This window comes from Rhodococcus sp. DN22, from assembly GCF_036669995.1.
GTDB lineage: Bacteria > Actinomycetota > Actinomycetes > Mycobacteriales > Mycobacteriaceae > Rhodococcus_F > Rhodococcus_F erythropolis.
On sequence record NZ_CP133330.1, the window covers coordinates 57,672 to 115,342 of the forward strand.

The 57,671-nt window shown below is 62.1% G+C and carries 54 protein-coding genes and 4 pseudogenes (2 of these 58 cut by a window edge); 18 read left to right on the forward strand and 40 right to left on the reverse strand.

Translation table 11 applies throughout. The features are described from left to right. From RA302_RS33960 to RA302_RS34050, 19 genes are all read right to left on the reverse strand, one after another. Nucleotides 1–414 carry the 5' portion of a hypothetical protein gene (locus RA302_RS33960; protein ID WP_338481349.1) on the reverse strand. It extends 399 nt beyond the left edge of the window, so 414 of the gene's 813 nt are visible here — the first part of the coding sequence; it begins with the start codon at nt 412–414; the stop codon falls past the left edge of the window. Then, on the reverse strand, nt 414–1,184 hold the full coding sequence (locus RA302_RS33965) for a DUF4913 domain-containing protein (RefSeq protein ID WP_338481350.1): 771 nt from the start codon (nt 1,182–1,184) through the stop codon (nt 414–416). The genes RA302_RS33960 and RA302_RS33965 overlap by 1 nt, the downstream gene beginning before the upstream one ends. Further along, nucleotides 1,181–3,007, reverse strand: coding sequence for a TraM recognition domain-containing protein (locus RA302_RS33970; RefSeq protein ID WP_338481351.1), 1,827 nt, complete (start codon nt 3,005–3,007; stop codon nt 1,181–1,183). Before RA302_RS33970 ends, RA302_RS33965 begins: the two co-directional genes overlap by 4 nt. Before the next feature lie 86 nt (nt 3,008–3,093). Then, nucleotides 3,094–3,345: a hypothetical protein gene (locus tag RA302_RS33975; RefSeq protein WP_020971509.1), complete on the reverse strand. Its 252-nt coding sequence runs from the start codon at nt 3,343–3,345 to the stop codon at nt 3,094–3,096. After that, nucleotides 3,346–3,648, reverse strand: coding sequence for a hypothetical protein (locus RA302_RS33980; protein ID WP_019750038.1), 303 nt, complete (start codon nt 3,646–3,648; stop codon nt 3,346–3,348). Then, a complete protein-coding gene (locus RA302_RS33985; protein WP_021334567.1) occupies nt 3,645–5,375 on the reverse strand; it encodes a hypothetical protein in 1,731 nt (576 codons plus the stop codon). The genes RA302_RS33980 and RA302_RS33985 overlap by 4 nt, the downstream gene beginning before the upstream one ends. Nucleotides 5,376–5,407: 32 nt before the next feature. Beyond that, entirely contained in the window at nt 5,408–6,898 is a 1,491-nt protein-coding gene (locus RA302_RS33990) for an SCO6880 family protein (protein WP_019750040.1), read from the reverse strand. 55 nt (nt 6,899–6,953) lie between these two features. Further along, a complete protein-coding gene (locus RA302_RS33995) occupies nt 6,954–8,501 on the reverse strand; it encodes a hypothetical protein (protein WP_019750041.1) in 1,548 nt (515 codons plus the stop codon). Beyond that, complete coding sequence (locus RA302_RS34000) at nt 8,495–9,349, reverse strand: hypothetical protein (RefSeq protein WP_338481286.1); 855 nt, start codon at nt 9,347–9,349, stop codon at nt 8,495–8,497. The genes RA302_RS33995 and RA302_RS34000 overlap by 7 nt, the downstream gene beginning before the upstream one ends. A 27-nt stretch (nt 9,350–9,376) precedes the next feature. Next, complete coding sequence (locus RA302_RS34005) at nt 9,377–10,030, reverse strand: hypothetical protein (protein ID WP_099698908.1); 654 nt, start codon at nt 10,028–10,030, stop codon at nt 9,377–9,379. A 45-nt stretch (nt 10,031–10,075) separates the two neighbouring features. Beyond that, nucleotides 10,076–10,342, reverse strand: coding sequence for a hypothetical protein (locus RA302_RS34010; RefSeq protein WP_019750044.1), 267 nt, complete (start codon nt 10,340–10,342; stop codon nt 10,076–10,078). Continuing rightward, nucleotides 10,339–10,662, reverse strand: a complete 324-nt coding sequence (locus tag RA302_RS34015; RefSeq protein ID WP_019750045.1) for a hypothetical protein — start codon at nt 10,660–10,662, stop codon at nt 10,339–10,341. Before RA302_RS34015 ends, RA302_RS34010 begins: the two co-directional genes overlap by 4 nt. A gap of 18 nt (nt 10,663–10,680) precedes the next feature. Next, nucleotides 10,681–11,370, reverse strand: a complete 690-nt coding sequence (locus RA302_RS34020; RefSeq protein WP_143542712.1) for a hypothetical protein — start codon at nt 11,368–11,370, stop codon at nt 10,681–10,683. After that, nucleotides 11,367–11,954 (reverse strand): hypothetical protein, encoded by a 588-nt coding sequence (locus tag RA302_RS34025; protein ID WP_338481288.1) that lies wholly within the window; start codon nt 11,952–11,954, stop codon nt 11,367–11,369. Before RA302_RS34025 ends, RA302_RS34020 begins: the two co-directional genes overlap by 4 nt. After that, nucleotides 11,951–13,648 carry a peptidoglycan DD-metalloendopeptidase family protein gene (locus tag RA302_RS34030; RefSeq protein ID WP_099698593.1) on the reverse strand — a complete coding sequence of 566 codons (1,698 nt, stop codon included), beginning with the start codon at nt 13,646–13,648 and terminating at the stop codon, nt 11,951–11,953. The genes RA302_RS34025 and RA302_RS34030 overlap by 4 nt, the downstream gene beginning before the upstream one ends. Before the next feature lie 95 nt (nt 13,649–13,743). After that, nucleotides 13,744–15,357: a cutinase family protein gene (locus RA302_RS34035; protein ID WP_338481290.1), complete on the reverse strand. Its 1,614-nt coding sequence runs from the start codon at nt 15,355–15,357 to the stop codon at nt 13,744–13,746. Nucleotides 15,358–15,383: 26 nt separating this feature from the next. Beyond that, complete coding sequence (locus tag RA302_RS34040; RefSeq protein WP_338481291.1) at nt 15,384–16,241, reverse strand: hypothetical protein; 858 nt, start codon at nt 16,239–16,241, stop codon at nt 15,384–15,386. After that, entirely contained in the window at nt 16,238–17,311 is a 1,074-nt protein-coding gene (locus RA302_RS34045) for a hypothetical protein (protein WP_338481292.1), read from the reverse strand. Before RA302_RS34045 ends, RA302_RS34040 begins: the two co-directional genes overlap by 4 nt. 83 nt (nt 17,312–17,394) lie before the next feature. Then, on the reverse strand, nt 17,395–18,606 hold the full coding sequence (locus RA302_RS34050; protein ID WP_338481293.1) for an insoluble domain protein: 1,212 nt from the start codon (nt 18,604–18,606) through the stop codon (nt 17,395–17,397). Between the two features lie 695 nt (nt 18,607–19,301). On the opposite strand from RA302_RS34050, the gene RA302_RS34055 reads away from it, so the two are divergent. The 16 genes and pseudogenes from RA302_RS34055 to RA302_RS34130 all read left to right on the forward strand — a co-directional run bounded on the left by RA302_RS34055 (nt 19,302) and on the right by RA302_RS34130 (nt 34,744). After that, nucleotides 19,302–19,748, forward strand: coding sequence for a helix-turn-helix transcriptional regulator (locus tag RA302_RS34055; protein ID WP_099698589.1), 447 nt, complete (start codon nt 19,302–19,304; stop codon nt 19,746–19,748). A 172-nt stretch (nt 19,749–19,920) separates the two neighbouring features. After that, nucleotides 19,921–20,361 (forward strand): helix-turn-helix domain-containing protein, encoded by a 441-nt coding sequence (locus RA302_RS34060; RefSeq protein WP_099698588.1) that lies wholly within the window; start codon nt 19,921–19,923, stop codon nt 20,359–20,361. A gap of 21 nt (nt 20,362–20,382) precedes the next feature. Then, a complete protein-coding gene (locus RA302_RS34065; RefSeq protein ID WP_099698587.1) occupies nt 20,383–20,922 on the forward strand; it encodes a hypothetical protein in 540 nt (179 codons plus the stop codon). Further along, the gene (locus RA302_RS34070) at nt 20,919–22,031 is read left to right on the forward strand and encodes an MAB_1171c family putative transporter (protein ID WP_099698586.1); all 1,113 of its coding nucleotides are present in this window, start codon (nt 20,919–20,921) and stop codon (nt 22,029–22,031) included. The genes RA302_RS34065 and RA302_RS34070 overlap by 4 nt, the downstream gene beginning before the upstream one ends. Beyond that, entirely contained in the window at nt 22,028–23,080 is a 1,053-nt protein-coding gene (locus RA302_RS34075; RefSeq protein ID WP_099698585.1) for an NAD(P)/FAD-dependent oxidoreductase, read from the forward strand. The genes RA302_RS34070 and RA302_RS34075 overlap by 4 nt, the downstream gene beginning before the upstream one ends. 158 nt (nt 23,081–23,238) lie before the next feature. After that, entirely contained in the window at nt 23,239–23,433 is a 195-nt protein-coding gene (locus tag RA302_RS34080) for a hypothetical protein (RefSeq protein ID WP_042925531.1), read from the forward strand. A 192-nt stretch (nt 23,434–23,625) separates the two neighbouring features. Next, nucleotides 23,626–25,509 (forward strand): winged helix-turn-helix domain-containing protein, encoded by a 1,884-nt coding sequence (locus tag RA302_RS34085; protein ID WP_235867968.1) that lies wholly within the window; start codon nt 23,626–23,628, stop codon nt 25,507–25,509. A 321-nt stretch (nt 25,510–25,830) separates the two neighbouring features. Beyond that, nucleotides 25,831–26,604, forward strand: a complete 774-nt coding sequence (locus RA302_RS34090) for a ParA family protein (RefSeq protein WP_099698584.1) — start codon at nt 25,831–25,833, stop codon at nt 26,602–26,604. 129 nt (nt 26,605–26,733) lie between these two features. Continuing rightward, nucleotides 26,734–27,021, forward strand: coding sequence for a hypothetical protein (locus tag RA302_RS34095; protein WP_099698583.1), 288 nt, complete (start codon nt 26,734–26,736; stop codon nt 27,019–27,021). A gap of 99 nt (nt 27,022–27,120) precedes the next feature. Then, nucleotides 27,121–28,216 (forward strand): annotated as a pseudogene (locus RA302_RS34100) (DUF2637 domain-containing protein). Between the two features lie 87 nt (nt 28,217–28,303). Continuing rightward, nucleotides 28,304–28,960, forward strand: a complete 657-nt coding sequence (locus RA302_RS34105) for a TetR/AcrR family transcriptional regulator (RefSeq protein ID WP_042926452.1) — start codon at nt 28,304–28,306, stop codon at nt 28,958–28,960. 115 nt (nt 28,961–29,075) lie between these two features. After that, nucleotides 29,076–29,318, forward strand: coding sequence for a TetR/AcrR family transcriptional regulator (locus tag RA302_RS34110; protein ID WP_230587712.1), 243 nt, complete (start codon nt 29,076–29,078; stop codon nt 29,316–29,318). A 59-nt stretch (nt 29,319–29,377) separates the two neighbouring features. Further along, the gene (locus RA302_RS34115; protein WP_338481296.1) at nt 29,378–29,632 is read left to right on the forward strand and encodes a hypothetical protein; all 255 of its coding nucleotides are present in this window, start codon (nt 29,378–29,380) and stop codon (nt 29,630–29,632) included. 56 nt (nt 29,633–29,688) lie between these two features. Further along, complete coding sequence (locus RA302_RS34120; protein WP_095972660.1) at nt 29,689–30,366, forward strand: UDP-N-acetylglucosamine 2-epimerase; 678 nt, start codon at nt 29,689–29,691, stop codon at nt 30,364–30,366. 1,064 nt (nt 30,367–31,430) lie between these two features. After that, a complete protein-coding gene (locus RA302_RS34125; RefSeq protein ID WP_172436694.1) occupies nt 31,431–33,737 on the forward strand; it encodes a LuxR family transcriptional regulator in 2,307 nt (768 codons plus the stop codon). Nucleotides 33,738–33,919: 182 nt separating this feature from the next. Continuing rightward, nucleotides 33,920–34,744: an ABC transporter substrate-binding protein gene (locus tag RA302_RS34130; protein WP_172436696.1), complete on the forward strand. Its 825-nt coding sequence runs from the start codon at nt 33,920–33,922 to the stop codon at nt 34,742–34,744. 241 nt (nt 34,745–34,985) lie between these two features. Here the strand turns inward: RA302_RS34130 and RA302_RS34135 are convergent, their stop codons facing one another. The 18 genes and pseudogenes from RA302_RS34135 to RA302_RS34220 all read right to left on the reverse strand — a co-directional run. After that, nucleotides 34,986–35,387 (reverse strand): helix-turn-helix domain-containing protein, encoded by a 402-nt coding sequence (locus RA302_RS34135; RefSeq protein ID WP_095972663.1) that lies wholly within the window; start codon nt 35,385–35,387, stop codon nt 34,986–34,988. 247 nt (nt 35,388–35,634) lie between these two features. Beyond that, nucleotides 35,635–36,054: a hypothetical protein gene (locus RA302_RS34140; RefSeq protein WP_338481300.1), complete on the reverse strand. Its 420-nt coding sequence runs from the start codon at nt 36,052–36,054 to the stop codon at nt 35,635–35,637. 75 nt (nt 36,055–36,129) lie between these two features. Next, nucleotides 36,130–37,290 carry a hypothetical protein gene (locus tag RA302_RS34145; protein WP_216360515.1) on the reverse strand — a complete coding sequence of 387 codons (1,161 nt, stop codon included), beginning with the start codon at nt 37,288–37,290 and terminating at the stop codon, nt 36,130–36,132. Between the two features lie 66 nt (nt 37,291–37,356). Further along, nucleotides 37,357–38,271, reverse strand: a complete 915-nt coding sequence (locus RA302_RS34150) for a hypothetical protein (protein ID WP_095972665.1) — start codon at nt 38,269–38,271, stop codon at nt 37,357–37,359. Nucleotides 38,272–38,693: 422 nt separating this feature from the next. After that, the gene (locus RA302_RS34155) at nt 38,694–39,026 is read right to left on the reverse strand and encodes a hypothetical protein (protein ID WP_197940412.1); all 333 of its coding nucleotides are present in this window, start codon (nt 39,024–39,026) and stop codon (nt 38,694–38,696) included. Nucleotides 39,027–39,328: 302 nt separating this feature from the next. Next, complete coding sequence (locus RA302_RS34160) at nt 39,329–40,147, reverse strand: DDE-type integrase/transposase/recombinase (protein WP_080712793.1); 819 nt, start codon at nt 40,145–40,147, stop codon at nt 39,329–39,331. Between the two features lie 179 nt (nt 40,148–40,326). Beyond that, complete coding sequence (locus tag RA302_RS34165) at nt 40,327–40,743, reverse strand: transposase (RefSeq protein ID WP_030537394.1); 417 nt, start codon at nt 40,741–40,743, stop codon at nt 40,327–40,329. A 225-nt stretch (nt 40,744–40,968) separates the two neighbouring features. Beyond that, on the reverse strand, nt 40,969–41,334 hold the full coding sequence (locus tag RA302_RS34170; protein ID WP_095972669.1) for a hypothetical protein: 366 nt from the start codon (nt 41,332–41,334) through the stop codon (nt 40,969–40,971). 166 nt (nt 41,335–41,500) lie between these two features. After that, nucleotides 41,501–42,088 (reverse strand): annotated as a pseudogene (locus RA302_RS34175) (uracil-DNA glycosylase family protein). Nucleotides 42,089–42,228: 140 nt separating this feature from the next. After that, on the reverse strand, nt 42,229–42,891 hold the full coding sequence (locus tag RA302_RS34180; RefSeq protein ID WP_030538117.1) for a carbonic anhydrase: 663 nt from the start codon (nt 42,889–42,891) through the stop codon (nt 42,229–42,231). Nucleotides 42,892–43,013: 122 nt separating this feature from the next. Beyond that, entirely contained in the window at nt 43,014–43,550 is a 537-nt protein-coding gene (locus RA302_RS34185) for a DUF488 domain-containing protein (RefSeq protein WP_095972672.1), read from the reverse strand. A gap of 43 nt (nt 43,551–43,593) precedes the next feature. Continuing rightward, the gene (locus RA302_RS34190) at nt 43,594–44,628 is read right to left on the reverse strand and encodes a recombinase (protein ID WP_197940413.1); all 1,035 of its coding nucleotides are present in this window, start codon (nt 44,626–44,628) and stop codon (nt 43,594–43,596) included. Nucleotides 44,629–44,631: 3 nt separating this feature from the next. Further along, the gene (locus tag RA302_RS34195) at nt 44,632–45,789 is read right to left on the reverse strand and encodes a site-specific integrase (protein WP_095972674.1); all 1,158 of its coding nucleotides are present in this window, start codon (nt 45,787–45,789) and stop codon (nt 44,632–44,634) included. Nucleotides 45,790–46,392: 603 nt separating this feature from the next. Beyond that, complete coding sequence (locus tag RA302_RS34200; protein WP_095972675.1) at nt 46,393–47,622, reverse strand: TniQ family protein; 1,230 nt, start codon at nt 47,620–47,622, stop codon at nt 46,393–46,395. After that, nucleotides 47,619–48,527 (reverse strand): TniB family NTP-binding protein, encoded by a 909-nt coding sequence (locus RA302_RS34205; RefSeq protein ID WP_338481306.1) that lies wholly within the window; start codon nt 48,525–48,527, stop codon nt 47,619–47,621. The genes RA302_RS34200 and RA302_RS34205 overlap by 4 nt, the downstream gene beginning before the upstream one ends. Nucleotides 48,528–48,531: 4 nt before the next feature. Further along, the gene (locus tag RA302_RS34210) at nt 48,532–50,217 is read right to left on the reverse strand and encodes a Mu transposase C-terminal domain-containing protein (RefSeq protein WP_338481307.1); all 1,686 of its coding nucleotides are present in this window, start codon (nt 50,215–50,217) and stop codon (nt 48,532–48,534) included. Between the two features lie 629 nt (nt 50,218–50,846). Beyond that, nucleotides 50,847–52,352, reverse strand: coding sequence for a hypothetical protein (locus RA302_RS34215; protein WP_307846829.1), 1,506 nt, complete (start codon nt 52,350–52,352; stop codon nt 50,847–50,849). Between the two features lie 307 nt (nt 52,353–52,659). Then, nucleotides 52,660–52,896 (reverse strand): annotated as a pseudogene (locus RA302_RS34220) (transposase); the annotation flags it as partial. A gap of 109 nt (nt 52,897–53,005) precedes the next feature. On the opposite strand from RA302_RS34220, the pseudogene RA302_RS34225 reads away from it, so the two are divergent. Both RA302_RS34225 and RA302_RS34230 read left to right on the forward strand, forming a co-directional pair. Beyond that, nucleotides 53,006–54,069, forward strand: a pseudogene (locus RA302_RS34225) (IS630 family transposase). 355 nt (nt 54,070–54,424) lie between these two features. Continuing rightward, nucleotides 54,425–54,784 carry an Lsr2 family protein gene (locus tag RA302_RS34230; protein WP_338481308.1) on the forward strand — a complete coding sequence of 120 codons (360 nt, stop codon included), beginning with the start codon at nt 54,425–54,427 and terminating at the stop codon, nt 54,782–54,784. 84 nt (nt 54,785–54,868) lie between these two features. On the opposite strand, the gene RA302_RS34235 is transcribed toward RA302_RS34230, so the two are convergent. The 3 genes from RA302_RS34235 to RA302_RS34245 form a co-directional block, all read right to left on the reverse strand. Next, nucleotides 54,869–55,117 (reverse strand): hypothetical protein, encoded by a 249-nt coding sequence (locus tag RA302_RS34235; protein WP_338481309.1) that lies wholly within the window; start codon nt 55,115–55,117, stop codon nt 54,869–54,871. 287 nt (nt 55,118–55,404) lie between these two features. Beyond that, nucleotides 55,405–56,148: a DUF4839 domain-containing protein gene (locus RA302_RS34240; protein ID WP_338481310.1), complete on the reverse strand. Its 744-nt coding sequence runs from the start codon at nt 56,146–56,148 to the stop codon at nt 55,405–55,407. Between the two features lie 530 nt (nt 56,149–56,678). Continuing rightward, nucleotides 56,679–57,671: the 3' portion of a site-specific DNA-methyltransferase gene (locus tag RA302_RS34245; protein ID WP_338481311.1), read on the reverse strand. The gene runs 1,743 nt beyond the window's last position; 993 of the gene's 2,736 nt are visible here — the last part of the coding sequence; its start codon lies beyond the right edge, outside the window; its stop codon occupies nt 56,679–56,681.

Here is a 57,671-nt window from a genome sequence, read left to right on the forward strand (position 1 = left end):
GGCCTGGAGCAGATTAGCGATTTCTCGCGGGTCGATCCCGGGGGCGCCCGCATCTATTCCGTACCGGGTCTGGACTTCCTTGCGGATGCGATCTGCGGCGTCGGCCGCGGGCTGCGAGTGGTCCTGCCAGCCGCGGGCCTGCTGCCAGCTGTCGGCGATCTGCGCGTGGGTAGCGTCCTCCCACCAGCGGTCCGTCATCACCGGACGTAGCTGCGCCTCGATCGCACTGCGCTCGGCGACGAGCCGCTCACGCAGTTCACGGGCCGCCTGCACGCTTTTGGCTTCGGCGTCGCGGATCTGCTTCTCCCGTGCGCGGCCCATCTGCTCTGCGAGACGGGACGCAGACTGCAAACCGACTCGGAACATGCGCGTGAGCTCTTGATTGACCTCACCGATTTCGTCGTGCTCTGACATCAGTTGTTGCCTTCCTTGTGGGGTGACGCCGCTGTGGGCGCGGATTCGGGGGAGAGACGCATGTCGGGGAACATCGACGACGGTGCGGGTTCAGTCGGCAAGGGCACGATCGCGAAGTCGCCGCCGGCATGACCGCTGCGGACCGAGCACGCTTTGAACGTGCCCTCTGGATCGAAAAGCTGTGCCATGTGGTGGTCGGCGTGATCGCGCCACCACACACTCATCCCGGTCGAGGGATCCAGGCGCAGACGCTCCCATGCGCGCCACAGGGCTTCCAACCGGGAGATAGCTTCGGCGTGTTTCCACCACTGCGTGCACCAGTTCCTTGACGTCCCCTCGATCACCTCACGCCGATAGACAGGGGCGATGCGTTCGCGCACGAACTCCTCTACCGATCCGAACACCAGTTCCGGTTCTGCCGACTGCTCCGGCTCCGGCTCCGGTTCCGGATTGGCGAGTGAAATCTCGAGCTGCGCCAGCAACCGGGCCGCCGCCGCGGCTTCGAGTCGCGCGTACAGCTCTGGAGTGAGGATTTCCGCCCACTTCGCTTCGGCGATCGCGTCGGCTTCCTTCTGGATGCGTTTGAGAACTGCCTTGCCGACCATCGCCTCGAGGTTCTCGCTCAGCGGCGCTTCGACGTTCGGTTCATCTCCTCCGCTGAGGGGCGTGTACGCGGATGGGGGTGGATAGTGCGCATCTTCCGGCGGCAGATAGTCAGCCTCACCCGGATCGAAATCGTCCTCCGGTGGCGGCTCGAACGGCGCGTTCACAGCGACACCGCCTCACGCGCAGCTCCCGCGTGGTCTGGCTTGAGCCATTCGGACAGGCCTTCTTCTGCTTCCGCCAACGTCGCCGGGGCTGCCGGATCGTGGGCTTCGATTGACGCTCTGATCCGGTCGGCGTGCGGGCCGGCCATCCACGGCGCCGTCCGTACGATCACAGGCCGGTTACCGGAGGAACGTACGATCGCTCGGCCACGCGGCAGTGCTTCGAGTTCGGATTCGGTGAACGTACGAACTTTGGTGCGCTGCTTGGAGGTGGATCGGCCTTGCGAGGAGGCTGTGACCGACCCTGTGATCTCCCAATGGTCACCGATCGCGGTGGACATGTCCCGAAGGAACACCCCGTCATCGACGGCGACACCGCCGCCGTAGACCTTGACGTTCGCCGCCGACCACAGTTTTTTCATCCCGCGTTCGCCCCACACCTCCACACCCTGTGACCAGGACTGCAAGATCGCCATGATGATGATTCCGCGTGAACCGTAGTGGCTGTAGAGGCTCGGCAGTTTGGACCAGCGCACGACGTTGGCGACCTCGTCGAGAGGAGCGACGAGAGGAACAGGCAGACGTCCCTTCGGTGAGGTGGTGGCGATTTCTTCGGCTGCGTCGATCACGGCGACGGTCAACGCCGTCACCAGTGGGCCGGCAGAACCGTTGCCCTCGCGGGAAAGGCTGTAGAGCGTGCCTCCGGAACGAACGAATTCACGAGGATCGAAATGCGGCCGCGGATCGGACGAACCGTCCGACGTCACCCAGGGATGAATCGTCCTGATCTTGAGCGAGCGGATCATCTTCTTGGCAGTACCGAACACACCGCCGCGTTGTTTGTCGGGTGCGTTGTACTGCCCGGCCAGGCCGTCGGCCTGCAATCCGTACCCATGTTGGCGAAGGATCTTCACCGCTTCCTGGTTCTGCACGTCCGTGACCCACGTATATGCCTGTGTGATCGGGCGGCGATCGAGTGCCGCAGCCAGGAACAGTGCCGCCAACAGGTCCTTTCCTTCCGGATCGAAGAATGCGTCTGTCTTCGCTTCGAGTCCGTCGTCACCGGAGGCGAAATGATCGGCCAGGTCGGCGGCCCTGACTTCGTCGGTCACCCACGTGAGCGGATTCCACCACCAGCTCGGTTCCTCATTGGCGACCCGCTGCGGATCGAACACCCAGACTTGCGAGCCCATTGCCGCTCGAACGTCGCGGGTCGCGTCGACGACATCACGCTTGTTCGACGTCGTCAGGACTGCGCCGGGAGCATCGAGAACTGCGGGGATGACGCGACTGGTCGACTTACCGGTGCGAGGACCCCAAATATCGACGTGCAGGTCCTCCCAGCTGCCGCGCAACATCGGGGCCGACCCGAACACCGGCTTGCTCGGCAGCAACAGGTACCCGAGCTGGATGCCGACAACGTCGTCGGGACGGAGCCTCACCTGCAAGGATTCGGCTTTCGCCCGGCATGCCTGTTCCGTCAACGAAGCGATGTCGCGACCGCGGCCCATGTACTTGGCCAGCTCGTCGACGCGGGTGCTGTCCCGCTTGCGCAGGATCAACAACCACATGCCCACTGCGACCAGCACGATCAACGTCAAGGCAAAGGCAATCGCCACTACGCTCGCACCGGACTCCCACACGAGATCGCCCTTGATCAGGCCCGCGACCATCGCCATCGGATTGACCGGAACATCCTGCTCGGTGCCGAACTGCATCGCGACGGAGGCGCCGACGACGCCGGCAACCGCGATCCCGGCGCACACACCGAGCACCTCGAACGCCACGTCACCTTGACTGGGATCACGCACAGAACCCTTACTCATGACTGATCTCCGTTACTGTCGACGGCGGCACTGGCGGGGGAAGTGAGTATTCGTCGAAACATGGTGTTTACTACCAACTTTCGGATCTACGTGTTGTCCGTCGGTATCTCGACGACGGTGGTCAACGTGACGGCGTAACCGGGCCGTGGCCTGCTTGTCAACGATGTTCCCGTTACTCGAGCGGGGATGACGGTGTGTGAATGGCCTTGTACTGCAACGAATCGGTGTTTCGTTTCGAGGTCGGCGACCAGGTCGTGCATCTTCTGTACCGCACTCTGCAATGCGGCCGACGGCTCACCGACTTCGGTGGCGGTGCTGTAAAGGAAGATATGCGTCATTTACAGGCCTCTGTTCGCGGCGATCAGTCCACGGTTCACTTCGCGTAGCGCTTCGAGTTCGACGCGGAGGGAATGTATTTCGGAATCCGGTGCGCACGGTTGCGGTTTCACGGCGTCCGCGCCTTCCCGCTGCCGCCACCATGCCCGCACGGTGGAGGTGTGGATCCCGGTATCGGCGGAGACACGCTCGATGGTCGCCCACAGAGACGGATACTGAGGGCGCAGCTTGTCGACCAAAATTACTGTGGCACTGCGCACCTCTGCTCCGTAGCGGTTGCCGCGGGTGCTGCGTTTGCCGCTCATGCCGCATTGTCCTTCGCTGTCTGTGCCGCGTATCCGGCATCGGTGGCGTCGACGAACCGACTGTCGGTGTCGTGCCACTGGTATTTCAGTTCCGTGGGGGTCAGGACGGTCTCGAAACGGTGCCCCGGAATGCGTTCGGTGCCCTGTTTGAGCAGGAAAAACCCTCGGCCTGGGGGCGGTCCTGGCTTTTCGAGTTGGGCGTCGTAGCCGGCTGGGGACGACAGCGCGGAGACCCATGCCTTGTCTGCGCGGGTGAACGGAATGATGGAGTCGAGTTTGTCCATCTCGTCCGAGGTCAGGGCTCCCACGATCAACGCTCCGGCGCGTTCGATGAAGCCCTTGGCTTTCATGATGTCGAAGTCCATTTCGAGCGATTCGAGGTCCTTGACGGTGTGGGTGATCATCACCAGCGCCGTTCCGACGGTGCGGGTCAGGCGGGTGAGGGCGTCGACGCGGCTGACCATTCCAGGGCCGGCGAGGACTCGCCAGAATTCGTCGAGCACTGCCAGGAAGAGCAACCGGTCGCGAAGTCCGCAATCGGCGAGGACGTGTGCGGCTTCGATGGCGCCGAAGCCGTCCTCCCAGCATGCGGCCATCACCGCAGCTTCGAGCTTGGTGTCACCGTGGCTGAGCGCTGAAATGTCCACGCACACACCGGTCGGTCGATCCTCGCCGGTGAAGTCGATCGGGGTGGTCGTCTGCTGGGAGAACACCTCACCGAGATCGCCGTCGAGCAGCGCGGACAATGTCTCGAGGAGGGATTCGACCTTGGCGAGGTACTTGTCCTTGTCGCGGGTGTACGCCTTGCGCATCAACTCTTCCGGCGGGTTCTCGATCAACGTGAGCAGATCGGAGATCAGCGGCGGGTTGTCGTATCCGAAACGGGGGTCCTTTTCGAGTAGGCGCAGCGCCGCGGTGATGATGTTGCGTTCGGCCTGTGTCAGCGCTGTTCCGCGCTCGATTTCGCACAGTGACTGCATCACTCGCTTGCGGCGTTGGTGAACCTGTTTGATCACTTTCTTCTGCAAGTCGGGGAAGTCCGCGAGCAGCGGAATCACCGACCCGAGAGCACCGATCGCGAGCGGGTTGAGGTACCCCTCGCCGTGTCCCAGACGCACGATCTTGCCGCGATCGCCGCAGATGATTTCGATTTCCTTGGTGAAGTCGGGTTTGGTGTCGGCGAACACGAACGGGATGTGACCTTGGGCGACGGCGCCGCTGACGAGTTTGCGGCCCACCGTGGACTTGCCGTTACTTGGGAGGGCGAGCATGAACACGCTGGGGGTGTTCTGTCGGCGTGAACGGTAGGTGGCGGTGATCGGGTCGTAGTGGAACGAGATGCCGTCGGGATCTTTCCCGAGCGGGGTTCCGACCATTGGATAGGTGCTGCCTACGACCCACGGGGAGAGCCCACATGCCTGCACACTGGTGCCGCGGAACTCCGGCGGCTTGGGTACGACGCCCATCTTGCCGCCGCCGTGGCCGGCGAAACCGCGGTCGGTGAGTTTGGGGGCGCGGCGCCATTTCGGTTCGGTTCGGGAAGGGTCGCGTGCGAGTTCGGCGGCTTTCGCTGCTGCCTTCTCGTCTGCGATGCGTTGTTTTTCCTCTGCCTGGCGGCGTTTGCGTGCCGCTGCCATCGGATCGCGTAGGGAAGCATTCTGCTTCTTGCGTCCGGGTTCGTACGTGCCGGTCAGGTCTGCGATCCGGCGGCGCAACATCAAACTCATCGTTTTCTCCTTCTCGGTGGTGGTCGGCCGGTTCAGGCCTGCAAGGTTTTCGCCGTCGTTGCGTGGTCTTGGAGATAGACCCCGACTCCGACGCCCGAGAGAAATGCCGCTGCCTGGTATCGCCATGCGGGCCGTACTTTCGTCGAGCACCCGGCGACCAGGGATTCGATCGTGTCGGCCTGGATGTCGAGCTGGGCTTCGGTACTTGCCGACGCGGTGACGATCAGCGAGACCGCTGTCGCGCCGGCACCGTTGCCGACCTCGACGCGAGTACGGTCTGCTGCCTTGACCTTGAGGTCTGCGCGGACCGACCCGATACCGCGTTGGGCATTGCGTTCACCGACTGCGTAGACGTAGCCGCTCTCGACTGCGTTCACGGCGTCGGCCGGGGACATCGGCCGGTGAATCAGTGTCACGCGCTTGCGCGGGACGTCGCCGTGACCTTCGAGAAGTGCTTTGAGAATCCGTTCGTTGCGGGCACCGGACGGGGGTGCGTTCATCACCCAGGTCCTCGAGGCCGCGCCTTCGTGGAAGTAGGTGTTTTTGGTTTCCTCGGCCGTCATCGGGCCGGCATCGAGCCAGTCGACGTACATCTCTCCGCTGCGCAGTGACGATTCCACCTCTGCTTCGACAACCGGGCGGGGATCGTATGCGCGGCGCACGACTGCGGAGATTTCGTGATCGGACATCGGGACAGCGGTCACGCGGAATGTGCCGAGGTTCGCGCAGATCGACGGAAGACGTTCTGCCAGATCGGCAATCATCGCCATCGGATCCTTGCGTTTGGCTTCCGTGTTCGCGGTGAAGGTGAGCGCCATGTGGGTGTGCAGCTGGATTCCGTGACGTACGCCGGTGCCCGATTCGCGGACCACCGCTTGTGCGAGTTCAGAGGTGCCGGGTTTGCACAGTCGCGTGATTTCCGCGTCTTGCCGCGCGCCTGTCTCCGGGAGGGTTTCGATGATGGTGGCGATCGCTTCGATGTCCGGCGTCTGTCCGCTGAGGTTGATGAACTCACCCCAGTTGGCGACGTCGAGGTCGACCTGACCCTGTTCGACACCCTTGTATCCGGGCACAGAGCAACGCAGCCTGATCGTGTACTGATGCAGTTTCGGTAGGTGACTCATTCCGAATCGTCGGCCCAGTTTGTCGATTCCCCACCACATTTCGATCGGAGCGCCGATTCCCGGGACTCGGGTTCGGCCTCCGGGCGCGTTCGAGAGAGAACCAGCGCGCAGGATGTGCTGGCCGCGCCGACGTTGCTTGCTCCACCCGGTGAGTTCAGTGGCGAATTCGTACCCTGACTTGCCGCCGATGCGTGCAGCGAGCGGCGCCCAGGTCAGCACCACTACGCCGAGGATCACCGCTCCGGAGATGAAGAACCCGGCGAGCAGTGCAACGATGCCGGCCACGATGCCCGAGGCGAAGACGTAGAACATTTTCTTCGACACACCGAACAGGTACGTCGAAGGGGCTTCGTGAAGACCGCCGTAGGTGTTGGGGCGGGCCGGTGCTTCGGTGCTCATAGCTGCTCCTTGAGGATGGAATCAATGAGGTCAAACGGTGCGGTGCGGTGTGCGCTCATCCGGACCGCCCACCTTGCGGCTCGTCCGGAACGTCCGCTCCCCCACTTGCTCCGGAGGCGCTGTCGCCGATCGTCGATGCGACGGCGCCCATAGCGCTGCCGATCCGGTCGGAGACTTCCTGCCCGACGGCGACGGCCGCGCCGACCGGACCAGCGGCCGCGGCCGCGCCGGAAGCTGCACCGCCGGATGCTGCTCCGGACGCGCCGCCGGACGCTGCTCCGGACGAACCGCTCGCGGTCGCTGCTCCGGACGGACCGCTCGATGCGGCTTCTGTGCCACCGCCCGAGGGCGCCGGTGAGCTCGATCCCGATGAGGGCGTGCTGGAGCCGGTCGGTTCGGTACTCGGGCCGCCTTGAACGCTCGACGACGAGGAGGACCCGGAATCCTGTTCAGCCGAGGAGGACATCGACTGGATCATCGAAGCGCCCATACTCGCGCCGGTCGCGGCGAGCATGCCGCCCAGCACCGCGCCGCCGTTGCCGCCGGCCATCGAACCCATCGCCGGAACGATCAGTCTCGCCAACGCCGGCATCGTCAGGCACGAGAGTGTCAGCAGGATCATTCCGGCGAAGACACCTTGTGCGTCGGTAGCACCGGCGGCCGAGAGGAAAGCGATCCCGTACACGCTGGAAGCGACGAACGGGAACAGCGCGAACACCACCGCCCAATTTCGTAGCTTGGTCCAGGCCTGCATTCCGGCACTGCCGATTCCTGATGCGGCGGCCGCGATCGGTGCCCATCCGAGGACGAGGCGCAGCATCGCGATCTGCATCATGATGAACACCGCTTGCACGGCGGTTCCGACGATGCCCAAGATTGCGAAGACGAAGATCAAGCCCGGGCCTAGGAGAGGGCCGACTTCGGCGACGGCGAGGAGTTTGTTCGCTGCTTCGTCGATGTTCTCTCCGACCATCGCTTGAACCAGCCACACACCCGCTGCTCGGGAGAGTTCGTCACCGGCGAGGATGAGCGGAACCAGAGTCCAGGACGCGAACACTGTGCGGGTCAACATCATTGCCGTTTCTTCGGCATGTTGCTGTGCCAGACGTGATTTGGCCCAGGCGAGTTTGAGTGCGGAGATCCCGACCGAGATCATGAACGCCGCTATCTGGAATATTCGCAAGAATTGGTGCACTTGCCAGACTGTGTTCTCGGTGTCACTGTTTCCGACCGCGCCGGTGACCGAGTTGGTCATCCACCACGTCAGCATGAAAGTGATGCCCTTTTTCCAACCGTCGAGGAACACTTCGGCGGCCTTGCCGACGCCCGATTTCCACATCCCGTCGGCGAACTCGCCGGCCGCGTCCTGTGGATTGGCCACAGCAGTGCCCAAGTCGCAGAACCGCTCGAGGAACCCACCGACGACCGGTACGGAATCACCGACGTCGCGGCAACCGGCATACATGTCGTCGTCAGCCGGCGGTTGTCCGGTTTCCGAAGTGCCCGGATCATCTGCCGGGGGCTGGGCATGCCCGAGCGCGACCGGCCCGAAGACCAGCACGGCCAGGAGCAGAGCCGCGATCGCAGACAGACGCTTCACCATTGGGTCCACCCCGTCAGCGAAGTGATCGTCTGCGGCGGAAGCTGGGTGGAAGGGCGACGGATCTTCCAATCACCGTCCTGCCAGACGACCTCGAAGCGAGTGGTGAACCAGGAGCCCGGAATCTTGTCGCGGGCCGCGACCTCCACGACTGCGAACGAGTTGTCAGCGCTCCAACCGGAAATCTTGAATGCCGCCGGGATGTACTGAGGGGGCAACTGGCTCCAGTCGATCCACTTCTTCGGCGCCCACGACGCCTTGTTCCCCCGTGTCGAGGGTTCGATCTGGTTGTCGAAGACCGCATCGAGTGATTCCTGGTCGATGACCGTCCGCATGCTGATCTGCCAGGCAGCGAGCGCAGCGCCCTGAGGGGTGCGAGCGAAACCCGTGGCCAATGGGCCATCTACTCGAGTGGGACCGTCGGAGGTCGAGAACGGCAGGATGAACGGACCGACTTGCTGCCACATCAACCCCTCCGGAGCGGGGACCGGGTCACCTTCCTTGAACGAGGGGCGATCTGCCGACGACTGCGGCAACGCCTGACCACGCGGGTTGACGGGGTTGGCGATCACGCGGCCGAACAGATCCGCCGACGGAACGCCGAATGCAGTGCCGCTGTCGGGTTTTGCTGGTGCCGTCGCGGGCGGCTGGGTGGCAGTGGGGGCGCCGGCGCCGGCGGAATCGTCGTCGCGGGTGACGGCGATGACCACGGCGACGGCCACGACCACCGCGAGAAGCGCGCAGAACACGGCAGCGGCGATCCCGGTCGTGCGGCTGGTCGCCAACCACTCGCCGGTGCGGCGAAGGCGCGATCCTTCTGTGGTCTCGCGGGGTTCGGTGCGGTTACTCACGGGTGGCTCCTGAAAGTCGGGGGAAGATCAGTCGGCGTAGGAGAAGGCGGTGTATCCGTCGAGCGAGGTCAACGGCACTGGATCGGTGGGCGCAGCTTCGGAGGTCTCGGGCTGCGGATCAGGGAGAGTGATCTTCCAATCGCCGTTTTGCCAGATCAGCGAGGTCGGCGACGCAGACAGCGCAGCGTCCGGCATCCGTGTGGCCAGCCACACCACGGCTTCGTCGGGGCTGTAGTCCTCGATGCGGAATCCGGCGAACTGGGCTGTCTGAGCAGGATCGGCTTCGGTGGTGATGGAGGTCATCACCCGCGCCACGGCGTACGCGTCACGGCCCCGGCCAGGGGCGGTCAGCAGTTGTGCGGTCTGCGCCCAGGTCTCGTCCGGTGCGAGTGCGAGACGGCTCTGGCCCTGAATGGCGGCCATCACCGCCCCTTGGGGTGTTCGGCTGTATCCGAACGGGATCTTCGCCGAAACGCTCGTCGGTCCGTCGACAGCGGAGACAGGGACAGCGACACCGCGGTAGCTCTCCCACGTCACCTGCTGCGGCGCTGCGCTGGTGTCGACCGCCGCGGCGGTGCCGGTTCCGGGGTCCTCCTCCGACGATCCGCACGCGGTGGCCACCGACAGCGCGAGAGCTGCGGCCGCGAGGGCGCCGACGAGGCGGTAACGGTGAATTGCCATGATTTCCTTCTTTTTTCGCAAAGTGAGTAGTGGAATCGAGACGGGCTAGATGAGGAGCCATCCCGCCCACGTGATTGCGGAGGCGGTGACGATGGCGCCGATGGCGATCGAGATCAACCGCCGGATTCCGGGGCCGGTGACTTCGCCGTCGTCGAAGCGGTGCGCGACTTCGACACCGGCGCGCATCGCGGCGACGATCAGACCGGCTGCGACGAACCACAGGAACACCCCGAGCATCTGCCCGAGCGGGACCAGGACGTCTTCGCCGGGCATCTTGATGCCGCCGCCTGCGGCCAGTATCGAAGTACTCACTCCATGAACCAGGTGACGTACGAGGCGGCGGAGGACGTGATGATCGCGCCGACGGCGACACCGACCACCATCATCTTTTCGCCGCGTCCGGCGGTGCCGTCGGCGAACGACTGGGCGAACTTGACGCCGGCCATCATTCCCAGTCCGATCAGGAAAGCTGTTGCCGCCCACAGGCCGACGCCGAGCAGGATCTGAAACTTGTCGCCTGACGGCGGAGTGGTCATCTGAACGTCGATCACGTCCCCGCCCTGTCCCGGCGAGGGGAAGGGCGCGGGCTGCTGAGCGAGGATGTAGGTGTTGATGGTGTGGAGTGCGTTCATGAGAAGGTGCCTTTCGAGTTATGTTGCGGAAGAACTGATTTCCTTCACCCGGGCTGCTGCTGCGACTCGGATCTGGTCGTGGAGAGCGATCACCGGGGCGACGGGGTATCTCGTCGGGTCACGCGCCGCTTTCTTGTCGGCCGGCAACGTCGAGGACGGAGACCACTCGGGAAGCTCACGAGGAGGCATGACCCGCCAAGGTTCGAGCCACGGCACGTCCCAGCAGCGACCGGCCAGCGAGCGCGCCAGCGACTCGACGACGGCCAGACGGTTCCGGACCGGCTTGGACAGTGGGCGATCACTGTCGGCGACGGACACGACGCCGAGGATGTGTGTTCCTTCCGGCGTGCCACCGGCGGCGTGTTGCAGAAGCAGTGAATGAGCACGCTCTACGCCGTGCATCGTCGTGCGAAAAACGAGCACCACCAGCGGCGAGTCCGCGCCCGGTAGATCACCGATGTATCCGGGCCAGCCGCGCTGGCAGTCCCCCGCGTACGCGAGAGAACGCGTCAGCGAGGAGACTCCGGCCCCTCCGGTAGCTCCGAGAAACCAGACAAGCGGCCGGGCGGGGGTCAGAGCCTCACGTTCGATCGGTCCTTCCCAGATCGGAGCGGATTCATCGGTCCCGGGCATCACAGCCCCCGCGATGCGTGGACCGCTCGGCATCGGAGCACCGCGACGCGGAACATCGGCATATGCGCTGGTCATCGGACCATCACCGCGCTCACGCGCCACACACCGAGCTTGGTGGCGGTCATGTACGCCGCGAACGGAACACGATCAATCTCCCGGCCGCCGGCATCGACGGCGGTCACCGTCACTGCCACGACTCGTGAGACCTTTGCGGGCTTGTCCTCGGGGTGATTGTCGGCGGTCACCGTCGCCGTGGCCGTGGCCACCGCGCTGCGCTCACGCCAGGACTCCCATTGGCGACCGGTGATCGGTGCCAAAGCAATGAAGGACGACGCGTTGTCGGTGTAGTACCGCTCGTCGAGCAACGGTGCTGCCCGGTTCGCGGCGTCGATCTGGTTGGTGTCCGCCCCGGGGGTGTACGAGAACAGAGCTTGCGCGGCCGCGACCATCACGGCTTCCGGATCGCTTTGATCGACCGAGGAAAACGGTTCCGGCAGAGTTGGATCGGCGGGAACAGTCAAGGATTGGGTGGGGCCGCCCTCATCCATCGGGTGGTCGTGGTCATTGCTGCGGCCGCATCCGACAAGTGCGAGAACAGCGACGGTCATGGCTGCGAATGCGGTCAACCTCATCGGTCTGCGGTCAGTCCGGTTTGTCATCGTGCCTCCTGCGGTTGCGGTTGTGATGCGCCGAAGCGGCGGACGTGCATTTGTTCTCCCGACATCCCTGACAACGGAGCGATGGTGACGGTCTGGCCTTCGGTCGGAGCGTGAAGCAACATTTCTTCGCCGTTCTCGAGGCCGTAGTAGATGCCGACGTGGTGCGTGTTCGAGGCGGGGCCGAAGAAGATCAGGTCGCCGGGTTGTTTCTGGTCGACGGGGACTTCTGCGCCGCGTGAGTCGTAGAGCTGTCCGGGATCTGCGGTCGATCCGGTGAAGTGCGGCAGGCTGATTCGTCCGCCGGATGCCTGGTAGACCGCATACAGCGTCAGACCTGAGCAGTCGAATCCGCCGCCGGTGGGGCCGTTCGTGTCGCCACCGCCCCAGACGTACGGGGTACCGATCCAGCGCGAGGCAGCCAGGATGATGGCTCGTCCGAACTCGCTGGCCGGACCCTCGCCGCCGCCGCTACCGGGTGCGGGCTGCTGATCGTTGCAGGCAGCGCTGCCGCCGTCGGCGACGGCGATGGCTCCACCAGCTGCGATGGATGCGAGGTCGGCTTCGGACATGTTCGCCCCGGCGCCCTTGAACTTGGCCGCCAACGTGGTGGCGATCGGCTCGTCGTCGGCGTACGCGTCCGGGTACAGCGATCCCTGAACATTCTGTGCTGCGACGGTGATCGGTAGCGATTCCCACCCGCTCTGCTTGGCCAACGCTTCGTAGAATTTGCGTGATGCAGTAGCCGAGTTCATCAGTTCTTCGAGCGTTCCCCACCACGGGTACTGCTGCTGAAACTGATTGACGGAGCCGTGATCTCGTCCGACAGCATCGTGCGGGAAGTCCAGGGATCGGCCCACGTCCTTCTGATCGGCTTCGAGGCGAGGATCGGTGCCGTCGTTGGCGTACATGCGAAAGCCGGATTCCTGGCTTGCGGTTGCGAGCGCGACGACGACACCGCGATCTGGAATGCCCATGACTTCACCGACCGCGACGATCTGCTTCGCGATCGCCAACTGTCGGCCGTCCAAACCTCCGAACCCGGAACCTTCATCACCCGCATCACCCGAGCCCGGGGAAGTCGGTGCCGGCGCAGCGGGAGCCTCGCCGGGCTCGGCGGCCTTGTCGATCCACGGCCCTGGATCCACCGCGGTACCGGCGCCGTCGGGTAGACGACCCCCGTCCCACACCTCGAAATGAAGGTGCGGCCCAGTCGAGCCGCCGGCATTGCCGATCGCCCCGATCTGCTGACCGCCACGGACCTGCTCTCCGGCACGGACCATCACACCGTCGTCGAACATGTGCCCGTACACCGAGCTGTATACGTGACCCTCGATTTCGTGATCGACGATGATCCAGTTCCCGAAGCCCTCCGCGGGACCGGCTTCCCGAACACGGCCGTCGGTGAACGCGTAGATCGGGGTACCGACCGGACCCGCACGGTCGAGACCTTTGTGTTCGGTGCCCCATCGCGGCCCGAACGGAGAGGTGTCCGTTGTTTCGGACGACTTGGTGGGCTTGACCAGCGAACCAGCAGCGGCAACCTGCCCGCCCCCGTTTACGACGGGAGCGCACTCTTCGTCCTCGGAAACGAGAACGACCACCACGGCCATGATCATCAGAAGGAACGCGACGGCTGCGGCACCGACAACGACGATGGCACCGCCGACGCCTCCGCTGCTGCTGTCATCTGACACGAGATGGTCCCTTCGGTTTTCAGTGGAACGCCCGATGCGTCCCGGGGTTTGCTGGGCGGCGGCGCAGCAGAGGAGTTCCGTGCGCCGCCGACCGATCACTGCGCGGGCGGTGCGGCGGCAGGCGCCCGAGTGGGAGTCGGGATCTGGGCAGGCGCGAACGCGCCGCCCGGCCCGACGATTTCAGGAGAAACCGCCGAGGTCGTGGCGGACACCGAGCTGGTCAGCGGCGTCGACGACGAGGGGGCCGCAGAGGGCGTCCCGCTCGGACGAGTCGTCGCCCCGGCTGTTTTCGTGGTGCTCGCCCCGGCCGACGTGGATCCGGACGAGAGTTCTTTCGCGAGGGTGGAGAACCACTCGACGGTGAACTTCGCCGGGGTCTGCCCCTGTCCTCCCACTGGAATCGAGTCGTAGGTGCCGTGGTTGCGGGCCGTGTCCCAGTACTTGACCTGCGTTGCCATCTTCAGCAGGTCCTTGTTGTCGGAAATGCCGCGCTGGACTTCGTTGTAGATGTACTTCTGGATCTGGGTGCCGGTGGACGGCGGGAACAAACTCATTGCCGCATCCCCGACTTTCGCTGCCAAGATGCCCAGTGCAGCAGGGGGATTGGCCATGCCGACGGTTGCGAGGGCGCCGATCGTGTCCAGTGTGAGGACTTTCTTCGCGACCGCGATGCCCGCTTGCAATCCCATGACACCGGTTTTGATGACTGCCCGGATGACATCGGCGTCCGCGTCCGGAGTGGCGGAGCGCGGATCGGAATTCGTGGACAGGCGCCCGAGGATGGTCTTTCCGGACGACTGCACGGTGAACCGGCCGCCTGAGAAGTTGATGTCGTCGTTGACGACGTCGGCGGCGGTACGAATTGTCGCCCCACCCAATGCGCCCGCGAGGTCGACCAGAGTTTTCTGCGGATCCTGCTGCTCGAGGTGCAGCTGCCCAGCGATATTGGTGACCGTGCGGGCCAGCGTCGCATCTTGTGGTGTCGCGCATGCGAGGTCGCCGTCGGTGCAGAACGAAGCGACACGGCCGGCAACAGAGCCGTACCCGGACGAGGCGGCGTAGTTCGGGGCTATGCCGCCGCCGTCAGCAGGGGTCGGGGTGGTCACCGTCAGATCCGACAAGGCAGAGGTGGCAACGCCCTTGGGCGGTGTCGGTGAACTCTGCCCGGACGAGCCGCCGGGGAAGGTACTGGCACCTTGCGGGCGATTCGGGGACGAGAACAATGCACCGGCGGCGAGCTTGTCCGCTGTGATCGGGCCTTTGCCGCTGCCGATATTGCGGATGACGGTGTCCGCTATCTGCGCGCCTTGCGAATATCCGGTCACCGCGATCATCGACGAGGGGCACCGATCGGCGTAATCGGAGATCGCTTGGCTGGTCTTGTCGACCCCCTCGGTCATCGACTGCTCGTACGTCGCTCCCCGCCAACCGAAGTCGGCGGCGTACGGGACGAGCATCCGTGAGACCTCACCGGCAGCGGACTGGAGCAAGGGCACCATCACCGACATGCCGAGGAAGCCGCTGTCGATGGTGGGGTCGGCATCCGGAGCGGACTGGTTGGTCCCCTGAACACCGAAGACTCCCAGAGCGGTGCAGGGCATCGGTGCGGAGTCGCCTGAGGTGGGTGCGGCGTTCGCCAGACTGGTTCCTGCCAGTGCGAGGACGACCGTGGCCGTCACCGCTGTGGTGATCCCTTTCGCATATCTCATGCGGATTTCCCTTCGGATGTGTTTGTTCACTGCGTCGGCGCGGCTGCACCGAGGTTTCGTACGTCGGCGGCGAGAGCGGTGAAGTCCTGCTCGACACCGCTGCCCATCGCCGAGGTCGCGATCGGTCCTCCTGCGGCCAACGACCGGTCGTGACCGATCAGGCGCACCGCTCCGATCCGGCCCGCCATATGGGCACTGAGGTGATCGGCCACCGGCGTCGAACCGGGACGGACCTCGACGACGGCCACGACGACCGATGCCAACGTGTGTGCGCCGAGGGTGCTCTCGATCCATTCCAGGACGGAGGGAAGACGGTTCACGGAGTCGCCGCGACTGGACACCACCAGGACGATCACGACCGACGCATCGGCCAGGAGCGGAGCGAGATGCTGTGCACGCAAAGGGTTTCCGGCGTCGTAGATCGGAAAATGACCGGACGCGGTCAGGAGTGAGTGAACGGACGCGAGCGCCGCAGCGTCGCCGCTCAGTTCCCCGAGCGTGCGGCGACCCCACAGCACCCCGTGCTCGGAGACCCATTGGCCGGGGTTCAGCTCGCGCCCGCAGCCACGCTCGGACAGGTCACCACCGGCGGGGGTCGTATCCACGGCGGCCGCAGTGACGAGTTCGGTGTGCAATGCACTCGCCAGCCCGACCGCTGTCGTGGTGGCTCCGACTCCACCGGCAACCCCGGCGATCAGCACAGCAGAAGGCGGTGCCAGCGGAATCAGTGCATCTTCTGGCTCGGGCACGTCATCGACCGGGGCTTCTGCCTCGGACCCGGGCACGAGCGGCGGTGCGGTGTCGTCGACCTTTGCCGACGGCTTCTCGTCGGATTCGTTGTCTTCTGTCGGCTCGCCGCCCAGCCAGTCCCCTGCCCACGTCACGGCGTGCCTACGCTCTCGTTGATGGCCGCGATCAGCGTCTTTCCGTCACGCACGGTCGTGCTGATGGTTTGCGCGTATCGCACGATCGCGCCGTCCGCGGCTTTTTGGACCATCTCTACGGCGAAGACACCCGGCTGACCGGACGGTCGGATCAAAACGCAATGCTCGGTGCCGACCGGGACGCCGTCGTCGATGCCGGCTTGCAAGGTCGACAGTTGGGTGGCCGCAGCTTCCGGAGTGGCGAAGCCTCGCGCTTTGTCCGCATTGCGATCGACGTAGAAGGCGTGCTGAAATCCGAGGATCGCATCAGGGCCAGATCCGGTACCGCCAGGTCCATTCCCGCTGATGACGTCACCCTTGACGCTGCTCGGGCACCAGGACGAGGCGGCCTGCGCCCCGGCGACAGACGTCCCCGCCGCTGGCGGGGCCGTAGTGGTTCCAGGTACTTCGAGGGAGGCTGGAGCGTCCGGTTCGTCGGAACCGGAGGCCAGCGCGATTGCGGTACCGCCGACGAGGACGGCCAGCACGGCAGCAGCGGCTCCCCCTACAGCGGCTTTCGTGCGGCGGCTCCGGCCACGCGCCCGGTCGGATCCTGGGAGGGGTTCGGGGATTCCGATCCGCTCCCCCGCATCCGGGGTGGTCGGTGTCGGTTCCGGATCGGCTGGAAGCTCCCATTCCGATGCCCAATCCGGTTGTGTATTGAGGTCACTGACAGCGAGAGTGACGACGGGGAGCGTGCGGACAACACCGACGGGCTCACCTGCCATCGGATCGGTCGCCGGTCCGGTCTCGTCCTCATCTGCGAGTTCGAATGTGGGAGTGAGGTGTTGGGTGGGCCGGCTCACCGCAGCGACAACGGTCTCGTCTGCCGCAGGAGCGTTGCCGGTGGAAACCGGTTCGCTCGTGGCAGTTTCGGCATGGTCGAGTAGGGAGTCGGGTTCTGATTCCTCATCGGGGTTTTCGGACTCGGGCTCGAAATGTACGTCGGTGTCTGGGGTTTGCTCTCCCGTGTCCACTTCGTCGGCGAACTCGGTCGGGTCCAACGGTGGAAACCAGTTCTGACCTGACATGTCGATATTTCCTCTCGTGCAAAGAAAAAGAACTTCGACTAACACCGCCGGGGCCGAAGCCCCGACCCCGGCGGCGGTAGTGATTACGCGGGGGTCGCTCCGGCGGCAGCAGCGCCGAGGGCCTGGCCGATCAGATCGGCGGTAGGTCCGAAGGCGTAATTCGCTTCGACGGCCGCGTTGTCGAGTGCGGCGATGACCTGATCGCCACCGGGCTGAGCGAGGACACCTTCACGTGCAGTAGTGAGCTGCGCGTTGACGTTCTCCGTGATCTGCGGAACGGACGCCACAGCATCGGTGACAACCTGCGCGATCTGCGGGGCCTGCGCCGCCAGCGCGTCACTGGTCTGGGAGGTGATCGCAGGTGCGTCCGGCTCAGGGAGATTCGGCACGTCGATGTGGCGAGGCTCGGCATCGGTGTCACCGGCCCCGATTGCTCCCGCCGTCAATCCGCCCACCACAGCTCCGCCCACGGCACTGGGAATCCCGAGAAGCAATCCACCTGCACCGGCACCGATCGCCGTGCCGACGACGCCTGTCGTCGCTTCCGGCAGTGGCGGCGGGAGCGGAACCAGACCGCCCATACCGGCCCCGATCAAACCGCCCACTGTGCCGCCACCCAAAGCGCCCACTGTGAACCCTGCGGTTCCGGCAGCCAAGGCACCTGCTGCGGCTCCGCCGAAGGTTGCAGCCGAGACACGCTGTGAACGATCGACGTCGACGCCGACGCTGGACCAGAATGTCGCGAACTGTGAAACACCGACAGATGCAGTGTTATTGGTGCGTTCGAGATACTCGTCGGACATCCAATTGGGCTTCGGCCCGACGTAATCACCCAGCTGCAACATCTGGGGCGGTGCTTCGATCGGCGCGATGATTTCGACTTCGGTCGGGAGATGGAGTGTCCCCACGTCGATCGGGTCACCGTAATACGCTGGCGCAACGTAGTTCCCGCTGCTATCGCCTGCATTGTTCGGGGACGACTGCTGCGTCGACGGCGAAGGCTTCCACTGAATGTTGTCGTACTCAGCCGGAGGCGGAGTCCAGTACGAACGATCGGACGTCGGCGCAGGAACCTCAGGGGCAGTAGTAATGCCCGGCTGCTCCGACGCAGGCGGAGGCGTCGTAATGCCCGGCTGCGACGGAGCGGTAATGCCCGGCTGAGTCGGCGCTGCGATCGCAACTCCGGCATTGACAAAGGCGGCTCCGACCATCGCCGCCAACGTCACGGCTGCGACCGCACCCGTCGACGGTGACCGATGACGACCACCGGACCGTGGTTTCTTGAACTGCTTCATGGCATCCCTTCAAACTTGTTGTGGTTCAACAACTAACGGAACATTTGACGTGCTTGGCCGCACAAAATGCGAGAGTTACGCGGCCTTCGATCCCGACGCAACAGCGCCGGGAAGTTCGATGGAGCGTGAAAAATGCGCCATAACGAGGGAGTCCGCAGGAATCAATGAATGTCGGACCGGGCAGAGTCGTGCGCCGACCCCGAGGGCGGGTACACATGTGTGACCGACGGCCCGGCCTGCGCACGACACAGGTTCGATAACGCGATATGAGGCAACGACGAAGTATTCAGCCGAGGTCGGGCGATCGGAAATGCCGGCGGGAATTAAACCGCGGGGATCAGATTCAATGGAAAGGCTGGAGATCTTTTCCATGGTTGCCTCCGGGTGGTTGCGTATTCAACGACGCCACCTAGACTCGAAGACCTGTGAAGTCATCCAGCTGGGTGATGCCGCAGTGGGACCCCGGGGAGTGTTCGGACGCCAATCAGAGTCACGCCCTGGGGTTTTCTTTGTTCAGTTACTTCGTTCAGCTACTTCGTTCGGTAACCACATGAATCACATGAGTTTTCATCCCCTAGTATAGCGCGTTATACCCGCGCAGCCAATGGGCGCATCGTGCCCGCCATTGAACTCCGCGCGTTGTGACTTCCGGTTACTAGGTTGGAAGAATGAACAACCGTGGACGAAGGCAAAGCGTGAGCAGGCGAATCCTGCGTAACTTCGTCCCTGACGCTCTCAAGAAGCGCAGGGAATCGCTGGGAATGTCCCGACCCGACCTTGCGCGATTCGCCGATGTCAGCGTGACTGCTATCGCGGACTGGGAGAAGGGGCGCCGAACTCCTGGGATCGACACGCTCGTGCAAGTTGCAAAGGCGCTGAAATGTGAAATCACGGACCTTGTCGATGTGCCGGACGGCGTTCGCAGTCTCGCTGATCTCCGAATACTTGCAGGCCTCACTCAGCCGCAGCTCGGGCGCGTCACCAACATCAGTACGACAGCGATCGGGGCGCTGGAGCGGGCGGAAGTGCGTCTGACCGACGAGCGTGCTGCTGTTCTGGCTGAAGCACTTGGGGTGGATGCTGAGGCCGTGAGGGCTGGCTACGACAAGGCGCGCAACCGCGGAATCGGGGAGAGCCCATGATTTCGTCTGAGGGTCCATGCTCGGTCCTTGTGGGGGTGTGGCGTCTTGTGTAACGCAAGTTCTCATCATTTCGATAACTATCGTATGGTCCGGCAGTACGATAGCACTGGAACCCGACAGGTGTGTGCTCGAAATGTCGTGATCCCGAAAAACGGTGAGGAGTCGGTGCGCAATGGAGCAGCCTGCTGAAGATTCCAGCGTGTTCGCTGAGCGGCTCGAACAGCTCTTCGCTGGTGTGCCAAATGCAGACGGCAAGCGTTACACCTTGGGACAACTGGCCCGCCGCTCTACCGAGATGGGGTACCCCATCAGTGAGACCTACCTATCCCACCTTCGAACTGGTCGGGCGAAGTCCCCCAGTTTGAAGACGGCAGCAGGTATAGCCGCAGCCTTCGGGGTGGATGTCCGCTATTTCCTCGACGAGGAAACTGCCACTCGAACCAAGGTAGAACTCGACTACGCGCGACTGCGGGCGGATACGAATGTCCATGCTGTCGCCTTCCGGCTGGCGGGGTTGGACAGCGGCGATCTTGAGGTCGTCAACGACCTGATCCGCTCCTTTCGTAAGCGGCGTGGTCTACCGCTCGATCCACCTGACCTGCCGGAAGAGTAGCTAGCAAATTACGCTCGCCCTATGAAGCCAGTTGCATACCCCGCGCTCATCGAAGTGCCACCGGAGGACGCAGCGTTCCGGCACCTCCGACTTGTGCACCGCACGCGAAAATTCCTGCGTGGCCTCGACGTCCAAGCTGTCGATCCCTATAAGCAAGCGCCACTGCTTCTTTCGGGGATTTCAGAGCTCATCGGATCCCCTATTGACCTTGAGGCTCGTTCGCTGTCGCCGCGTGGACCGTTTGCGGCCACGCTCCTCGATGACCAGGGAATCGTGATCTATTTCGAACAAGCCGCGACCCTGGTGCATCAGGTACACAACGTCGCACACGAGTTGGGTCACCTGGTCTGTGGCTCTCTGATGGAGAACCCCGACGAGGAACTCTTCGACGCACATCGGAGAGGGGACTACTCCAACGTCATCGAGCATGATGCAGAAGTCGTGGCGTCCCTCGTCATGAGCTGGGCAAACCTCGCATACGCGATCGCTCCAGTTGTTCAGAGCAGTGCACAGGGGCGGCGCCTCGCGGCGGCATTGCAGGACAGGATTCAGTCGATATGATCTGGTTTCTCATAATCGCACGTACTTTGATCATTTTCGGAGTGGCCCTATGGCGTGCGTGGGCATTGTGGCGCCGGCCCAGTAAGTCATCTGAATGGATGGTCGTATGGGCGATCGTACTCCTCGGCATCTCGGCTCTTCTGGAGATCGCGTCCAAAGTCGATGTGATAAATGGAGGAATGCACACCTATTTGTTTGCCTGGTTGCAGTCGATGTTCCTCATGCTCGCCATCCTCAGCACTGCTCTGTACTTCATTTACTATTGGGGGAATCCGAAGGCGCGACGTGCCTATGTAGCTGTAGCCGTAACGACCTTTCTGGCGTCCGTCCTTGGTGGCCTGTACTTCACATGGGTAGTGCCCGCAGGGACGGAAGTATTCGAATTCGACTCCCCCGGCGTCGTCGGATTCTATTTCTCCTCTAAGATTTTCTTTCCAATCGGATTCCTCGTTATTTCGATTCTCTCGTTCCGCGCCGCCAAGATGTCCAAAGGAGCACTATCGCGGGGCCTGAAAGTGCTGTCGGTTGGATCATTTGTCCTCGTAGCAGCCGAACTAATTCTGACGCTGCAACTCGTTTACCTGGCCAAAGACGGATACATGCCGCACAGTTTGAGGGTGCTCGGTCGTGCCGGGATGGCGCTGGGGATACTGCTATTTATCCTGGGGATCTGTATTCCTGCAATATCACAGCGCAAGGCTCAGTTGGCGCTACGAAGAAAATACAAAAAGGATATTGCGGCGATGACCGCCCTCTGGTCCGATTTGTCCAACAAATTCCCTAGGCATGAGTTGAAGAAGCGGTCGGGCCCCCAGGCTTCGATACTGCCTAGGCGCACGTCTTTGATGATTCGGCACTATAGAATGTTCATAGAGATCAGGGACGGGTTGATCCGTCTGAGTTCTAGTATCGTTCCCGAGGACTACGCCGCAGCTGGCGCAACCGCGAACGCTAGAGAAATTCGTAAACTTCTGGAAAGCCCTGACGAGTTAGAGATCATCGTCCCCGTTCACCTGATTGTTGCCCCGGATGGTGATTCCTTCGATGAAGATGTGAAATCCATCGTCGGATTCTCCCTGCTCTATTCCGCAGCTGAAGGAAAAACATGAATCAGATAGTCATCGTAGGTGCCGGAATCGCGGGACTAACTCTGGCCACAGCACTCAGACGGAGAAATATCGAAGTGCTTGTCTTGGAGAGACGGACCGACCTGAGTTCGCAGGGAGGGGCGTACCTGACAATCTCGGGACAGGCGATCGACCAGCTGATCTCGATCGGAGTCAGCGAAGAACTTCGTCACGTCGGCGTAGCCGTCAAGAAAATCGTTCGGGCGGGATCAGGAAAGTCCTCCGGCGCACCGCTGCCTGTCACGGATTCAGGCACTGAGTTCAGACACCTGTGGAGAGCCGACCTGATCGACTACCTGGCGCAATCAGCGACCGAGGCCGGCGCCAAGATCGAGACGGGTGTGGACGTTGTCTCGGTCGTATCCAATGGGGACCGCGCAACAGTGTCCGCCGGTGGGCGAGACATTCACGCTCAATTCGTTTTCGGCTGTGACGGTGTCGGGTCGACGGTGCGCTTGAGCAACCCCCTGACCGGCCCTGACGCTTCTTATCAGGGGCAGACAGTGATCTACGCCCATATTCCAACCGCTGACGCAGTCGAAGAAGCAGGCGTTCTGTCCTTTTTGAAGGAGAAGTTCGACGGAGGCCTTGGCGACGACACCTTGGGATATCTGAACGGTGACGACGGTCAAGGGCTCTTCTGGTTCGCGAGGCTAGCCGCAGAGGGGGCACTCCCGAAGAGCGAATGCGGGCGGCAGCCCATTGAGAACTGGTCAGACGTTCTTACTCAGAGACTCGGTTTCGCAGAACTCACGCCATCATTGCTGGAGCGCACGAGCGAAGTGTTCGTAGCGAATGCGACAGCCCACGACAACATGCCTAGCTGGAGAAGTGGGCGGACGATGGTTATCGGGGACGCAGCACACGCAGCCTCCCCAGCATCTGGAAGCGGCGCCACGGAGGCGATCGGCGATGCGCTGGCTGTAGCAACCGCCCTCGCTGCTGGTCTGGAACGTGGAAGCTCGCCGGAGGCTTCTCTGGACGAAGTCGCGCAGGCGCGCACAGCCGCCTTGGCCAATCGCAGAAGATAGCGAATACTCGCCCGCTGATCCTCAGATCGTGCAGCTAAAATCTACGATGATAGATTTTGTTGATACGTCTACGGCGTGTCGAACCCCCAGCGGGGCGTGAGTGCTGCACCATCGTAACTGTCCCAGAAAACGAAGTGTCTGGCGGAAGGAAGATTGCGATGGGTCGCAGAAGCAAGGGCGAGCGCGGTGAGTACAAAGCACGCGTCCCGGCTCGCGTTGACGTCGAGGCGCTCGCTGCCGCACGCGGTTGTTCCTCAGTGAGCGTCTACATATCCGATCTCATTTGCTTGGACGCTGGACGTCCCGAACTCGCCGAAGAGCTTCGCCAGGGGGTGCTGCCGATCTCTGCATAAAAGCGCCCGTGATCAGACCTCACCAAGTCTGACTCACTGACTGCCACAACCTCTGTGGTGCCGCTTATTAGCTGAGAATTGAAAAACCCCCGGCGAGCTAGGCCGAGGGTTGATCGAAGTTAGTGAGATTCGAGTTACCAGCTCGTTTCTCAGCGGTGCTGCTAATCCCCGGAGGGACTTGTCTTGGAGGACATGTCTCAGGGTAACTCATGCCCTGATCAAATTTCTACGATCAATCTGCGTGTCGTCGATCATGACGACGCGCTCCTGACGAACCTGTACGCGGCTGCGATGTGGATGTCACCGCGGACTCGCCTTCGTATCGACCCGACCAGCACCCACGACTACAGCGCAACAGTCGTCGCACCGACGGCGCCGCCCAATGTTCCATGGGCGCTTCACCTGGCCGATTCGAACAATCAATACAAGCTTCTGGCATTCGATTTCGATACCGCCACGCACGGTCCGGGCGTGGCACTTGCAGATGCCGACCGCCTGGCACACGAACTGACCGAACTCGGAGTACGACACCTCCGCACGACGTCGGGACCGACTGGCGGACAACATCTCTGGGTTTCCCTCAGCGAGGCGACCCAACCGGGCGACGTGAAGACGCTTGCCCACGCGCTGAGCGCGCACTATCCCAGTCTCGACATCAGCCCGCTGTGCAATCCGGTCACAGGTGCGGTCCGAGGACCAGGTGCTCCACACAGAGCAGGAGGGTATGCACTCCCCTCCCTACGTGGTCACGCGCTCTCCGAGGCGCTGGCAGCCATGCGCCCCGGAACCCCCTCCGATGTCATCAGTTGGCTCCTAGCCAGGCACCCCCACTCCACTGCTCTATCCGGCGCCGCTAACCGGTCGACACCGATCCGGATCATCGAGTCCGCCGATGGGCCTCGTCTGGACCGTCCAAGGCGCTCGCTGTCAGCGCGGACGAGGCTTCTCATGGCAACCCCGCTCAGCAACGACCGCGACCGCAGCACCGTTGCATTCAGCATTCTCCTCGGGATGGCTCGCGCCGGCCGCACCCTTAAAGACGTCGAGGCAGCCCTGACCGCACCAGGGCTGATCCGCCTCCATGAAGACAAGAACGCCGGTCACAGGTTCACACTTGCCAAACATTGGTCCCGTGCAATCGAAGCGGCCGCGGTGTTCGCTCCTTCAGTGGTCAACGTCGATTCGGCCGCGTGGGACGAGCTCGATGCTCAGCTGGACACGATCGTGGACGCCCTGCACCGGCACTCGGCGGCGTTTGCGCGTCCAGGCGGCCCGAGCGACGAACGGATTCTCCATGCATTGGTTCAGCTCGCGCGCACAGCCCGGACCACGACCCTGGACATTGACTGCCGGCGACTAGCCCATGCCACAGGCTTGGACGCATCGACCATTTCCAGAAGGTTGAGGGCACTCGAAGCGGCAGCGTGGGTCAGTCGGGTCCAGGCAGGTTCTGGAACCGCCGGTGCAACATGGAAGCTCAATCCACCCCCCGCTGAGTACTGCACAGGTGCAACACAAGTGGAACACGCCCCTGGCCCGCCCCCGTCGGACACGCTCCTCGCTCACCACGCCCACGACCTCTGGACACCTGCCCCCGGATTAGGCCCTGCCTACGCTCGAATCCACCTGCACCTGATCTCTGGGATTGACGACACACTTGGTCTTGTGGCAGCTACCGGGTATTCACACAGGACAGTGGAAGCGGCAAAGAAGGCGTTTGCGCGGCTCCACCTACTCCCGACATCGCGGTCCACAGCCCAGACTCGTCGGCTTCAACTCCACACAGCGGCTCAGCAAATAGGCGCCTCAGGGGTGCTTGCAACCCGCGCCTTACGTCACGTGACGGAGCGCGAGCTATTCGCCTGGTGGACCGACGAGCTGGAGTGGCGGCGTAGCCGTGGAAAGAAACGTAGCGGTCCCCGAAGGTACGCATCCGGATCCGTCGCCCTACCAATCGAAACAACACCGCGAGGGCGCTACGGCCGCTTCCCCACCATCGGCGGCCGCGCCGACTACGCCGCAGCTCGACGCATCGTCATCGATTACCAGTCGCCGAGGAGTGTGCTTGCAGCTTGATTTCCTGGGTCTACGCGATGCTGAGTGGTCGGTGCTCAATGTCCCCTGGCGGCGGCTGGCGAGGAACGTCGTCCCTGTCGCGTGCAAGGCGAAATGTAGTGCGGGAAGACAAAGCTAGGGAACCTCGACATTTTGCGCTTTTTGCGTCTCTGCCTCGGATTGACAGTCTTGTGGGAACAGAAGTGCGGCGTGCCGCAAAACTCCCTCACCAGCGGCGTTGCCGTAGTCGAACCAAGTTGACGACGATTGATTAATTAATGCATGCATGCATGCATGCATGCATTACAGACAGAGTGAACGCATTAGTGTTAGCATTCATGCATGACGACAATCATGGTGTACAGCGAGGCCGGCGGCGTCACCAAGACGACAACCGCGGTCTCCCTTGCGATGGTGGCTGCCCTCTCCGGGGTCAAGACCACTCTCATCGACCTAGATCCCCGAGGTGCGGCCACTAAATGGATCGGCAGCTATCCCGAGGAATCGTGGCAGCACGTGGGCGCGATCCTGGCCGACGAAAACCCGGAAGGGTGGGCCGAAGATCTCGCCATCGACAGCGGGTGGGACGACAATCTGCGCATCATTCCGTCCTCGAGGTCACTGTCGAACCGTGAGAGGGACTATGAAGATCACGCCGAACTGAGGCTCGCAACGGCATTGGAAGGGCACACAGCGGAAATCCGCATCATCGACTGCCCTAACCGCCAAGGCGGAACGCTCACGCAAAATGCGCTCGCCGCCAGCGACAAGGTCATCTACGCGGCAACCGCGAATCAAGACGGCATCGACGGTGTCGATGGCGCGCAAGAGTCCGTCGCAAAGTTCCGTAAAAGCCGCGAAGCGATTGGTGCCCCCTGCCGTCTCACCGAGGCAGGCATTGTCGTCGGCGCCGTCAAGGAGACGGTGATGACGAAAGTGTCAGTGAAAGCGTTGGAGCGACTGAGGGAAACGGGCCTCGTTCTCACACCAATCATTCCGAATCGCACCATCGTCGACCAGTCGCGAATGACCGGCGAGTGGTACGGAAAATTCGACAAGGGTGAGCCGGTTTTGGCCGCTTACCAGCAGATATTTTCCGCATTCATTAACGCATGAGTGCACGAGTTGGCTTAATTAATTCATGCACGCGTGCAATAATGAGTGAATGCACTAACTCATGCGTGAGTTACGTAACGAATTCAGCAATGCATGAACTCATGAGTTACCGAACGAAGGAATGAACTAATGAGTACAGAACCTGACCTCAGTGCCCCACGGAGAGGGCCGCGTCCGGCCGTCGACGAGGCTGTCGATTCGGCAGAGGTTCCAGCCGCACGCCGGCCGGTAGGGCGCCCGAAGAAGGAAAAGGCCGAACCCGTCATCCAGTTCTCGACCAGGCTCGGCTTGAGCTTCCGGGAAACTATCGACGCCGTCGAAGACGAAACTGGGCACAGTATCCGTTCGATCATCGAGCAGGCAATTCAGTCGACCTACCCCGAACACTACAAAAAGCACGGACGCAGCACCCGATAACGAGCGCGCAGATTGATCTGAAACGCAAAGGGAGCCCCGCCGGATGCACCCGACGAGGCTCCAGACCGGGAAACCCCGCTGAAAGGAAGAAACCCAGTCATGACCGACTTTAGCCTCCGAGCTGCCCGTGTTCAGCTAGGCGCATTGCTCGCCGCACTCGCACTCGCGATCGTCATTGCGCTCGGTATCACCACCGGCGCATTCGTACTTTCCTTCGCCGTACAACGCGACCTCGCACGGCAAGCACTGCTCCTCGAACACCTGACCTGGATCTTCCCTGCGATCGTCGACAGCGCCATCCTCGGCGCCACCATCGCGATCGTCATCATCAGCAAGCTCAACATGAACAAACGCGACAGAGGCTTCTACATCGCCCTCGCAGTCAGCGTCGTCGTGATCAGCATCCTCGGAAACGCCTACCACGCCTATCACGCAGCAATCGCTGCACAGGAGTCAATCGGTGGTGGGGGAGACCTCGGGTTCATTCCACTAACGCCGGCCATTGCGGCGGCCATAGCGATCATTCCGCCAACCCTGGTCTTGGCATTCACCCCCCGAAATCACAATCCTGGTGAAGGCAGTCGGATTGGCGTACGCCGCTTACCGTTCGATCGTCGAAAGTGCCACCGACAGTAAGGATGCAAAGAGTATTGCGTCTGACCTCACCGTAGGCCGGGGACCGATTCGCGTCCCTCAGCGCCGCGAGAAGTTCGCCCACAATATTGCGGAGCATCGTGAGTCGGATCTAGACGTGGACGCCAAAGCGGTGGATGCGAAGGCCGGCAACGAGGACGCTATTGCGGACTTTGCGGAGCCGTTTTTCGTGGACGAAATGACGAACGAAGGCCTCGACGAAATCCTCGATCCCCAAGACGCCGCTACGGAGCCAGCCCGTCGAGACATCGAAGGAATACAGGGCGAAACGGAGGCGGGCATAGACGATCTCATGGCCTTCATTGCCGGGTCGGATCTCGCGAAGAACGTGAAGGACACGGCAGTCCGCAAGCTCACGAACCCGAACCTCACGTGGGAGACCATCGCTTTGGAATCGAAGCCGCCTGTCGCGACATCGACAGCGTGGCGCCGGTACGAGAAGTTCGATACCGCAGCCCGAGAAGCAGGCTTCGACAGTCCGCCATTGCCCGACCTGCGAGCCGCCGAGAACCCGATGCGCAGCGAACTCACCACTGTTTGACCCACACGCACCAATAAGAGGGGTGGCCCCGACAGTGCTGTAACACCGTCAGGGCAGGCCGATGACCACAGAAAGCATCTGTGACCAATGAACGATCATAACGAGCTCTCCGAAGACATCGACCACGGTAAGACCGGCCGACCACCGATGCAGCCACGAGCGAAAGTCACCCGCGAAGCGATCCTCGAGGCGTCCGTAATCCTATTCAGCAAAACGGGATACGCGGGCACCACCATCGACGACATCGTCACACTCGCCCCGGTCACCAAGGGAGCGATGTACTTCCACTTCTCGAAGAAGGAATCCATCGCGAGGGAGATGCTTGGCCGCGGGTCCGACGCAGTCACCGCGACAGTCGGGAAAGCGATCGCAACCGGTCAACCCGCTGACCGGCAAGTACTGATGATCTACCGCGAACTCGCCCGCCGCACCCAAAACGAGGCGATCATCCGCGCCGACCTCATCCTGTCTGTCGACAAGTCGCTCAGCGGCGCCCGCGCCACCTACGAAGCGTGGACCGCTGCGATCGAACCGATCGTCGTCGACGCGAGTCGTTCCCGCGCCCTCGACTCCGCCGTGTCGTGGATTGCCGATACTCTCTGCGCCGGTTTCGTCGGCGCTGTGCAGGTTGCCGCCAGCCTCGACGAGAACCACACCATCAGCAGGCGGGTCGATGATCTACTGCTGATGTGGCGTGGAACGGACCCGGCCACCGTCCGCATGATCGAAGGAGCATCCCTGTGAACAGCCCCAACGAACCGGCACCCCGGAAAGCCTGGAAAGTGCTGCCACCACGAGAACCCGCCCGCGGATCGGGCGCATCCCCGGCAGCAAGAACTCTGCAATGCAGGACTGCGCAGTGCGAACGCGAGAAGCGATCATCGCCGTCGCAGCCCGGCACTTCGACACCGACGGCTACGGCCACACCAGCATCAACACCATCAGCGGTACCGGAAAATTCGCCAAAGGCGCGATGTACTACCACTTCCCATCCAAAGAAGCGATGCCGAACACCTCATCTCGGACTGGAACCGCACCCTCGACGAAATCATCCGTGAAGCACTGGCGTCCGGTTCGAGCAGCACGGCAGGGGAGAAGCTGACAGCGATCTTTACCTCCCTCGCTCGTCAGATCGCCGAGGACACCAACCTGCGGGCCGGCATGAAACTCACCCTCGAACCCACCATCAACAACGGCGCAGCATTCGCACACTGGGTCGACGCCATCAGCGACATCATCGAAACAGCCATCACCGACGGCGAACTCACCGACACCCCCACCACACACCGACTCGCATGGACCCTGTGCGCCGGCACCATCGGAGCCGTCGACGCATCAACGATCCTGCACGAAAACGTCGACCTCACGACCCGCATCGATGACGTGCTCACCATTCACCTGTCCGCGACACACTGACGCCAATATCTGCCTTCCCCTGAGCACCGAAAACAGTGAAACACTAGGGAGACTTCATGCCTGACCGCATTGCACCCAGCGACCTCTATCTGCAACTGCACGAGGTCGCGCGGGTGGACACGCCCCCTGCCAACGCAGATCTTGCGCGTGCACTCAGTTCCGGCCTCAGACTGGTGGTGCTCACCATGCATCGCCGCGAGTCGTGGGGTGACCCGATGAAAAGTGTTGCAGCTGCCGTGCGAGAAGTCGTGGACACCTTTGCGGACGTTGTCGTGGTCTGCCCCATGCACCCCAACCCGAGGGTTCGCGCAACGCTGACCGAGGAACTCGGCTCTCACGAACGGATCGTCCTCACCGAACCGCTGGTCTATCGCGATTTGGTGACGGTGCTGCGTCGCGCGTATTTGATCCTCACCGACTCCGGCGGTATTCAAGAAGAGGCCCCTACCTTCGGAGTGCCCGTGCTGGTACTACGGGAGAACACCGAACGACCGGAAGCGATAGCGGCAGGGTGTGCACAACTCGTCGGAGTCGATCCGCGCGAAGTACTCGACACTGCATCGCGTTTACTCCTCGACGACAATGCATACCGCGCGATGGCGATCAACGGTAATCCGTACGGCGACGGTCACGCTGCCGAGCGCGCAGTCGCTGCGATCGCCGAATTGGTGGGCGTGGGCAGCAGATTGCCGGACTTCCACGTCAGTAACGTCCAATCAGGCTGTGAACCGTAACCGTCCGAGCGGGACATGCAGCGCGCCATCGCCAGGCAAGCAGAGGCCGAACGTGAACGTCGGGCCAGATCATCAACGCCGACGATGAACGGTGAATATCACTCCCTCGGAACAACTCCGACGCGTGGTTCGCACCGACCAGAAGATTCGATGTGAAGACTGCCGGGTGCTTGGTCTCATACCAGGATGACATTGGTTCGAGGTCCACCGGCAAGGGAGTGAAGCTCACCGGTGGACCGGGCGCGGGGATCCGACAACGGATTACCGGACGCCGGGAACCGGCCCGTCGGCGTCGGGGCGACGCTACGGAACCAGGACGTCACACTTGCGGAGTTGGGTCGAAAGCATGACGCCACTATCGACGGTACAACGGGAGGAACTACCCGTAACGCAAACACACCGTGAAGTCGAAAGTATTCAGGGAGTGCTCGTCTGGGTGATCGAGTATCCGAGAATGGTGGCGTGAGGTTGCTGTCCCGATTGCCGTGAGAGATGAGGAAAGTACGTAACTGCTCCAGATGTATCTCGCGGTTCGAAGCACTCCTCACCCCGAGCAGGGAAAGAGCGAGGCTTCCGCGGCGGGCCGCTGGATGATTGGAACAATGTTCCGAGAATCGGAACGGGGTCTGGTTCTTCACGGCAAACCTTACTGCACGCTTTTTCTCGGAGAATTCTCTTGGAGAATCATCGATACGACACCGACGGCGAGCGGTGCGGGTGATTACAAGGGTGATTTACTCGACAGTGGGCGGGTGAAGTGTCGCGTCGGCTCCAAAACTCGATAGACATAGTTACTGACGGGTTACCGAAGCCGTCCTTACCGGTCCGGTTTCCAGCAATCGATGACTAGACGGAGTGTTCCCATGGTTTCGACAGACACCCACGCGTACGCCTCCGATACCCTCGCAGCTCTCAGGTCAATCCCATTGCGGCACAAGGCGACGGCGATGCTCAATAGACGAGCACGACTTACTACCGTTCATTCGTTCCCTGGGTCGAGCACCGCCCCCTTGCTGCGAGCCTGGGCGTCGTCGGGGTCGCCACGGGCCACCCTGGTTGCACCGGTGCACCGTCCCATTGGCGAAGCTGTCGACGAGATTCATGACCTCATCGCCGGGACGGAGCCGGCTGGGGGACGGATTGTTCTGACCTTCCTTCACCCGGACCCCGTCCTAGATCCCAGAGCAGATGCTTGTCTCCTCGAACTGCTCGAGCAATACGGCCATGTCGATCTGATCGTTTCCACAACACGTCGTCGGCTGGAATGTGCTGCCCAGGAAGGTGGACTCACGGTTCAGACCATCAGCGCCGACGACCTCGTCTTCACCAAGGACGACGTCCGCGCCCTCGCGTCCAGCGTCAACCTCCCCGCGTCGGTCGCCGAGGTGGTTCATCACTGCACGGCCGGAATCCCGACCGTGGTGATGGATACGATCACCGAGCTGGCACTCCGCCCCGTTGCCGTGTCAGGGTCGCCCGAGCAGTGGCGTGCCGCCGCGGAGCGGTGTGTTGCCCGCTACCTGGCGGCCCTCACGCCCAGCGGGCGTAGCAGCCGTCTCGGGATTATTCTCGAGGCGTTGTCCATTGCGCATCTGATCGATTCTGATGTCGCGGCAGTACTCACCGACAACGCAGCGACCACCGAAGACCTCCTGGCGCTCGAACAGTCGGGAATCCTTCTCGCAGTCCAATCTTCGGACGACATGCCTCGGACATGGACGATGACGGCACCCCTGCGAACACTGTCGAGTCGATACCCCACTGCGCAAGACACCGCACGCGGTGAGCGCATGATCGCGCTGGCGCACCATCATCGCCGGACGCAGACACCGCATCTCGCACTCCGGTACGCCGCTGAGACACACGAGTGGCCATTGGTCGTGGATGTCGTCGAAGAATCGTGGGTGTCCATGCTCGCCCAACACATGACGTTACTTCGCGATATCCTTGTGCGCATTCCACCCGAGTACACACAGAACAAGGTTGCCGTTCAAGCTGGACTGAATCTGTTCACACGCAACGGATCACGATCGACCAGCATGACCGATGGACTCCCCCGCACTGTCGAAACTTTGCGGCAGTTGGCCGCAACCGACGAGGGAATCGACCGACTACGTATAGGTTCCGTTCAATCGATCATGCACCGCGTCTCGGGCGACTTCCCCGCTGCAGCCGAGTTGGCCGTACACCTTTCGCAACTGAGCGGGTACATCCTCGAAATCAACCCCGAGCGGATCACCGACGAACTTCCCGTCCTCCGGCTGCAATGGGGCATCACCCACCAACTCGCCGGTGATCTGACCACGTCCTCGATCGAACTCAACATGGCCTATCGCGGTCGCGAAGCCGCCGACACCGGATTCGTGGCAGCCAACGCAGCCGGCAGCTCGGCAATGAACTGGGCGATGGTCGGCGAACCGACCCGCGCACAATTGTGGCTGGATTTCCAGAGCAAGCATCCGATCCCGGCAGGCTGGCTGGAGCAGATGGTTCAAGTCAGCGGCCTCGTCGCACGTACCCTCCTCGCCCTGGACCGTCTGGAGGTCGAAACCGCCGGCGACGCACTAGCGGCACTCGGCGAACCATCGCATCGAGAAGAGCTGTGGGCGTACATCGTCTATGCGCGCTGCCTGCATGCACTGGCGACCGGTACCGCCTTCTCCGCGCTGGTCTTTCTCCGCCGCCAACGCGCCGCGCACCCGCACCGCGTGCGAGCTGGATCTGCTGCGATGCCCCTCCTGGCTGCGATGGAAATCGACCTCATGCTCGCCTGCGGTGAAGGCAACAATGCCTCTGCCTTGGCGCAGACCCTGACCGCGCCCGAATCCCATCCCTGGACCTTGATTTCCGTTGCACGACTGCACTATCTGACCGGCGACTACAACGCAGCCTTGACCCTGTGTCGAGAACTCGATGCCGACCAGCAAGCGCGATATCCAGGGCTGCACACCGAAGCTCTCCTGCTCGAAGCCAGCATCCACCTTCGTATGGGGCACCCCGTGCGCGCCGGGAACTGCTGGAGATGGGCCGTCACCGTCGCCGACCAAACCGGCGCCCTGCGCCCGTTCACCACGATCGCCGACGCCGACATCGACGAACTCCAGAAAATCGAACATTCGGAGCTCGTGTCCAATGTTCGCACCGACATTCGTCCAGTCTTCCCTCCCACCGTGCCGCTCATCGTGGTCACCGAACGCGAGCACGCCGTACTGGCCCTGCTCGCAACAGGAATGGGGACAGCCGACATAGCAAAGGAACTCTTCGTGTCCATCAATACCGTCAAAACCCAATTACGCAGCCTGTACCAAAAAATCGGGGCCCACAACCGCCATGACGTCGTCATCATGGCCAAGCACCTGTCCATCATCTGATGCGCTCGCGCCCCTCCCCGTCGCAGCGTCTCCACCGCGGATTGGTGATGCTGATACTCCTGACGTTCACTCTCGCTTGCACCGCCTGCACATCGCCGCACCCCAACACCGACGACAGTGCAAGTGTTGACGCAGCAGCCAGGACAGTGGTCCACAGCAGGGGAACCACCACCGTGGCAAGCGTGCCGGAACGTATCGTCGCGCTGTCCTCATCCTGGGCCGACACCGTCATCGCCTTCGGACGCACCCCCGTTGGTGTCGGATCCATCGCCGGTATCAGCTCCACCGGCGGGCACTTTCCCTGGCAAGGTGACTATGCGTCGACCTCGGTCACGCTTACTCTGCTCGGCGCGCCCGCGTACGAACAAATCGCGGCCCTGGCACCGGACCTGATTCTGGCGGACTACTCAGCTCGCGACGCCGCCGTGTACGCCTCTCTCAGTGCTATTGCACCGACCATCGCCCCACTCGCCTCGATTGGTTACGTCGACCCCTGGCGCGCACAAGTCAGCGTCCTCGGACAGATCTTCAACGAAACAGACCGCGCCGAGCGTCTGATCGCCGACACTGACAACGCGATCGCCGATGTCGCCCGACGACATCCCAACCTCGCCGGGCGGACCTTCCTCATCGCCACAGCCCGCCCCGGCACCATCGGCTTGATCGCTTCCGGCACCGATCCGGCAGCCGTGTTGTTCGTCGAACTCGGAATGCACATGGATTCGGAGATCGTCGCCCAATCCCACGGGGCAACTCGGACCAACATCGCCGTCGAGAACGCACTGCCGATGATGGGTGCAGACCTACTTCTGATTCAAGGAGAAGCAGCGTTGTTGGAGGCGTCGATACCGGGATGGGGCAACCTGCCCGCGGTGCGATCGGGCGCTGTCGCACCCATCGACGGTCCCCTGTCCGCAGCGCTCAGCGACCCCAGCGTCCTCGCCATCGCATATCTCCTGCGTGCGCTCGAGCCACAACTTCGGCAAGTCGGATCAGCAGCGTTGTAAAAGTCTCCTTCGTGCAGCGCTTCGGTGTTCGATGATGATCGAAGGATCCCCGGCCCATGTTGAAGAAAGGCAACGAGAACTCTGAGTCGAATACCTGTGCGGTATCGCGGGAGTGGACCTCGACGAGGCAGGTCTTTACCGAGGAAGACCGTGGTCGTAACTTCTACTCGGAAAGCTTGTGCGCGGCTTTCCGTGACGCCACGGAACCGACTGTCCTTCATCCGTCGGAAGTTGGTTCCGATCAGTCACCACCCGCCGTGACCGTCGGGCGCTTCTCTGCACAGCGCAAACGCTCGGCCATGTCGAGAACCAGGTCGAGGGAAGCCTCGGAAAGACCATCCGTGTGAGATAGCAAGCGTCGCAACGATTCCTGTGCGAGGCGGTCGATGAGGACAGACGGAGTCTCCACCTCGCTGCTGGCCGGGAGATAAAAGTACTCTTCGTCAACTCCGAAGAACTCTGCAAGCAGGAGAACAATATAAGCAGAAGGGTTCGTTCGCGCGCTTCGACGCAACTGCGACAAGTAGGGGCGGGAGATACGGTAACCGCGGGCAGCGAGACCGTCGGCAACCTCAGCTTGGGTGACCCGGCGGCCGAACCGCGGTGAATCCTCGAACAACATGTTCAACCGATCAGCGAACATACGATCCTCACGTCGAAAAGTAGAAACTGTACTGAGGGGAGAGCGCCGCGCCTGACCGGCCGATGCATAGGGCGTGCGGCGACGGGCGGGTGAGACTGTGTCGGATCGCTCCGTCCCAGCCACGTGCTGTGCCCGCCGTCCGCATTGCGCGGCCCGTACCCGGCACACGGCGCAGGGTCCCGCCCCGTGGTGGGGCGGGACCCTGCGTTACGGACAAAAATTGAACCAGACTGCGCTGACTGGAATGTCAGTGGCTGGTGCCGGTTTTGCGGCGACGTACGAGCATGAAGGTGCCGCCGCCGACAGCGACCACCGCGGCTGCCGCGCCGGCGACGTCGAGGTTCATCAGGGGTACAGCTGCATCATCGGCGCTGGGTATCTCCGTGCACAGTGCCGCTCCGGCACACGCGCCGGGCGGGGTGGACGGTGTGCTGCCGATCTCGGTGACCTGGGTGACCAGGTTGTGATCTCCTTGCTGCGCATACGGTTTGACTGTGACCGAATAGGTGATCGTCACGGTTTGGCCGGGAGCGACGACGCCTGTGACATGGGTATCGACCCCAGCGCCCGGGGACAGCGTCAGTGCCGGGTCTCCGCTGGTGGGGCCGGAGATCAGGTCTGCGTCGTCGAGTACGCCGGAGAGCACCAGCGTGTGGTCGACCGGCACCGGTTGCGTAAATCATGCTTTCCTGTGCTTTCTGTCGTGAACTCATCGCAGGGATGCGAGCCTGTATTCTGCGGTTTATCCGCTCTTGGTGGGGGTGCAGGAGGTTCCGAGGTCTCGCTGGGGCGGTGGCTGCGGTTCCGCCGCGTGCGGTGCTCCGGGCGCGGTGTCTGGGTCCGAAAGTCGTAGTGCCGCTGGAGCAGCATCAGCGACAGGGTCACACGACGGGGGTACCTCCGTCAGCTGCGGCGGATTCGTTCGCTCGAAATTCTCGTCGACGCTGTGTCCGGGACGGTCCGCGGAGGGGACGTGGTCCTCACTGCTTGTAATCATCGGCTCCTCGACGAGCGGCACCGACCCGGTTGTGCCGATGTTCGAACGGTCTGTGGTGGTCACCTCCGGGTGGCGGGAAGACGCAAAAGTCGTGAGCATGCCGGTCAACAGTCCCGCGAGCACGATCAATGACGAGACCAGTGCGAACGGGGCCCATCGTCGACCGGCGGCGGGGGAGGTCTTTGCCCCGAGCGTGGCCATCCCGGCCACCGTGAGAGGGAGTGCGCTGGGAACGGACCGGTCAGCGGCTACCAGCGCGGCACCTATGGCGAGCGGGGCGCGTTCCCCGAGGACCAATGATTTCAACCCCACCTGTTCGGCGGCGCCTGCCATTGTCTGCCAGGTGTGATCCTCGGCCTCCATGACTACCAGCATTTCCGGTATCGGTTCCTGATCGGCGACGATCGAAACCAAGGTGGCGGCACATACTGCGCTGTTCGAAAGCAACTCGACGCTCTCGTAACGATGTGCCGAGCCGAGGATCCCTGCGGTCGGGTTGATCGCTGCGACCACGGTCTCCTCACCCTCCGGCCAAGCCACGAGAACCGGGGAAACACCGGCCAGAGCATCCACCGTGGCAAGGTAAGCAAGACGCGCCTTGAGGTTGTTGACCAGCTCGACGGTTGTTCGTGCCTGTGTCAACAACGCCTCCGGGACGAGGTCGCGGACATCTGCACGCTCACATACCATTCCGATCGTCGTCGGATGCAACTGAGAACGTGCTGCTCTCTCGGTTGCGACGGCGGCTGCAGAGGTCAACGCGCGCGCCGTCGACGCTGCGGACCGGACGTCCGCGGTCCACGGATGACGGAAATCGTCGATCGCCCCGAGCACTGGAGTGTCCGCGTCCACGAGCGCCGTGGAAATGAAATGATCATCGATGGCAATGCCCAGACTTTCACGCACGGAATCCTCCGAAAACCTCACCAAAGTCACGAACCGGGAAAAAGCGTTCCTCGTGCGTCTGGACTCTCAGAACGTCACCCCGTCCACGGTCATCGCCCCTGATCGCACGACGACGTCGGTCGGTGCTCGTCCGTCGACTGTGAGGCGATAGGACCCGGGCACCAGGCCGACGAACGAGAACCGACCGTCGAACGGTTTCATCGACCGCACTATCGCTTGCCCGCACTCATCGGTACCTTCGATCGTCACCCTCTCTGCGGGACCGGAGGTGACCAAACTTGAGATCCTCCCGTCCGCCTGCACCGGACCGGCGTCGATTACTGCCCTTCCCGGGACAGAGACCCCGCGTGGATCACATACCCCGGCAGTCGTGGCCACCCGCACCGTGACCTCGTCGGACCTGACATGTACTGCTCCGCCATCAGCAGAGACCACTGCCGCGACAGGCAACCCGTCAGTCTCCGATCTGGGCCCGGCCGTCATCGTCACCACACGTGTGAAATGCCCATCCGGCTCCAGATCGCCTACCCGGCAACTTAATCCCGAATCGTCGAGATTCGAACCGTCCCCGCAATAGTCGGGCACCGACGTCACAGAAAATCCGCGCGGCACCGGCAGGTGCAGGAGAGCATCGCGCACAGGCAGGCCCCGTACGCCGATGTCGACGACGTAATTCACCGGATCTCCCTCCCGGACAATGCTGTTCGACGGACCCGAATCCAAACCAGGGCCGTCCTCTGAATCGAAGGGGGCAATACCGTCGAATGCGTTCAATCCGACCGTGACAACGGGATCGGACTCGTCCTCCGACACCAACCGCACAGGTACCGGCATTCCGAACAGGTCGAGCCCGCCAGACCCGGCCACCACTGCACCGGCGAGGATCCCGACCGCGATTCCGCGTATTCGTCGTCTGCACGTATTGGGGCGGACTTCTACTGTCACCGCCGTGGACCACAGTTCCGACAGGCTCGTTCTCATGTGGCTCCTTCACCGTCTGACGCTCGGGTTCACCGGCTGCGTCGTTGCCGATTCAGCGAATCTTGAGCTACATCCATGGAAGACCATTCCCACGAGCCAAGTCAACCGAAACCGAATGAAAGAGCGGGTGATTTCCTGCCCGCGACAAACCATGATCAGATTATTGCCCACGACGACTCATCTCAGAACTACTCCAGTTACGACGCATCCAGGGACAGGATCGGCGTTTCGTCGCTTCTGCCCAGCTCACGCGTCAACGGGAAAGGTCACGCCGCGACGCCTGAAGTCGAGGAGGAAGGAATGCGTCGAGCGAAGTCCGAAAGGTGAGAGCAGCGTCCGCTTCTGACACCCACGCACACGGAGAGAATAAATTCATCCCGACGAACACAGCGTGCAGACGCCCGTCTTGAGCGTGGAGTTGATCAGAAGTCGTCTCGGGGTGTCAGCGACTGGTGTCGATGTCGTGAAGGATAGCGATGACGGCTGGAGATGTGAAGATTTTCGTCACTGGTGGCGACGAGAACCGGACGTTGCCCGAGAGCGATGTACCGAGCGAATAGTTCGATTCGGTCCCGCGCGAAACTACCCCGACCGGCACGTTTGAGAGCGGTTTCGATCTCACCCTGTGGATGGCCACCGTACCCGTGTTCGCCGTATCTGCGGTACATGCTGTCGAGGACAGGCTGTAGGGCGAGGCGGGCAATATGCGCCGTCTCCCGGTCTGTGCCGACGAAAGGCACTTCGATCTCGTTCATCGGGCACCTCCTCCGATTGCCTTGATAATACCGAGCGGTCTCGTCGTCGTCACCCCCCCCGGAATGGATAGCCCAATTGGCGGTGCCGGAGAATCAGTTACACCGCCTGAAGTGGCATATCGGGTCGTCGCGAAGCCCGGGAATGAGCAACAGTGGGATCCTATGGACAAAGGTCCGCTCTTAACCTGCAGGAACGCACACTCGCACGCGGGATCGCCGCCACGAATCGCCCTGGTAGGCGCACACATGTCAGGCGAGTTCCCGCGGCTCGCTATGTGTCAAGTCAAGTGAGACAGTGACGTTCAGTTGATCTGCGATTCCGAGACCGGTTCGTTGATGAAGAATACGGTCGGCATCTCGGGCGGACTTGGCCGGCGCGAAAACCGGGCAGGGTTCGCGACGTAAGCCTCGTTCAGAGTGATCTGCCGGGCCTCGTCGACCGCGTCAGCGGTCCCGAAGTGCACCGACGCCGGCGTATGCCAGGCAATTCCCGAATGACGGTGAATATGGTTGTACTCGTTGAAGAATCCTTCCAAGAACACTCGTGCATCATCCAGTGATGCAAACGAAGTCGGGAAATCATGCAGGTATTTCAGAGTCTTGAATTGCGACTCGGAGTACGGGTTGTCGTTCGATACTCGCGGTCGTGAATGCGACCGGGTGATGCCGAGGTTGGTGAGCAGTTCCGACACCAATCCTGAGGTCATCGAAGTGCCGCGGTCCGCGTGGACGGTGTGCGGGGTGATGCCGTTGCGCTCGATTGCTTCCGCAATGAATTCAGCTGCCAATTCAGCACTTTCGTGTGCAGCCACGATCCACGACGGGTTGTAGCGAGAGTAGATGTCGATCAGTACGTACAGGTGAAACCACACGCCCTTGGTGGGCCCGCGAAGTTTGGTGATGTCCCAGGTCCAGACCTGTGAAGGTCCGTCGGCGAGGAGTTCGGGGATCGCCTTCGGTGGATGTGTCGCTGTTCGTCGGCGTTCACGGTTTTGTCCGGCCGCGGCGGCGATCCGATACATGCTCGACAGTGAACACCAGTAGTTTCCCTCGTCGAGTTCCCGCGCCCAGATCTGACATATGGCCAGGTCAGCGTTCTTGTCGCTGTTGATGACGGTCAAAACTTTCGCTCGCTCGGATGCGGTGAGCGCTTGGCCGTTGTCCGGGATGGGTCTTGGTTTCCGGGGACCTTGAACGGGTGGTTGCTGGTGACGGTAGTGGGTGGCGCGGGATCGCCCGATCAGGATGCAGGATCGCCTGGTGGGGATTTCGGCGGCTCGCAGGTCGGCGAATGTGCTGTTCAGTGCGTCTTCGGTAAGGGCGGTGTGTCCGTGCTCTCGGAGATGGATTCCAAGAGCACGTGAAGTTTTCCCATGATCTCGAGCGCGGCCTCCGTCTGCGTCAATTGCTTTGCCAGACGAGCGTTCTCGCGTGTCAGTCGGGCCATTTCCTTACGTGTCGCGGCGTCGGTGTCGGGATGGGCGACCGCTTTCGGTCGAGACTTCCCGGCCGCTGCGGTTCTGGCTTGGGCCCATTCTCGGAGTTGAGATTGGTACAAACCTTCGCGGCGCAGGACTGCAGATTTCTCTCCGTGTGGGGCGTTGTTGTATTCGTCGAGGATGCGGTTGCGGTATTCGGTGGTGAAGGTTCTGCGGGTCGGTTTCGGGGCAGGATCCGCCGGCGAATCTGACGGTGTTTCGGGGTTCGGGCTGCTCATCGGTGGTGCTCGTTTCATGCCCTCAGCGAGTGATCTCGGTTGCCTCCGAGTGTCTCACTAAATCCTGACAGAGAGGGGCTCGTTGCCGCGAGGCGCGCGCTCTCAGCCCCCGGTTGTGTGAGCGGCCGTACCGTCACGCGGAACTGCCGGTGCGGCCATGAGACGAGGACGTCAGCAGTCCCGGTACCCGGAAAGTCGCTCCGTACGGTCATGTGCTCGACTGCATCATTCGTTACTGGCGTGTGTAGGGCGGCGCCGCCGCTGGTAGGGGGGAGTGGTCATGCGTCCAGAGAACGAGGCTCGATAGGGCTTCAGCGCCTCGGCGGGCCATTCACTGATCTTTCGTACGCGGTCGTTTACATGTGATCGGGGCACCGTAACTCCGTCGGACTTGACCACTTGGCTTACGCGGCTAGAGGACAGTGCAGCCGCCTCCGCGATGAGCACCTGACTGAGTCCTGAGCTGCGAGCGTTCTTCATCGCGTCCGCGAGAAGCGTCTCGACCTCATCGGACAGTCCTCGAAGAGCATGCAGGAGGCGTGCAAGTTCCATGACGTCTGCGAGAGCGTTCTGCCGATCATCATCACTCATATCATGTGTTTAGCACGCTAACGGTAATATCGTTGCGACTTTTCGATCACGCAGTGGTCGACGTCGTCCGGTATCGGTTCGGTGATGTAGACGGTCAATTGATCACTGACGAACACAGGTGTGTGCGTGCTTCGCGTTGAACTTCTACGTGAAGAAAAGAGATCTTTCACAGGGCGAGCGAACGAACTGCGGTCTGGACGATTGGCAACACGTCCTTCTCGAACCACAGGTTCTTGGCAAGCCACGGCTGGTTGCGCGGAGAAGGATGTGGGAGGGGAAGGTACCCCAACGGCAGGTAATCCTTCGCTGCTTTGACGGTCTCGGTCAGCGTCGGCTTGCGCCGACCACGTAGATAATGTGCCTGCGCATACTGACCGACCAACACCGTGAGTCGGACGTCGAGCAAACGATCGTTCAGTGCCTCATGCCAATGAGATGCGCATTCGGATCTCGGTGGTTTATCGCCCGACCTGGCTTTGCCTGGATAGCAAAAGCCCATCGACATGACGGCTACCTTGTCCGGGTCGTAGAACTCTGTGGGCGTCAGACCGAGCCAAGTGCGCAGGCGGTCACCTCAGGGATCGTCCCAGGGAACACCCGTCGTATGGACTTTGCGGCCGGGCGCCTGGCCGATCACACGCAGCCGAGCCGATGGGCCTGCTTGCAGTACGGGACGCGGTCCGCACGGCAGGTGGTCCGCGCAGAGCGTGCACCGTCGGATGTCCCTGAGCAACTCAGCCAATGGTTCCGGCATATTCCCCCATCTCCGGGGTCGAGGCAAGCATAGAAGTGACGTCGTTATCGGATGCGTTCGAGGTCGTCGGCGTACCGGGAAATCACCGTAATTCGGGTGGAAGGCTCGAAGCCGCGTCGGTAGGCCGGCTGACAGGTTCCTCAGTCAGCGGGCAGCGGGGCGTCGAGCCCCCCAGTATTTGGCACGGTTTCTCCTATGTCTCCAACCGTGCCTCGAAGACGCATATGCCCGTCGGACAATGTGTAGGTGACGCCGACGATCGCGCAGGCGCCTTTGTCCACTTTTTCCGCGATGATCCGCGACCTCTGCATAATCAACGACCCTGTTTCCACCACATGATGGCCTTCGAGTTCGTCGACCGTCGACAATCCCTCGCGACGGCCCATCAGGATCGAGGGGGTGACGCGCTCGATCACACTACGAATGAAACCGTCGGGCACCGCGTTCTTGTCCAAGGCATCGAGAGTGGCTTTCACTGCGCCGCAACTGTCGTGGCCGAGGACGACGATGAGTGGCACATCGAGCACGTCTATGGCGTATTCGATCGAACCGAGCACCGAATCGTCGAGCACATGACCTGCCGTGCGCACGACGAACATGTCGCCGAGACCCTGATCGAAGATGATCTCGGCGGCTACGCGCGAATCACCGCAACCGAACAGCACCGCGGTGGGATGCTGTTCGTTGACCAGCTTCGCGCGGTCGACGATTCCCTGGCTCGGGTGAATGGACGCGTCGTTGATAAATCGCTCGTTACCCTCACGAAGAGACTTCCAAGCGGAAATGGGGCTTGAACGTGGCATTCATTCATTGTGCACAGGACGTTTTTCGTCTTGCGGCCAGGGTTGCGCTAACCCACTGGTGGAGAACGCATTTCCAGCAAGTGGACGCGAATCGTGTTCGTTCCGAACCCAGCTGACCGCGCTCACGACGTCTCCGGCGAGGGTGGGTAGCTCACACGCGTCCCGTCAACGCACGCGAAGGAGGTGAGCGTATGCGGCGGCGCCGATTTCTTGGTCATGATGTCGAGCACGACGACACCGCGCACCACGAGCGCATCACCGATCATCGAACGATGGCATCGCCATGGCACAGCTTCCGCGCACATGATCGCTACATCGCTGCTGTGGCCTCGCTCCACCAGCAGGTCGACCGCGTCGGCGAACTCCTGTGTCTGCATGTAGTCCGCGTACCCCTGGAACGATGCGTTCCGCCAGGCGCCGTTGACGCTGTCCTTGCGGGCATGACGCAAGCCGCCCAATGCTTTCATACGGCGGTAGGTGATCTTGCGTGCGCGCACGCTCGCCGCCAAAGCAGCCTCACCGAACTGCGGATTGTGCCGGGACTTGGCGATGGTTCGCACGTCGATCAACTTCTTGACCCCGTGCGTCTGCAAAAGATCGATGAACTCCTCGATCGGGTGTGTCGAGTGCCCGACAGTGTAAATCGTGATATCTGACATGACGTCACGCTACGTCGCATCTTCCGAGGGGTGCAGCACGGCGTCAGGGTTCGGTGTCGAGGACGGCGAGGAGTTTTCGGAGGATTTCGTCTGCTCTGTCCTCGACGTGGGCCAAGGCCGCGGTGACATCGGTGAGGGCGGCGTGTGCGGTGCGGCGGGCTTCGAGGCCGCTCTCGTAATAGTTGTCGTCGAGGTCGATGTCACGGAAGACCTCGGGCTCGTAATCTGGCGTATCGGGACGCCGGGGGCGCTGAGGACGCGGGTGGTGCGGCGGCGAGGTGCCGGCGAGATGAGCGTTGACGATCGAGGACACCGACTGCGCAGTGAGCGCAGGCCCGCTGATGGGGGTAAATCCCCAGCGGTCGATCGGGGTGAACAAGGGGCCCGTCTGTTTCCTGCCGGTAACAGCCCCAGTTGCCTCGATCGTCATTGCGTTGACGGGGAGCGTGTGGGCGTCGAGGTGCTCGGCGAGAAGTCGGGTCGAGGGTGTCCGATCCAAGAACTCGGGGATCTGCGCCCACCTCCGGTACACGTCGGCCGGCGATATCTTCGCGTGGTACGTGTCGGGGTCGAGACGGACCGGGTGAACACCGTCGACAACCACGATGTCACGGTCGAAGCGAATGTTGTTGCGGTGCACGGCACTGATCTGTTCGAAACTGAGACCGGAGGAGGCGAGAAGAAGCAGAAGAGCGTCGCGGCGTCCGAACAACCCTCCCGTCCATCCGAAGACCGGGAGTCGCGGAATTATCTGCGCGACAACTGTTTCCAGGATCGACAGCCGATCGGATCGCGACGTGTTTACCATCCGCCGGATCGTGTCCGCGCGGCCGGGTTCCGGGTGCCCAGCAGCGCGGTGCACCGCGTTGACGGTGCTGATTCTGCGTCGCTGTGTCAAGAGCGCGGCAGAGTTTTCGGCGATGAACTGTGCCAGCGTCACCGGCTCGGCCGGCAAAGCCGTCCGGTCGGCGGCGGCGCACCAGTCGGTGAACAACGTCCACCCGAATCGGTCCTTGACCCCGAGTGCGAGTTCGACGTCAGGGCTGACGGAAACAGTGTCCGTGTTCAGTGTGGACACGGCTCAGAGTCCGATATCGGTGACGGCGTTCCCGATCAAGGGTGCATGTTCGCGCGCGTACACCTCGAGCATCCCCGGTGTCGTGTGGCCGGTCTGGCGCATGATCGCGTGCGCCTCGGCGCCGTTACGGAAGGCTTGGGTGACGAACCCGGCTCGCAACGAATGCCCACCGAGCCGGGCGACGAGAGTTTCGTCGTAACCCGCAGCGGTAGCCCGGCGCCGAACCGCGGCGTGCACCGCAGCTCCGGACAAGGCTGTGGCGGAGAGGTTTCCGTTCTTGGCGATCGACCGGAACAGTGGGGAGCGGGGCGAGGGTGCGGGGACCGGGCCGCGGCACAGATGCGAGTCGAATGCCGGCGCGGTCCGTAGCAGCCGGATCACGCCGGGCCGGAAATCTCGCTCGTATGCGGCGACGACCTGCAACCACCGCAGCGCCGCACACGGTGGACAGCTGACGTGCGACGTGGTGAACGGCAACGCTTTGACCGCCCCGGTACCGTCCTGGTCGGTTTTCGAGCGCCGCAGACGAACGTGCACCCCGTCGAGCCGGTGTACAGCGATGTCGCCGCAGTCGAGCCCGACGAGCTCACTGCGCCGGAACGCACCCGCGAACCCCATCAACAACAAGGCGGTGTCGCGGCGCTCGAGGACTTCACCGGCCCAACCGGTAACAGTGTCTCGGGAGTGCGCCACGATGGCCACGATGTCGGAGGTCAAGAGCGGAGCCATCTGCCGACGGGGCCGATCACCAGCCAGGGCGTAGATACGGCGGATTCCGGAGAGAGTGGCGCGGACTGTCTCGTGACCGGTGGGGGAGTCGTGGCCACTACGACGGTGACAGTGCGCAATCGCCGCGACCCATTTCGAGAAAGTGGCGGGCGCAAACGTTCGCTGCCCGTCCGGTGTGAAAGTGTCGGCAGCATCGACGAGATACGCCGCCACTGTCACCGGATGCGCGGGCAGCGCCGTGTGACCGCCGGCGGTGCACCAGTTCTCGAACCGTCGCCACGCCGACGCGTAGGCGCGGAGGGTTCCCTCCGCGCGTGAGGCGGACATCGACTGCCTGATCCGGTCCGTCTCCGCTGCCGTCAGGTCGGGCGACACTGCCACGGTGCCGACGTTCGACGCGGCGGGAACCCGTACATCCTGCTCGAGTGTCATGACGTCACGGTATCGGCCGCTACCGACACAATTTCTGGCGTGTGTCCTGACTCAGCGAATCTGATGCCGCAACGAACCTTCGACCAGCGGTGCATCAGATGGCCTGAGTTGCCACGTTCGACATCGGCTCACTGAATCTGATGCGCATGGAAATCTGTTGACTGTCGCCCAGGCCGATTGCACTTCGGTTGCCCTACGCAGCCCTCGCAACGTCGGGCGTGACCTGGGGCCCGCATCAGATTTCCTGCGCCAGGCATCAGATAGGCGCTCCGCCGCATCAGACTTACTGTGTCGGCATCAGATGCAATGAGCCAGGACAGCGTGAAAACACGCTGAGGTGCGGTTTTCGACAAGACGGTGCGGGAAAGGAAATTCTCGTCACCAACCGCGTACACATCATGAGTGACCCACCGGTAGACGAATCAGCACCCAAATCTCGGCTTAACTGAGCTGCACAAGGACAACCCGATCAGTTCGTTCGTAGGTTGCTGCGGCGACGGTCAGCAATCGCGCGACCTCGATATTTCTCGTCGGTCACCGCACACCGACCGTGGGTGACGCGCAGCGATGCCTGCAGACCCCTGTTTCGACGCGGCGATCGTGTCACCGATCTCGGTTGCCGATGTCGATGCCCAGCTCGTTGAACGTGTCGTCGATCTTGCGAATCTGCTGGTCGGTGCGGGCTCCGAGCAGGATGAATGCGTGTAGGGATCGGGCGGTGTCGGCGTTTTCTCGGGCTGCGGCAACAACGGCGTCGATCAGCGCGGGCAACTTTTCCCACGCACTGGATGCGGTGTCCGTGTGCGCCGGCGGCGCTGGTACCGAAGGTGGGAAGGGTATTCCGGCGAAGACTGCATCAGCCGGGTAGGGGCTGAGTAGATCGCCGTGTGTTCCGGCCGCGGTGATCGTGCCGTCCTCTATGAGGGTGATCGCGGCAGCGGCTCCGGCGAGGATCCGACTCTGATCGGCCCGATTCAGATATTCGAACGGGCGAGTGAGTGCACGTGGTGGCCGGTCATCGGCGCATTCCCAGATCAGCCGAAGATCGCGGGCATATGTGCCGGCTTTGCTGAGCGGGATGCAGATCTCGTCGATCAGTGTGCGCAGCATCCGGAACCACAGACCCGCGTGCACACGAGCTCGGGGCAACAGCACGCTGCCTTCTGCCAGGGCAGCGGTGGTGCGGTGATCGAGGGCGGTGACCGTACTGTGCACCGGGGTGGGGCGCAGGTCCTTACCGAGGGCACAGACACTCCTGTCCCAGAATACGATCTGACCAGGTACGACATGACAGGGTTCGAGGCGGCAGCGATGCTCGGGGCAGCTCGCCACTAGCGACAGCTGCCATATCAACTTCACACCGATGACAGTGTCCGCGTCGCCGGCACCGATGCAGACCGGGCATACGCGGTCGTTGGGGGTGTCGGTGACCCACGGCAGCCATCCCGGTTCTGTTGGAGCGCGGCGGGGGCGATCACCCTTCGAAAGTTGCGGTGGGATCAGGACCGAGAGTTGGTGGACGTAAGTGTCGAAGTCGCATTCCTCTGGGTCGGTGCTGTCGAGCAGCCACGGAACCCAGCCCGACAGGCTCATCTGTTGTAGCTGATCGAGCGCAACGGTGCTGCGGGCAGCGAGCATTCGGGCCGCGGCATCGGGGATGTCTCGATCGAGATCCGACCCCGCGCCATCGGGGTGGAGTTCGCTCACGAGCTGGACGATGTTGCTGATCCCGTAGAGGTTTCCGATTCGGCGAAGCCAGGAGGTCAGTGCTTCACCGGTTTGAGGCTGCGGGTGCAGGGGCCATCGCTGCACCTCCTCGACCCCCTTGCTCATGCCAGGTCGCGTTCGAACTGTCGGCGCCGCCCACTGGGGCCGGTGTAGTCGGTGATCGTCAAAACGTGGTGGGTGATCGCTTCTTCGCCGGTCTCGATCGCGGCGACCGCGGCAGCGGTGAGGAGCATCGACAGCTCCCCGATGGTGCCTTCGCTGCGGGCAAGCAGATATCCGGTCATCTCCTCCGACGTCAGGTGTGAGGGCTTGCGCAACGGAAAGCTGGCCGTGAAGCTCGCGAGCAGCGAACGGGTATCGGAATCGTTGCCCCACACCGGAAGAATCGTCGGATGGAATCTGTTCTCGAGTTGCGCGTCGGCCCTGATCGCTAGATAGGCCTCGCGGGTCCCGACACCCACTAGCGGCATTCGTAGTTCGTTGCCGAGGTAGCGCAGCAGGTTCAAGAATTCGCGGCGAACACCGTCGCGGCCGGCCAGGAGGTTGTGCAGTTCGTCGATCACCAGCATCTGCACACCGGTGGCGCGCAGCAACGTCAGTGCCAGTTGCTCAAGCTCGTGGACTCTTCGGTGCGGACGGAGCGGAGCCCCCAACGCCGCCAACAATGCCACGTAGAAGCGGCTGACCGACGGCTCCGAAGGCATCTGCACACACAACACCGGGATCTGCTCGCGGTCGGGGACGCTGACCGGCGGGTGAGCGCGGCGAAACTTCTCGATGATCATCGACTTGCCGTTGTTCGTCGGACCGACGAGCAGCATGTTCGGCATTCGCCCTCGATCGGGCCACGCGAGCAGCACCTCGAGCTGTTCGATCACCGCCAGGGCATGGGGATAGCCGATCCAGCGGTCGGCCCGAACATGCCGAATACGCTGCGCCGCAGGGAGCATCGCCAGCGGTTGTGCCGCGTGATGCAGATGTGTCAGATCATCGTCTGCAGGCTCGGTCATGAAGTCACCACTGTTCGATGTCGTCGAACGCCGCGACGACATCACTGGGAGCGGTGGGATCGTCCGGCGGCGGAGTGCTCATCGCCCCGGATGATGTGGTTGCCGGGACGGGTAGGTGTTGGCGGCGGGCGCGGTTACGCCGCGCGGTGCGGGTCGCCTTCTTCGCCCCGGTCGTGATCTCACGCATCTGCTCGATCATCGAGAACAACGCACTCTCGTCGATCTGTGTGCGGCCCCGCTCACGCAACCGGGCGGCTGCAGCGCGGTGCTCCCACAACGTGACCGCCGGATGCGAGAGCGTCCGGTACGGCACTTCGACATACCCTGCACCATTGTCGGGTTCGAGGACCCAGATTCGGCTTATGTCGCGGGGATCACGCCGAATGACGAATGTACCCAACTGCTCCCGGCGACTGATCCACGGTTTGAGCGTGTTCGAGAAGTACTGGACATGATCGATGGTGAATCCCGTGCGGGTCAATCTCCGGCGAATTACCGGAAGGAAATCGACGACGAACGCAGTCTCGTCCACCACCACAGGCGGAGGGTTCCGCAGTGTGGTGATGCTGTCGGACCACTTCGCTGCCGGGCTCTGACCGAGGCTCGAATGCAGGCTCCCGTGGTACGAGGATGTCGAAATAACCAGCCATCGTTCTAGCTCGGTCAGGGTCAGCACCGCTGCTGCCTGCGAATCGTAGCTGCCCCGCTGCGTTGGGTTCGAGAACGTGGTGCCGGGGAGTTCGTGGACCTGGGTCATGACGGTGCCGATGATGCGTTCGACGATCCCGCCGTAATGCGGCCGGCCGGGTGGTCGGTAGCCGAGGTCGATGCCGTGCTGCTCGCAACCACGCTGGAGCGCTTCGCTTTTGAACTCGGCGGCGTTGTCGACGTACAAGCGGTGCGGCTTTCCGCCCATCGGCCACCGCACATCCGCGCCAAGGCCCAAAGCGTCGATCCGTACGCTCTTGTCCGAGCACACCCTGCCCAGACACAACCCGACCGACACTGCGGACGGCGGATCGAGTGTGACGACGAACCCTGGCACACAGCGGCTGAAGACATCGATGGCAATCGTGAGATACGGACGTCCGATCGGTGCCCGGTCGTATTCGTCGACGATCATCAGATCGACCACGGTGTGATCGATCTGCACCTGCTCGAGTACCGCTTCCACCGGAGGAGGGACACCGCCGGCGCTTTGGCGCGGCCGCGCAGCATCCTGGCCCCCACGCAACCTGGCTACAGTTCCGGGATGCATCGCTGCGATCCGCGTTGCCACCGTATTGCGCGCCGGCACCCGCAATCCTGATCGATGACAGGCCAACGCAATTCGGCGGTATATCGCCGCGACACTGAGTTTCTGCCGCTTCAAGAACTCCTTCGCGAGATAATCGGCGATCACCTCCTCCACCTCGGCGCTCACTCGGCCCCGGCCGCGGCCACCCGAAGGCGGTGCGATCAGCAGATCGGTGACAGTCCCTGATCCGCAGCGAATCCGATCGATCAGGCTGTATACCTGCCGGCGCGAGAGCTGCAACCGCTCGGCAGCCTCGTCGGCCGCCGCGAAACCGACTGTGTCCACCCCTGCCAACGGCGCCAAGACCGCGAACCTCGACCGGGCCAGCTCCCACTGCTCATCCGACGCTGTCAGTACGCCGCTCTCGACGATGCTGATTCTCTCCGCATCCACGACACGCCTCCGCAGCATGGCCTCGAGCGCAGCTGCCGAGTGCACTGCACTTCTGAACACAGAATGTCAGAAGACAACTGCACGCAAGGCCGAAATCGCAGGACACCGTGCAGTCGACTTCTGAAAATGACACCGTCGCTTCCATGGACTTCGCTTATACTGACCCAATTCGGGAAGCCCCTTCGGGACACCGGACTTGATGCGCTTCATAGCCTTGAACATCGCAATCTTGCCCTGCTGTCGGTCTGGGTTCCTAGTCGGCGACGAAGTCCTGACAGGCGCCGTGGGTGACCTCGACCCGATATGCGCCTCGTTTGCGAACACCGCGGCCAGCCGTTTGGAGGATCCAGCATGCGCAGCGTCGGGTGGTAGACGCTTGTGGAGCAGCCACCGGGTCCGCATTCTGGCGAGATATGGAGACGTCACCGCCCGTGTATTCGCAGGTGAATCGTGCGCCGCCACGCAGTCTCGATCTTGAAGAGCCCATTCACCCCGGCTTGAACCGCTCCCAGTCTCCCCGGCCATCCCGAGATTGCAGTCACGGCAGGTGGCGGATGCGATGGCGTGGCAGAGCGAGGCCGAGCCCACCTCCCCGGGGAGGTGGGCTCGGCCTGCGTGCGGAGTGTTCGCTACCTCGGGCTCATCGGGTAGCTCTCGTCGACACCGGCCCCCACGACTCGGACCGTCAACGGCGAGGCGCCGTTCCAGCCGTTGACGGCGATGGATGCCTCGGCGTTGGCCGGAAGCGCCACCGGGCCATTGGTGCTCACCGCTTGATCGCCGACGGAGTCCGAGCGCGTGACGGCGATCAGCATCGAGGCGGGCGCGCCCAGGCCGGCGAGACCATAGACGACGTCGCCGTCCGCGTCCCGCTCAACCGACAGGGTGGTGCCCGGCTGCAGCAGCAGGTCCGCACCCCTCGTAGACACCGACCAATTTGCCTGCTCGGCCGCGAGCATCAGCAGCGGCTCGAATACCGTGGTGCCGCTCAGTGTGAGCGTGCGCTGGCTCTGATCGACGCCCACTGTGGCCATGGAGCCGGGCTGCAGCGCGATGTTGTCGATCTCGTTGACCCAGCCATCACCATAGAGGGAGATGTCGATGTCCGCGGTCAGCCCGGCGGGTGCGCCCTTGAGCTTGATCTCGAATGCTTTCCCCGCGGGAACGCTGAATAGTGCGGCCTTCTGGGTGTTGACGAGCGGGCGACTCTCAAGGCCGTCGATCTCGCCGCCGCCAGGCGCCTGGACGTCGAAGTCCCAGTCGATCATCGTGCCGTCTGGGTTCTCGGCATTGTCCTTGACCAGCACGAGGACGGACTCGTCGCCATCAACGCAGGTGGGACATTCCTGCAGCTGCGCTGACGGCTTCAGCTCGCTCAGCTCCATCTGGTTGGCCGGGGAACCGACAAACAGGTAGGCGGGCGTGCTCGGGTTCAGCAGTGCGGTGTAGTACCAGGTGTTGGCGGCCCGATCAGCCACCACCATCTTCTCTACCCCAGGGAAATTGTTGTCGTAGACCACGATCCCCGTCTTGCCATTGCCGAGATCGCGCAGCGCGATCGGCGTGATCGCGTGCCCACCGACCGTGCCGAATACCGACAGGATGTAGTTCTCGTCCTGCCCCCACGCCGCCGTGAGCCTATCGAGCGTCTGCGAGACCGAGTACCGCACAGTGCCATCGGTAGTGGGAGACGAGAACTGTGTGGCCGCGTACCGCGAGATCAGCCCATCGAGCTTATCCGTCGGGTCATTCTCGAAGACTGTGGTGGCGGGTCGCAAATAGTCGGACTTGGCGATCACGCCCGTTTCGAATTGTCCTGATGCCGCGGCGAATCCGTAACAATGACCGCCAGTCAGGAAATCATTGAGGTCCGCCTGCAGCGCCTGTCCGGTCGCGGAAAGAGCGCATTCCCCAGTGACGACGCGCGCGCAGACCTTGTCGCCATACAGCGACTGCATCAACTCGGGGGTCAGACCCCGCGGATGTTCCGCAGAGAGAGCACCCCAGTTCCGATACTTAAACCCATCACGATCGACCCGGAAGCCGCTATCTGCAATAAGTGTGCCCGAGGCCGGGTCCACCTCGTCGTACGACTGCTCGTCATCGGGGGCCAGAGACCCCCAGAATGAGCCCACGGAACCAGCGTCGATGGATCCGGAGCTCAAGGATCCAATGCCCAGCGACCCTGTCGACGGAGCCGCGCCTGCCGCGCCCATCCCAGCTAATATAAATAAAGCAGAAAATATTGCAGTATAAATCTTCCGCACCAGGGTCTCCTCGTTTTCCGGTGGCCACGCCAATTGGCTCGGCCAAAATGATCCCGACCAGAATCATATTCCGGAAAACTTAATACACCCCACGAAACTTCACAGGGCAACCCCCAGATTCGCAATGTCGGACACCCCTGCCGAATTAATATCCGGTAAACTGGCTCTTCCGGTTTCAGAGTGCGTTGATTCCTTTCTGGAGCGGGCCGGAGTGGATCAGTGACCGCACGATGTAGTGCGTGAGGTTCCGGAATCCCAAGGCAATGCCGCGCAGGGGTGCTCGAACCTGGCCGTTGATCACCTCCACCGGCCCATTCGAGGCGCCCGTGTCGAAATAGGCGAGGATCTCCTTCCGACGCTTCCCGAGGCTTCGGTCGAGTTGAGCAAGCTCTGGAAGTGTTTTCGGAACACGCAGGACCCTCTACATCGTGTGGTCACGCGATCACCGGCGAATCGACGTCACGCACTCTAGTGCCTCGCGCCTAAAGTTCTTTTACAGTATGGTTTGAGATACTTCACCCATGCGGATTACGCCTCTGGTTTTGCGCGACGGGGACGATATCGAATTGGCGAGGCGGGTGCGGTCGAGGTCGATCCCTTCCGGTGCGGCGCAGCGGGCACGAATTATCTTGCTCGCATCTCAAGGAGAGTCGAATTCGTCGATTGCGGAATTGGTCGGGGTGTCGCGGCCGACAGTAATTTCCTGGCGCGCCCGCTACGACGCGGACGGATTGGCCGGCCTCGACGACGATCCCCGCTCCGGGCGGCCGCGCAGTCTCGACCACCGCGAGATCGTCTCCGCGACCCTGATGCCGCCACCAAAGAAATACGGTGTCACACACTGGAGTTCACGCCTGCTCGCAACACATCTGGGGATCGGGTACGGCACAGTCGCGCGGATCTGGCGTGAGTACGGTGTGCAGCCGTGGCGCAGTGAGACATTCAAGTTTTCCACCGATCCGGAACTGGTTGCGAAGGTGACCGATATCGTGGGGTTGTATCTCGATCCGCCGGAGAACGCGATCGTGCTGTGTGTGGACGAGAAGTCGCAGATTCAGGCGTTGGATCGGACGGCGCCGACGTTGCCGATGCAGATTGGGATGCCCGAGAAGCAAACCCATGACTACGTCCGCAATGGCACTACCACCTTGTTCGCTGCGTTGGAGATCGCGACCGGAAAGGTGACCGGGATCTGCCGACCGCGGCACCGTTACCAGGAGTTTCTGGTGTTCCTCAAACACGTTGCGCGGGCGTATCCGAAGCAGGAACTGCATCTGGTGATGGACAACTACGCGACCCACAAGAAGGCCGAGGTCCGTCAGTGGTTGGCTGCGAACCCGCGGATCCATGTCCATTTCATCCCGACATCGGCATCATGGATGAACCTGGTCGAGGTGTGGTTCGGGATCATCGAACGCCAGGCGATCCACCGAGGCACTTTCCGCAGCGTCCGCGAACTCACGACGAAGATCCGCGACTCATCAACGGGTGGAATCCGCGGGCGCAGCCTTTCGTGTGGACGAAAACCGCCGAGCAGATCCTGGCGAAAGCTGACCGTAAAACAACTTCAAACTCGGGGCACTAGATCCGGAAGAGACAGTTACAGTCCGAGACCTGGGCGTCTCTCACAAGTAATGGTGTTCCACAACTCGTCGATAGCCCATCTGGCGAACCATCGATATTGGACACGAGTTTCGGAACATGCGTCGTCCAGTTCACCGAAAATTGTTTCCTGATTCCTGAAAGCCAACGTTTATGAAACATCGTTCGGCGGCGCCGAAAATCGGGTCCGATCGGCTGCCGAGACCGCTGTGGGCGCGCTCGAGGTCGCCGGTGGGGTTGGTGGTCCGTGCGGCGGAAGCTGGGTCGTCCTGGATTATCGGATACTGCGGATAACATGAACGCGATATTCATCCAGAATGCAACGAAGAGGATTCCCTGTGGCCGAAATATTTATTCGCCAACTTATCGACGATCTCGACGGAAAACCCATCGACGCCGGATTGGGACACCAGGTCACGTTTTCTTATCAGGGTGCCGATTATCGGATCGATCTTCGACCCACGAATGCCGACAAGATCGAAGCAGTGTTCGCTCCATATATCAAGGTCGCAGAGAAGGTTTCCGCTGCCGGCAAGGCGCGTGCGAATACTTCGACTGCGATCAAGATGTCGGGGTCTGGTCGATCCGCCGAGCAACTGAAAGCGATCCGGGACTGGGCTGGCAAGAACGGCTTCGAGGTCTCCCTTCGTGGACGGATCAAGGCAGAAATAATCGATGCTTTCGACGCCGCACATTAAGCACTGAACAGCATCTTTTCTCGCTGGCATCAACGAGTGGCGTACTTCTATCCCGTGATTCTTCTCGGTGAGAGAGGGAAAGATTCAGGCGAGCTTGAGACCGCCTTCGGCGGCGAAGACCAAACGGCCGTCGTCGAGGGCGATCGCCCACCGCCGCACCGGCGCCCAATCCCGCCCCAGGTCGGAGCTCTCGATGACGGTATCGGCGAAGTCCTCGACCACGACACCGGACTGCGGCGCGGTATCGCCGGCCTGTGATCCGGAGGACGGGATCACCGTCACCCGAGAACCCACCGCAATGGGATCAGTGCGTCGAGCGTCAGAATCGGACATAGACCTGATCTTGGCAGAGAATTCGACACGCCCACCTGTCAAGATCGCGATGGACGTGCAATCGATTCTAATTCGAGACACTCAATCACGTCGCAAACGAGGCATGAAACTACCGGCGTACGTGCAACCGGAAGCGCCGTAATCGTCCTGGAACTGCAGGAATGGACGTTGCTGACGGAATGACGGCGGTGCGGCGGTTACGACAGACACGGCACCAGCGGCAGATTGAAGAACCAGTTGGCCAGGCGGATCATGATCGGCTCGGAGTGTTAGTGATGGGGCGGTTGCTATCGGATCTCGGTGGAGACTGGGTCAAGTTGGAGAAGACAGCCCCTCTTTTCCTCGAATTTTCCCACGACCGCGGTGACCCGAAGGGTGTCTTTGACCCCCAAGGTGTCGGGGATGTCGGGACCGATGAGATGTAGATCAGACACGATGTTGACGTCCCGGAACTGGAAATCCGGCCCGCTGAGGTCGCTTAAGTCGAAATCTCTGGCGCCAATCAGAATGTCGTAGCGCGTTTTGTTATTGAAGTTGTTCATCGCGGCGATGTGACCGTCGAACTGGATGGTCCGGCCCGCATACTGGGTGGCGAAATCAGCGACTGGTTGGCCGCACTGGTCCGTATCGTGCAGGATCCGGGCGAGATCCTCGTTGTTGTCGATGGTGAGTATCTCAGCGGTTTCCGGGGCCGCAGGTTCCGCTGACCGTTCAGGAGCAGGCTGCGGGGAGGGTTGCTCGGTGCTCGAGGCTGCCCCGGCTTCGGTCGTGGAGGCGTCGCTGTCGTCTTCCAATAGCGCCCCGACGGTCATGATGCCCGCCAGGATGACAGCGGCACCGCCTAGTACTGCCCACAATCGCCAGGGCGTCTTTGGCTTTGGCCGGCGGAAGGTCATGGTGGTTCGCAAGGTGCCCTGCTGTTGGGTGACCAGTTCCCAGCCTTCCTGCTGCTTTCTTGTGATCGTTTTCGCCTCTGTCCCCCGGATCGCCTTGATCTCAGTGACCTCGTACTGTGTTTCCTCGCCGGTCATGTCTCTTCCCGTTCTTCGATAGGGGTGTTGTGGGTGAACCCGTACCTAAGGGCAGGGAAGCCAGGTGCGCGGTGGGCTGGGATGTACTTATCCCACCGTGGTTGACGTTGTCGGAAGATTATCACCGGGGAGGGAAGCTAAAACTATTGGATAACAGGGGTGAAGGAGGCGATGAGTGAGGTAGGTCTGACTGGGTCCCAAGAACGGTGCCAGCGTCTATGAGAGCTGCGGTTGATTCTCGCTTTCCTTCGCAAATAACTCGGCCCACGATCGAGAGTGCGTGAGGTCGATCTGATTGATCGACCGGCTCCGTAAGGTGCCGACACAACGCCGGTGTTCTGAAAACGGTCGTTTATGAAACATGCAGTGAAGAGTTTAAAATCTGAATCGATCAGCCGTCGAGACAGCTACGGGCATGCTGAAGACCACTTGTTATGCTCGGATGCAATGAATCAGCTTGACAAAATCTAGGGAATCTCTTCCGGATCCAGAGTGTGCAAAGTTGATCCGGAAGAGCCATCACTCTAGCGCTACTCGACTTCGAAGATCTTCATGACTTCATCGCCATAGTCATTTATTACTTTCACTGCGATTCGGCCTGTACTTGGTTTCGGGAATGGATGTGACGTCGTAGAATACAGTGTCTCCCAGGCATCCACGTCAATATCAGCTTTGAGTGCGCGTTGCAACTGTTCATACGGCTTGTTCCCACCAGTGAAGTAGCAATGTCGGACGAAGAACGACTCTGAGTTGTAGTCGCTATCAATCATCCATAGTGCGATCTGAGAGGTGTCGTTTGTGCGAACCTTTCCTGTGTTCGGGTCATAGACGTCGACACCGAGCAGGTCCACCACGACGTCGTCACCGTTGACATGCAGTTCGATGTCCGGCTCACCGAAGACCATGAACATGTTGCCGGAGCCTGTCTTTTTGAGTTCGTCACCCATTAATAGGTCAGCATTCATCCGCACGAATAGCACGGGGAGACGACCCAGGTTTCGTGAGGCTGCTACTGCTGCGAAGTCATCGGTCTTCTCTAAATCGCCACCTCCGTCTGCGGTCTTTACTCCACTGGCTGCCGGGTCGAATGCAAACGCGAGTACAGCGAGGATATCGATATCACCAGCGGTGATCGCCTCGCGGGCAGCATCTTTCACAAACCGTGGCGAGACAGTCCCATACTGCGGTCCTATCGCTAGCCCCACTCGCAGTGGAGCTTCCCCCTCTTCTACGGATTGCGCTGCGACAGCTTGCACGAACTGTCCTGGGTACGCTTCGGGAGTCTGTAACGACATTCGCTCGGACTTGCGGCCGTTCTGTATTCCGGCCGCAGCGAGGTTCGCGAGAATCATCTGTTCGAAGGATTCGTCTTTTGAAACATCTTCGCCGAGTTCGTAATGTTTACTCAGTGTTTCCTGCTGTTTTTCAATAGGTTCCTGCTTCGGGTCTTTGAACGATGCCGCCCGATGAGGTGATAATGATTCGACAGTAAATGGTCCAGCCACGCGAATCTTCCGGGCACC

Coding starts and splice junctions, on each gene's coding strand:
- RA302_RS34025 (WP_338481288.1), bottom strand. CDS start 11,954: ATGACAAACCGGACTGACCGCAGACCGATGAGGTTGACCGCATTCGCA.
- RA302_RS34240 (WP_338481310.1), bottom strand. CDS start 56,148: ATGACCGGCGAGGAAACACAGTACGAGGTCACTGAGATCAAGGCGATC.
- RA302_RS34115 (WP_338481296.1), top strand. CDS start 29,378: ATGAAACTCACCCTCGAACCCACCATCAACAACGGCGCAGCATTCGCA.
- RA302_RS34060 (WP_099698588.1), top strand. CDS start 19,921: ATGGAGCAGCCTGCTGAAGATTCCAGCGTGTTCGCTGAGCGGCTCGAA.
- RA302_RS34050 (WP_338481293.1), bottom strand. CDS start 18,606: ATGAAGCAGTTCAAGAAACCACGGTCCGGTGGTCGTCATCGGTCACCG.
- RA302_RS34150 (WP_095972665.1), bottom strand. CDS start 38,271: ATGAGAACGAGCCTGTCGGAACTGTGGTCCACGGCGGTGACAGTAGAA.
- RA302_RS34035 (WP_338481290.1), bottom strand. CDS start 15,357: ATGAGATATGCGAAAGGGATCACCACAGCGGTGACGGCCACGGTCGTC.
- RA302_RS33990 (WP_019750040.1), bottom strand. CDS start 6,898: ATGAGCACCGAAGCACCGGCCCGCCCCAACACCTACGGCGGTCTTCAC.
- RA302_RS34155 (WP_197940412.1), bottom strand. CDS start 39,026: ATGAACGAGATCGAAGTGCCTTTCGTCGGCACAGACCGGGAGACGGCG.
- RA302_RS34170 (WP_095972669.1), bottom strand. CDS start 41,334: ATGAGTGATGATGATCGGCAGAACGCTCTCGCAGACGTCATGGAACTT.
- RA302_RS33970 (WP_338481351.1), bottom strand. CDS start 3,007: ATGAGTAAGGGTTCTGTGCGTGATCCCAGTCAAGGTGACGTGGCGTTC.
- RA302_RS34090 (WP_099698584.1), top strand. CDS start 25,831: ATGACGACAATCATGGTGTACAGCGAGGCCGGCGGCGTCACCAAGACG.
- RA302_RS34070 (WP_099698586.1), top strand. CDS start 20,919: ATGATCTGGTTTCTCATAATCGCACGTACTTTGATCATTTTCGGAGTG.
- RA302_RS33985 (WP_021334567.1), bottom strand. CDS start 5,375: ATGAGTTTGATGTTGCGCCGCCGGATCGCAGACCTGACCGGCACGTAC.
- RA302_RS34005 (WP_099698908.1), bottom strand. CDS start 10,030: ATGGCAATTCACCGTTACCGCCTCGTCGGCGCCCTCGCGGCCGCAGCT.
- RA302_RS34080 (WP_042925531.1), top strand. CDS start 23,239: ATGGGTCGCAGAAGCAAGGGCGAGCGCGGTGAGTACAAAGCACGCGTC.
- RA302_RS33995 (WP_019750041.1), bottom strand. CDS start 8,501: ATGGTGAAGCGTCTGTCTGCGATCGCGGCTCTGCTCCTGGCCGTGCTG.
- RA302_RS34180 (WP_030538117.1), bottom strand. CDS start 42,891: ATGCCACGTTCAAGCCCCATTTCCGCTTGGAAGTCTCTTCGTGAGGGT.
- RA302_RS34120 (WP_095972660.1), top strand. CDS start 29,689: ATGCCTGACCGCATTGCACCCAGCGACCTCTATCTGCAACTGCACGAG.
- RA302_RS34235 (WP_338481309.1), bottom strand. CDS start 55,117: ATGTCCGATTCTGACGCTCGACGCACTGATCCCATTGCGGTGGGTTCT.
- RA302_RS34085 (WP_235867968.1), top strand. CDS start 23,626: ATGTCTCAGGGTAACTCATGCCCTGATCAAATTTCTACGATCAATCTG.
- RA302_RS34205 (WP_338481306.1), bottom strand. CDS start 48,527: ATGACCGAGCCTGCAGACGATGATCTGACACATCTGCATCACGCGGCA.
- RA302_RS34200 (WP_095972675.1), bottom strand. CDS start 47,622: ATGAGCAAGGGGGTCGAGGAGGTGCAGCGATGGCCCCTGCACCCGCAG.
- RA302_RS34075 (WP_099698585.1), top strand. CDS start 22,028: ATGAATCAGATAGTCATCGTAGGTGCCGGAATCGCGGGACTAACTCTG.
- RA302_RS34165 (WP_030537394.1), bottom strand. CDS start 40,743: ATGAGCAGCCCGAACCCCGAAACACCGTCAGATTCGCCGGCGGATCCT.
- RA302_RS34015 (WP_019750045.1), bottom strand. CDS start 10,662: ATGAACGCACTCCACACCATCAACACCTACATCCTCGCTCAGCAGCCC.
- RA302_RS34020 (WP_143542712.1), bottom strand. CDS start 11,370: ATGACCAGCGCATATGCCGATGTTCCGCGTCGCGGTGCTCCGATGCCG.
- RA302_RS34195 (WP_095972674.1), bottom strand. CDS start 45,789: ATGACACTCGAGCAGGATGTACGGGTTCCCGCCGCGTCGAACGTCGGC.
- RA302_RS34045 (WP_338481292.1), bottom strand. CDS start 17,311: ATGTCAGGTCAGAACTGGTTTCCACCGTTGGACCCGACCGAGTTCGCC.
- RA302_RS34065 (WP_099698587.1), top strand. CDS start 20,383: ATGAAGCCAGTTGCATACCCCGCGCTCATCGAAGTGCCACCGGAGGAC.
- RA302_RS34095 (WP_099698583.1), top strand. CDS start 26,734: ATGAGTACAGAACCTGACCTCAGTGCCCCACGGAGAGGGCCGCGTCCG.
- RA302_RS34185 (WP_095972672.1), bottom strand. CDS start 43,550: ATGTCAGATATCACGATTTACACTGTCGGGCACTCGACACACCCGATC.
- RA302_RS34105 (WP_042926452.1), top strand. CDS start 28,304: ATGAACGATCATAACGAGCTCTCCGAAGACATCGACCACGGTAAGACC.
- RA302_RS34135 (WP_095972663.1), bottom strand. CDS start 35,387: ATGTTCGCTGATCGGTTGAACATGTTGTTCGAGGATTCACCGCGGTTC.
- RA302_RS33980 (WP_019750038.1), bottom strand. CDS start 3,648: ATGAGCGGCAAACGCAGCACCCGCGGCAACCGCTACGGAGCAGAGGTG.
- RA302_RS33975 (WP_020971509.1), bottom strand. CDS start 3,345: ATGACGCATATCTTCCTTTACAGCACCGCCACCGAAGTCGGTGAGCCG.